The sequence below is a fragment of the Limnohabitans sp. Jir72 genome (assembly GCF_003063575.1).
GTDB lineage: Bacteria > Pseudomonadota > Gammaproteobacteria > Burkholderiales > Burkholderiaceae_C > Limnohabitans_A.
The window spans coordinates 278,242-335,513 of record NZ_NESC01000002.1; the positions used below are offsets into that span (position 1 = coordinate 278,242).

A 57,272-nucleotide genomic window follows, 5' to 3' on the forward strand; every position below is an offset into this window, starting at 1 on the left:
CGAGTTTTTGCATGTGCCTTATGCCAAGAAGCTCACCGCCGCCGTGGCCGAAGTCATCGCCCGCATGCCATGAAAAACGTCAAACGCAGCACCTTGCAGGGTCAAGCCGGTCAACTGGCCGTGTACGACTGGCCCCTGCCGCAAGGCCCCATCAGGGGCACGGTGCTGCTGGTGCATGGCCTGGGTGAGCACACCGGCCGCTACGGGCATGTGGCCGAGCATCTGCGGCAATGGGGCTTTGCCGTGCGGGGTTACGACCACCAAGGCCACGGCCACTCTGATGGCGTGCGCGGCACGCTGCAGACCGAAGACGGCCTCTTGCAAGACCTGGCCACCGTGATCGACGACACTCGCGCCAAACCCGGCGTCAGCGATGCGCCCTTGATTTTGCTCGGCCACAGCATGGGCGGCTTGGTGGTGGCGCGGGCCGTGGCTGAACAGCTGCGTTATGTGGATGGCGTGGTCATGTCCTCACCCGCTTTGGGCACCTGGGCCAACCCTTTGCAAAAACTGCTGCTGGCCACCTTGCCCAAATACTGGCCCGACCTGTGCGTGGGCAATGGGCTGAACCCCAAGCTGATCGCCCGCGATGCGCAAACGGTTCAGCGCTACACGCTCGACCCGCTGGTGCATGACCGCATCTCGACCCGGCTGGGCGCTTGGATCTACAAAGAAGGTCCCAAAACCGTGGCTTTGGCCGCCGAGTGGAAAGTACCCAGCCTGTTGATCTATGCGGGGCAAGACCGCCTGGTGCACCCGGATGCCAACGCGGCCTTTGCCGCCAAGGCACCGGCATCGGTGGTGCACTCGCACTGCTTTGCACCGATGTACCACGAGATCTTCAACGACACCCGACGCCAGCTGGTGTTTGCGGTGCTCAAACGCTGGCTGGACGATCGCTTCGCTGCTTGAGGCCCAACCAGGCCAAGGCCAGGCCTGCCAAGGTGACCGGCACCAATGAGCCCACGTTCAACCAGGTCCAGCCGCCCGTGGTGACCAAAGCACCCGAAGCAAACGAGGTGACCGCCATGGTGGCGAACACGAAGAAATTGATGGCCGCTTGGGCGCGGTCTTTCTCTTCAGGACGCCAGGCCCGCATGGCCAAGGTGGTGCTGCCGGTGAACAGGAAGTTCCAACCCAGGCCCAACAGGAACAGCGCCACAATGAATTGGTGCAGCTCAATGCCCGACAAAGCCACCACAATGCACACAAAATTGAGCAACACGCCCACCGCCATGATGGTCAAGGTGCCGAATTTCTTGATCAAGTGCCCCGTGAAAAAGCCCGGTGCGAACATGCCGATCACGTGCCATTCCAGCACCAGCGCGGCATCGCTGAAACCAAAGCCACACACCTGCATGGCCAAAGGCGTGGCGGCCATGAGCAAGTTCATCACGCCATAGCTCAAAGCGGCAGTGGCCGCCGCCACGATGAAGATCGGCTGGCGCATGATTTCTGACAAAGGCCGACCCACCGCGTCACCGGCTTTTTTGGGCGGCACGGCTGGAAAGCGGATGAAGCTGATCACCACCAGCCCCAAGACGGCCACACCGGCCAAAGCCAGGTAGGCGCCCATGAAAGGCGTCTCGAGGATGCCCTTGGTGCGCGACGCCAGGTTGGGACCGACGATGGCCCCAATCAAACCTCCGGCCATGACCAGAGACACCGCTTTTTCGCGAAAGCTCTCAACCGACAATTCTGCCGCAGCAAAGCGGTACAACTGGCCATTGGCACTGTAGTAACCGGCAATCACCGTGGCACACACCAGCAACCAGAAGTTGTGGCTCCAGGCCGCATAAGCGGCCAGCAAGGCCGAGAAGAAAGCCACCAACAAGCCCAGCTGAAAGGAGATGCGCCGCCCAAAGCGCGACTGGGTCTTGGCCACCAGCCCGGTGGACAAGGCGCCGCCCACCACATAGCCCATGACGGGCAATGTGGCCATCCAGCCCAGCGGCGCCATGGACAGGCCCACGAGCCCATTGATGGCGATGAAGGTGACGTTGTTCGTGAAGAACAGGCCCTGGCAAAGGGTCAAAAGGATGAGGTTGGCGTTCATACCCTGCAGTGTATCGGAGGGTCAACGGGGTCACTGTCACACCCGCAGGCCTGTCAGCCCGTGCGCATGGCTCAGCGCAAAGTCAATGCGGCCAGCACCGCCAAAGGCGCTGTTTCGGCCCGAAGGACTCGAGGCCCCAAGGTCACTGGCACAAAGCCCGCGCTCAAGGCCAAGGCCTCTTCGGCAGGGCAGAGCCCCCCTTCCGGACCGCTGAGCAAGGTCACATCCATCTGACCTTGCACGGCTTCGGCCAAAGGTCGGGTGCCCTCTGACAAAGACAAAACCAGGCGCACGCCGGTGTCAGCGCCTGCCGGGTGCTGCGCCAGCCATTGCGCCAAGGTGCAGGCGTTGTCGATGCGGGTCACTCGGTTGCGGCCGCATTGCTCGGCTGCGGCCACTGCCACGCCTTGCCAATGGGCCAGTTTTTTGTCGGCACGCTCGCCCTTGAGCTTGAGCACACTGCGCTCGGCCATCACGGGCGTGATGCTGACGGCACCCAGCTCGGTGGCTTTTTCGACCAGCCAGTCCATGCGTTCATTGGCGGTGATGCCGGCCAGCAAATGCACAGCGCAGGGCGCTTCGCGTTCTATAGCGTGGTACGCGCCCACTTCGACCTCGACATCGCTGCGGCCCATGCGAGTCACCGTGGCGTCGAACTCACCGCCTTCGCCGTTGAACAAGGTGATGACATCGCCCGGCTGCATGCGCAAGACCTGCACATGGCGCGCAGCACCTGGCGGCAAGCTCAACGCCAGGCCGGTTTGCAATGGAGCGGGGCAATGAAAGCGCGGCATGCTCACATGCGCCCGTAGGCAAAACCGACCTGGGGCGTGGTGCCCTCGATTTCGTCGAGCACCTTGAGCAAGGGGCCCAGTTCGCGGTAGCGGTCACAGGCCTTGCGGATGTAGTGGATGAAGCGCGGCGCATCGGCCAAGTATTTGGGCTTGCCGTCGCGCAGTGTCAGGCGGGCAAAGATACCGGCCACCTTGAGGTGACGTTGCAAGCCCATCCACTCGACAGCACGGTAGAACGCACCAAAGTCGCTGTGCCAATCTTCAAAGTCCATCAGGCCGGCCTTGCGGGCTTTTTCCCAATAGCGGATGGTGATGTCGAGCACAAAGTCTTCTTCCCAGGTCAGGAAGGCATCGCGCATCAGGCTGGCGATGTCATAGGTGATGGGGCCATGCACCGCGTCCTGGAAGTCCAGCACGCCCAGCTGCTCACTCTGGTGCGGCATCATCAAGTTGCGCGGCATGTAATCACGGTGCACGTACACACTGGGCGCAGCCAGGTTGCGCTGCACGATCAGGGCAAAGGCCTTGTCCACCGTTTCTTTGTCCTGGCCTTGCAGCTGCACGCCTTTGTGCTGGGCCAGGTACCAATCGGGAAACAAGCTCAGTTCACGGCTCAGCAACGCCTGGTCATAGGGCAGCAACACACCGGGGCGCGAGGCCAGTTGCCACTGGATCAGCGTGTCCACCGCCTGCATGTACAGGCCATGGTTGGCCTGGGGGTCTTCGGCATCGATGGTCGACATCATGGTGGCGCTGCCCAGGTCGTTCAAGAGCATGAAGCCATGGGCCTCGTGCCAGTCCAGCACTTCGGGCACCCGCAGCCCCGCGTCCTTCATCAAAGCCGCGATCTTTACAAACGGTTGCGAATTTTCTTTGTCGGGTGGCGCGTCCATCACGATGCGGCTGTCGCCTGCCGAGGTGTCTACGCGCAGATAGCGGCGAAAGCTCGCATCGGCCGAGGCAATGCGCACCGTTGCGGGCAAAAGCCCCTGGGCGGATGCGATGCTGGCCATCCAGCTGTTGAACAAGGCTTGACGGGCCGGATCGGCCCAGCTGACTGCAGAAGTCACGGTGGGAGAGGAAGTAGGGTGGCTCATGGATAATCGCATTCTACAAAGCTCGCTCATGACACCTTCGCCGCTGCGAGCCCCCTTGCCATTCCTTATTTTCTGATTTGTGCTGACACCCTCTGCATTGCCCCGTCTGACGCTGACGGCTATTGCGCAACCCGCTTTGCGGGCTATCGCATTGGCTGTGCTGTGGGCCATCGCTGGCCAAGCTCACGCCCAAACAACAGGCCTGACTTTGCGCAAAAGCCCTGTGCTAGAAGAACGCATCTCTGAACGCCAGCGCACAGAAGGTGCCATTTTCGTTGGAGGGGAGCAGATCACCGCTCGACCCGACATGGACCTGGTCATCGAAGGCCAAGCCACAGTGCGCCGCCCTGGCTTGTCCATCAAAGCCGATCGCGTCGAATTCGATCAAAGCCAAGACATCGTGAACGCCACCGGTCACGTGCGCATCAGCCGCGACGGCAGCATGTTTGAAGGCCCCAGCATGAAACTGCAAGTCGATAGCTTTCAGGGAGCCTTTGAAAAACCAAACTTCGAAATTTACCGTGGAGGCGGCTATGGCGACGCTTCTCAGGTGGAGTTCATCGACGAAAAACGCCACATCATCCACCAAGCCCGCTACACAACCTGTCGCCGCACACCTGGCCCTGAATGGCTGCCCGAATGGTTTGTCAAAGCAGCACAAATGACCATCGACGAGGAAGAGTCAACGATTCAAGCCGAAGATTTGCAGTTGCGGTTTCATGACGTGCCCCTGATGAGCGCGTCGTCGGTCAGCTTCCCTTTGACCGGTGAGCGCAAGTCGGGCTTTCTGCCCACCTTGATCGGCGTCGACTCGACCAACGGTTTGAGCATGTCCCTGCCGTATTACTGGGACATTGCCCCCAACCGTGATGCCACCATCACCACAAATTTGATGAGCAAACGTGGCGCTTCAGTGGACAGCGAGTTTCGGTATCTGGAGCAAGACTACAAAGGCCAGGCACGCCTGAACCTGATGCCCTCCGACAGTCTGCGACAGCAATCGCGCTGGGGCTTGTCTACACAGCACAATGGCAGCTTCGACACGGGCCTGGATACGGTTGGCCGTGTCGGTCTGGGCATGACCCTCAACCGGGTGAGCGATGACAACTATTGGCGTGACTTCCCCCGTTCAGGGCTTGCCCTGACGCAGCGCCTATTGCCATCTACTGGCGTGTTGTCCTGGAGTCGTGGCGATTTCAGCATGACGGCACAAGTTCAGCGCTGGCAAACACTTCAAGTCGACACTGGTGCCATCACCCCACCTTATGACCGAGCGCCACAAATCACCATGCGTTACGGACAGTGGAATGCAGAAGGCTTGGACTGGTCGATCGTGGGTGACACCACCCGTTTTGAAGCGGATTACTCACGCATCCCCAACGTCTCAACGGCCACTTTGGCCAGCTTGCGCAATGGTGAGCGCAGCTATGTACAAGGCCAAGTCAGTCGGCCATGGATTCGGCCGTGGGGCTTCATCACACCTAAACTGCAGCTGCACGCCACTCGCTACTTGCTGGACAATCCTTTGGACTATGGCACAAGCGCGTTGAATCGCATTTTGCCCACCTTCAGTGTTGACTCAGGTTTGGTGTTCGAGCGTGAAACAAACTGGTTTGGCAAAGACATTTTGCAAACCTTGGAACCGCGTGCCTTTTATGCGCGCACGCCCTACCGCGACCAAAGCTTGTTTCCAATTTACGACAGTGGTGTCGCAGACTTCAACCTGTCCACGATCTACAGCGACAACCCCTATGTGGGGCAAGACCGCTTGGTGGATAACAACTCTCTGACTCTGGGCGTGAACACGCGGTTTTTTGATGCCACATCAGGCGCTGAGATGCTCAAATTGGGCGTAGCCCAACGTATTCGATTTGACAACCAATTAGTGGTTCTGGATCCCTTGAATCCCTTGAGCCCATCTACGTCACCCATATCCTCGGGCTTGAGTGACATGTTGCTGGGTGCTGGCGTGCGCTGGAACGATCGCTGGGCTTTCGACTCCACCGTGCAAGTCAACGCCCAAACCAGCAATGTCACCCGAACCACCCTGCAAAGCCGTTACAACCCGACACCTTACCGTGTGTTCAACACCGCCTATCGACTCAACCGCGGAGTGAGCGAACAAGTAGACATCGGATGGCAATGGCCGATCAATGACCTGTGGGGTGGCGGTGACAGCGAAACCGAATCCGCCTGGAGTCGCACCCGCGGCCAGGGTCTGGGGCCTGACCGCTGGTACAGCGTAGGCCGGGCCAACTTCAGCTTGAGCGAAAAGCGCCTCGTGGACACCATCGTCGGCTTCGAATACGATGCCGGATGTTGGCTGGGGCGCATTGTCTTTGAACGTCTGCAAAGCACGGTCAGCACGTCCAACACCCGACTGCTATTTCAAATGGAGTTTGTAGGCCTGGCCAGAGCAGGCTCCAGTCCGTTGCAAAGTCTGCGCAACAACATCACCAATTACCAATTCCTGCGCGACAGCACAGCACAACCGAGCCGCTTCCAGACATATGAATGATCACTTTTCCTCCGCACGCTCTGCTGGATTGAGCTGCATCTTGGCCTTGACCAGCTTGCTGAGTTCTCTCAACTTGGCCGCGCAAAATGTGCCCAACAGCCCTCGTCAAGCCGACTTCATCGTGGCCGTTGTCAACTCCGAACCTATCACCAACCAGGATGTGCAAGCCCTGCGTCAACGCATGACACGTGAGACGCCAGGTCGTGGGGCACCCAGCTCAGACACAGCCCAGCTTAACCGCCAAGCATTGGAGCAATTGATCAATGAGAAGGCTCAGCTGCAGCAAGCCCGTGAAAGTGGCATCAAGATCGAAGATGAAGCGATTGATCAAGCCGAAATGAACGTTGTGACCAACAACCAAATTACGCGTGACGAATTTCGCAAACGCCTGGTGAAAGACGGTTTAACGGTCAAAGCCTTTCGCGACCAATTGCGTGACCAACTCATGCTCACTCGCGTGCGCGAGCGCGAGGTGGAAACCCGTGTCCGTGTGAGCGACATGGAGGTTGAACAGTACCTGCAAGCACAGATTCAGGCACAAGGCGGTCAAGCCCCGATTGAATTGAATTTGGGCATGATTCTGGTGGCAGTGCCCGAAAACAGCAGCAGCGTGCAAATCAAGGCACTTCAAGAGCGCGCCGAGGATGTTGCACGCCGAGCCCGAAGTGGGGAGAATTTTGTCAATTTGGCCCAGAATTTTTCTGATACAGCCGACAAGGGCATCAATGGCGGCGAAATGGGACTTCGCGCTGCTGAGCGTTATCCAGACTTGTTTGTGAACGCCACACGAAACCTGCGTGTTGGTGCCATCTCTGCAGTTGTGCAATCCGGTGCCGGTTTTCACATTCTCAAAGTGATCGAGCGCCGCCAAGGTCAAGCCACATGGATGGTGACGCAGACGCGCGCTCGCCATATCTTGCTTCGCCCCTCAGCCCAAATGTCGCAAACCCAAGCCATTGCACGCTTGAACGATGTGCGCCAAAGCATCATCGCAGGCAAAGCTGACTTTGCCTCGTTGGCACGGCAGCTCTCCCAAGACGGTAGCGCCTCTCAAGGCGGTGATTTGGGGTGGGTCAACCCCGGCATGTTTGTGCCTGAGTTTGAGCAGGTGATGAACGGCCTTCGCCCTGGCCAATTGGCAGAGCCTCTGGTCTCCCGCTTTGGCGTGCACTTGATTGAGGTCACAGACCGCCGCAACGCGCCACTGTCAGATCAGGACCAGCGCACAGTTGCACGCAATGCCTTGCGCGAGAAGAAGCTCGAAGAAGCCTACACCAGCTGGGTCGATGATGTGCGCAGCCGCGCCTACGTCGAGATGCGCGAGCCGCCCCAATGAAACACATCGCCCGCAAACGTTTCGGTCAGCACTTTTTGACCGACGGCGGCATCATCGATGCCATCGTGGACGCCATTGGCCCACAAGCGGGCCAAGCCATGGTCGAGATCGGCCCGGGTCTGGCCGCGCTCACACAACCTTTGGTCGAGCGACTGGGTCACCTGACCGTGATCGAACTCGACCGCGATCTGGCGGTTCGCCTGCGCTTGCACGAGCAACTGACCGTGGTCGAGTCGGACGTGCTCAAGGTCAACTTCACCGAGCTGTCGCACGCCATGCTGGCCGCGCAGACCACTGCAGCCAAAGCGGGCAAGATCCGCGTTGTGGGCAACTTGCCCTACAACATCTCCACGCCCATCTTGTTTCACTTGCTCGAGCATGTGGCGGTGATCGAAGACCAGCACTTCATGCTGCAAAAAGAAGTGATCGACCGCATGGTGGCCCGGCCCGCCACCTCGGACTACAGCCGCCTGTCTGTGATGCTGCAATGGCGGTACGACATGGCCAACGTGTTGTTCGTACCGCCAGAAAGCTTTGATCCTCCACCTCGCGTGGACAGCGCCGTGGTGCGCATGGTGCCCCTGGCCCAACCACCGGTGGTGAACGTCAAGACCCTGGAGACTTTGGTGCAGGTGGCTTTCAGCCAGCGCCGCAAAATCTTGCGCAACACCTTGGGCAAATGGCTTGATGAAAAAGGCTTTGCGGGCACTTTCGATTTGCAGCGCCGCGCTGAAGAGGTGCCGGTGGCCGAGTTTGTAGCCCTGGCACAAGCGGTCTGAACCCACGGGTACCGCTGACATCTGCCTTTGTAGGAGCCCACCCCGTGGGCGATTTCTCGCATACCTCATGAAATCGCCCACGGGTGGGCTCCTACACAGATCCGAATCCAGCGCTTGCAGACGAACGACCATCCATCAATGAAAAGTGAGGCGTTCTGCAGATGCGCACATGCGCCTTGGCCAAAGAAAAAGCCCGTCAATGACGGGCTTTGTCATGGGTGCCAACAAGTGGCTCAACGCACAGATCAGGCGGCTGCGAGCCAGTAACCTGCGTTGAATGGGCTGCTCATGCGCAGCGCCAAGGGCGACACGTCGACCAGTTTGTCGGTCGGCATTTTTTCGCCTTCTTCGACCGATTCGGCCACTTCGGCTTCTTCGGTTTGTGCCTCAATCGCCCGTCCTGCTTGGCTGTTTTGCGCAGAACGGGCTACAGAAAAGAATAGAAGCATCGGAAGGGTATCTTCCTGTCTCCCCAGTAATCGGCCGTGTCACGGAAGATGTCCAACAACTGCTCGCGGGCTTCCTTGTCGAACTTCAAGTTGGCGGGAATCGACTCCAGCACCACAATGAAGCCCGGTTGCGGGCCCGACTTGTGCAGCGGGTCGGTCATGCAGTCGTACAAAGCATCAAAGTTCTTGCCGAAGTGCGAAGGCAGTGTGAATTGCGCGCCAATCAGATCCAACACGTCTTGTTTGCTCTGGGCTTCGGCCAAGTTGGCATACAAAAAGTGATGACCCAAACCTTGGGCGGCTTCCTGCAAATCGCTCACGCGGTAAGCGCGAATCGACTGCACGATGTTCGACCGCACGCCCTTCAGGGGCGGCTCTTGGTCATGACGAATCGGCTTGTCCATCTCCGTGGTTCTTTCTCTTAAAAATCAGTTCTTATCAACAATTTCGCGAAAACTCGCGTAATGGTCCTGGGTGTAGTAACAGGCTCTCGGCTTGCGAGGCTCCTGTCCACCACACACGATGCGTCGGGCGCCGCGATCACGCGAACCGGGGGTCTTGACGGTGTATTCACGGTAGTAGCCCCGATCTTGCCGAGGCAACTGACGTTCACGATTGCCAAAAACAACCCCGTCCTTTTCGTAAAGAAAAGGACCACCCTGACGGATGAGTTGGTAAGTGGCTTGCCCTTCTCGCGGCAAATCTGCCACCGAGAGGCTGGGTGAAGTTGTTGCGTCGGTAGTGGTTTTGGATTGCACCAAAAGAGTGCCAACCATCAACATGGCCCCGAAAAACACTGCTAACCAGCGTTTAAACCCGCGGCTTTGCTTCACTGCCTTCATGAAAACACCTTTCAAGAGCTCCGGGTTAACCCGAAAACTCGAAGGCGCTAGTGTGATGCAATTGTCACAAAAATGCAAGTCCTTGCATGTTTAATGAGCAGCGATTTCAAGGGTTCAGCGCCTGTAAGTTAGCACTTGCAATCAAGAATGCTCTCAACGAGCAACGTTTGCATCTGCCACCGTCAAGGCCGTCATGTTCACAATGCGTCGCACCGTGGTGCTGGGGGTCAGGATGTGCACCGGCTTGGAGGCCCCGAGCAAGACCGGGCCCACAGCGATGTTGCCGCCCGCTGCTGTTTTGAGCAGGTTGTAAGCGATGTTGGCCGCATCGATGTTGGGTAAAACCAGCAAATTGGCGTCCCCTGCCAAAGTGCTGTTGGGCATGATGGCGCGGCGCGCAGCCGCATCCAGAGCCACGTCGCCGTGCATTTCGCCGTCGACTTCCAGCCAAGGCGCGTTGCTGCGCAACAACTCCAGCACCTCACGCATCTTGACCGCGCTGGGCTGGTTGGACGAGCCAAAGTTGGAATGCGACAGCAAAGCCGCTTTGGGCTTGAGGCCGAAACGGCGCATTTCTTCGGCGGCCATCACGGTGATCTCGGCCAATTGCTCAGCCGTCGGGTCGTAGTTCACGTGGGTGTCCACCATGAAGACCTGGCGCCCAGGCAGCATCAAGCCGTTCATGCAGGCGAAGGTGTTCACGCCCTTGCGTTTGCCCACCACCTGATCGATGTAGCTCAGGTGCATCGGGTTGGTGCCCCAGGTGCCGCAAATCATGCCGTCCACGTCGCCTTTGTGGAGCAACATGGCGCCAATGAGCGACAAACGACGGCGCATTTCAATCTTGGCGATCTGTTGGGTGATGCCCTTGCGCTCGGTCATGCGGTGGTAGGTCTGCCAAAAATCGCGGTAACGGTGGTCCATCTCGACGTTGACCACGTCGTAGTCCAGCTCTTCTTTCAGGCGCAGGCCAAATTTCTCGATGCGCTCGGCGATCACCGCGGGGCGGCCAATCAGGGTCGGACGGGCAATGCCCTCGTCCACCACGATCTGGGCAGCGCGCAAGACGCGTTCTTCTTCGCCCTCGCTGTACGCAATGCGTTTCTTCAGGGCACGCTTGGCGGCCGTGAAAATCGGCTTCATCATGGTGCCCGAGGCGTAGACAAAGCCTTGCAGGCGTTCACGGTAAGCGTCCATGTCGGCAATGGGGCGCGAAGCCACACCGCTTTCGGCTGCGGCTTGGGCCACGGCCGGGGCGATCTTCATCATCAAGCGCGGATCGAAAGGCTTGGGGATCAGGTACTCAGGCCCAAACGCCAGGGGCTCGCCCACGTAGGCTGCTGCCACCACTTCGCTTTGCTCGGCCTGCGCCAGCTCGGCAATGGCGTACACCGCAGCGATTTCCATCTCCAAGGTGATCGTGGTCGCACCACAATCCAGCGCACCACGGAAGATGTAGGGGAAGCACAGGACGTTGTTGACCTGGTTGGGGTAATCGGTGCGGCCCGTGGCCATGATGGCGTCGTCGCGCACCGCTTTCACATCCGCCGGATCGATCTCGGGGTTGGGGTTGGCCAGCGCGAAGATCAGCGGCTTGGCCGCCATTTTCTTGACCATGTCCTGCTTGAGCACGCCACCGGCCGACAGGCCCAAAAACACGTCCGCACCTTCGATCACTTCGGCCAGCGTGCGCTGATCGGTTTTCTGCACGAACTGGATCTTGTCTTCGTCCATCAGCTCGGTACGGCCTTCGTAGACTACACCAGCCAGGTCGGTGACCCAGATGTTCTCACGTGGAATGCCCAGCTTGACCAGCAGCCCCAAGCAAGCCAGCGCCGCAGCGCCCGCACCCGAGGTGACCAGCTTGATCTTTTTCGGGTCTTTGTCCACCACCTTGAGGCCGTTCAGAATGGCCGCGCCCACCACAATGGCGGTGCCATGCTGGTCGTCGTGAAAGACCGGGATCTTCATGCGCTCGCGCAGCTTGCGCTCGATGTAAAAGCAATCGGGCGCCTTGATGTCTTCGAGGTTGATGCCGCCAAAGGTCGGCTCCAGCGAGGCAATGATCTCGACCAGTTTGTCCGGGTCTTTTTCGTTGATCTCGATGTCGAACACGTCGATGCCCGAGAACTTCTTGAACAAGACGCCCTTGCCTTCCATGACGGGTTTGCTGGCCAGCGGGCCGATGTCGCCCAAGCCCAGCACAGCGGTGCCATTGGTCACCACGCCCACCAGGTTGCCCCGGCTGGTGTACTTGAAGGCATTGGCCGGGTCCTTGACGATTTCTTCGCAAGGTGCCGCCACGCCGGGCGAATAGGCCAAGGCCAAGTCGTGCTGGTTGACCAACTGCTTGGTGGCCGCGATGGCGATTTTTCCGGGGGTGGGGAACTCGTGGTACTCGAGTGCGGCTTTGCGCAATTGGGCGCGTTTTTCTTCGGCTTGGAGCTTGTTGCTCATGGTGATCTCCATCGTGTCATCGATCAGACATTTCATCTGGTGATATTGGTTTTCCCATTGTAGTCCGCCAAATTGACGCGCAACACTTGCTAAATCGGCGTACTGAGTGAGTTGGCTTTTGACTTTTACGCACAGATCAGACGGTACGCCTGCTGTGCATCAGCGCAAATGCTTCCATGCTTTGTGGCCCAAGGCCTGCGCGATCGACACCGCCCGAGGGCCCGGCACCACCGTGAAAGACTCACCAGCGCGCAATGTGCCTGCGACATCCACGGCCAGATAAAAACCGCACCGCCCGCTTTGCACCATGTGCTTAGAGGCTTGGGTGTAGCCCATCACCGCGTTGAATTTGCCACAAGGCTCGCGTGGCTGGGTGACACGCAGCACCACCTCGTCAAAGCGCAAGAGGTCACCGATGAACACCTGGTCCTCGAGCACGCCTTCCAAGCTCAGGTTCTCCCCCAAATATCCAGGGGCCAAAGGCTCGTCGAACAAGGTCACGCCTTGCGTTTGGCGTTGTGCCTGCCACCAGGCAAGGTGCTCAAACGGCAAGGCATAGATGGCTTTGCTCAGCCCGCCATGCACACTCAAATCCGACTGCTCATCGCCCACCAGCCCCAGAGGCCCGGCCAAGGCCTGCGCCACAGCGGTCTTGCCAATGGCCGACATGAGTTTGCGATCGCCCACCTTCAATGGCCGGACCGTGCCGGTTTGGATGGAACGCAAGCGACCGGTCACAATCAGCCCTTCATCAAGGCTTCGATCTCGTCGGCCTTGACCGGTACATCGCGGGTGATCAGCTCACAACCCGTCTCGGTCACGATGGCGTCGTCTTCGATGCGGATGCCGATGTTCCAGAACGGCTCGGGCACGCCTTCGGCAGGGCGCACATACAGACCCGGCTCGATGGTCAACACCATGCCCGGCTGCAGGATGCGGCTCGGACGGTCCTTGATGGTCTCGCCACTGAGCGGGTCTTTGCGCTCGCTCACCTGGCCCACCTGCGAAGGCTCCACATAGCTGCCGCAATCGTGCACATCCATGCCCAGCCAGTGGCCGGTGCGGTGCATGTAGAAAGGGAAATAGCTGCGGTTGGCGATCACGTCCTGCACGCTGCCGACCTTGTTTTTGTCGAGCAGGCCCAAGTCCAGCAAGCCCTGCGCCAGCACGGCCACGGTGGCCTCGTGCGGGTCCACGAAGCGGGCACCCGCTTTGGTGGCCGCCACGGCCGCGTCTTGCGAAGCCAGCACCAGGTCATACAAAGCGCGTTGCGGCCCGGTGAATTGGCCATTGGCCGGGAAGGTGCGGGTGATGTCACTCGCATAACCATCGAGCTCGCAACCGGCATCGATCAACACCAACTCGCCATCGCGGATGCGGCCTTCATCGGCGCGGTAATGCAGCACGCAGGCATTGGCCCCGCCTGCGACGATGGAACCATATGCCGGGTACTGCGAGCCGTGCTGACGGAACTCGTGCAGCAGTTCGGCTTCCAGGTGGTATTCCCGCACGTCTTGCCCGGCGCGCAGCATGGCGGCGCTGCGCTGCATGGCGCGGATGTGGGCGCGTGCACTGATCTGCGCAGCGCGTCGCATGATGTCTTGCTCGTGCGCGTCTTTGACCAGACGCATCTCGTCGAGCAGGCTGCACAGATCGCGCTGCAAGTCCGGGCACAAAGCGCCAAAGCGCACACGGGCGCGCACCGACTGCAGCCAGCCGTCCACACGACCTTCCAACCCTGCATGTGTGGCAAACGGATACCAAACGGTGCTGCGGTTTTCGAGCAGCTTGGGCATCTGCGCGGCCAACTCGGCCGACGAAAACGCCTTGCTCACCCCCAGGGCCGCAGGTGCTGCATCTGGCCCCAAACGGATGCCATCCCAGATTTCACGCTCCAGGTCCTTGGGCTGGCAAAACAAGGTGGTCTCGCCCTCAGCCGTGATCACCAACGTGGCATGGGGTTCGGTGAAACCGGTCAGGTAATAAAAATAGCTGTCGTGCCGGTACAGAAAGTCGCTGTCGCGGTTGCGCTGCCGCTCCGGTGCGGTGGGAACGATGGCGATACCGCCAGCGCCCAGCTGGGCGGCCACGCGGGCACGGCGTTGGGCGTACAAATGAGCAGGTGTAGAAGTCATACGCTTTGAACAGTCAAGATGGTCCTCATTATGGGCGAGCAGTTTGATGGCACCTCATGCGTTGAGCTGCGCCAAGCGCTCAGGTGTGCCCACATCGGTCCAGGCGCCCGCATACACCTGGCCGGACACCTGACCGCGGTCCATGGCGCCACGCAACAAGGGTGCCAGCGCCAGCGCCACGCCCGCTGGATTGCCCGCAGGCAAACCGCAGTCCGCAAAAAATGCGTGTTTGTACAAGGCGATGGTGCTGAAGGTGTAATCGCAAGCCGCTGCGCCCTTGGGCAGGTTCAGCACCGCGCCTGTGGGCGAAAGGCCAAAGTCCCCGCCCGGGTTGTGCGCCGGATTGGGCACCAACCACAGATGGGCCAACTTGTCGCTGGCGGCAAACCGCCTGACCGCCTCGGCAGAAAACACAAAATCAGGCGCAAACACATCGCCTGCCACCACCCAAAACACCTCGGCCAACTGCGGCAGAGCCCGCACGATGCCGCCCGCGGTTTCCAGCGCATGCCCAAAGTCCTCGCCTTCATGGGAGTAGGTCAAGTCGACCGGCGGCAGCCCATCCCACACAAGCTGCTGGCCAAAGTGCGCGGGAATTTGCGCCCCCAGCCAGGCGGTGTTGATCAACTGCCGGGTGAAGCCCTCGCGGGCCAAGGCCTGCATGGGCCACTGCATCAAGGGCTGTCCGCGCACGGTCAGCATGGGCTTGGGGGTCGCATCGGTCAAGGGGCGCATGCGCTCGCCGCGGCCTGCGGCCAACACCATGGCGCTGGCCAACTGCAAGGGGGCTCCGATGGGAGGAACAGGGCTTTGAACAGAATCATCCATCCCCCGATGTTGCCATGTCCTGTAGGCGTCAAGCCCTGCGGCCTGCACCTTGGAAATTCAAGGACCCGACTGCTAAAGTGTCCCAACACGGCGCAGCCAGCCCCCATGGCATGGCACAGCCCCTGCTGGAGACTTGCACATGACCCGACCTCTTCCCAAAGTGATCGCCGCCAGCCAGGCCGCGTCGCAGCGACTGGCCGACCGGCATACCCCGTTCATCATGGACGATTGGTACGTGGCCGCTTTGGGCGAGGAAGTCAAAGACCAGTTGCTGGCCCGCACCTTGTTGGGCCAGCGTGTCGTGCTCTACCGGACGACCCATCGGCAAGTGGTCGCGCTGGAAGACCGCTGCCCGCACCGCTCCATGCCCTTGTCGGCCGGCACTTTGGAGCACGACACCATCGTGTGCGGCTACCACGGCTTTCGCTTCAACACCGAAGGCAACTGCATCGAGGTGCCCTCGCAAGCCACATGCCCTGCGAACATCGGCATCAAAAGCTACCGCACCCATGAACGCGGGCCGGTGGTCTGGATCTGGATGGGTGACCCGGACAAGGCCGACTTGAGCAAACTGCCGCCCCAGGACTGGCTGGAAGACCCCCAATGGGAAACATCGCAGGGCTACTTGTCCCTGCAAGCGAGCTATGTGCGCCTGCATGAGAACTTGCTGGACCTGACCCACCTGAGTTTTCTGCACGCCAAAAGTTTTGGCACGCCGGATTACGCCAAAGCCGCTTTTGAAACCGAAATCAGCGAAGGCCAGTTTGCGCTGCTGCGCAACGTGGTGCCAACCACCTTGCCGCCTGTTTGGGGGGTGCCCACGGGCCTGACCGGCCAGGGCCAGGCGGCACGCATTGTGCGGTCCGAGTTTCGCAGCGTCGGTATCCATGAGGTGTCGGTGTCTTTTTACGATTGCCATGTGCCCGAGTCGGCGCGCAAAACCTTTCGCATCCGCACCGCGCACATGCCCACGCCCGAAACGGCAACCAGCACGCATTACTTCATCGTGCATGGACGGGACTTTGCGCAGCAGGACAAAGCCACCACGCAATTCATGCACGACCAGCTGTTTGTGGCCTTCCAAGAAGACGTGGTCGGGCTGGCCCTGCAAGAGCAAGCTCTGGAGGCCACTGCGCCCGAGGATTTGTATGAATTTTCGGTGGCCGCAGACGCACCCTCGGTGGCCATGCGCCGCTATCTGCTGGCACGCCAGCAAAAAGAATCCCAGGACCGAAGCACCCCCTGAGCGTTGCAGACCGCCAGCCCAGCTCCGAAACGGCCCGGCCAATCGCCCGTTAAAATCTGGGGTTTTCCAGAATACTTTCCCGGAGCTGCCCACATGGCAAACACACAGCAAATGGCCAACGCCATCCGCGCCCTCGCAATGGACGCTGTTCAACAAGCCAACTCCGGTCACCCCGGCGCCCCCATGGGCATGGCCGACATGGCCGTCGCTTTGTGGGGCGATCACCTGCAACACAACCCCAAAAACCCGCACTGGGCCAACCGTGACCGCTTTGTGCTGTCCAACGGCCACGGCTCGATGCTGATCTATTCGGTGCTGCACCTGACCGGCTACAAGTTGTCCATCGATGACCTGAAAAACTTCCGCACGCTGCACAGCAAAACCGCTGGCCACCCCGAAGTGGGCGTGACCCCCGGCGTGGAAACCACCACCGGCCCCTTGGGCCAAGGCATCACCAACGCCGTGGGCATGGCCCTGGCCGAAAAAATGCTGGCCGCTGAGTTCAACAAAGCCGAGCACAAAATCGTCTCTCACCACACCTACGTGTTCTTGGGTGACGGCTGCCTGATGGAAGGCATCAGCCACGAAGCCGTGGCTTTGGCAGGCGCCTGGAAGCTGAACAAACTGATCGCCCTGTACGACGACAACGGCATCTCGATCGACGGCCAAGTGGCCCCCTGGTTCATCGACAACACGCCCCAGCGCTTTGCTGCCTGCGGCTGGAACGTGATCGACGCGGTGGACGGCCACGACGCTGCTGCCGTGTCGGCCGCCATTGCCAGCGCAAAACACAGCGCCGACAAACCCACCCTGATCGTCTGCAAGACCGCCATCGGCAAGGGCTCGCCCAACCGTGCGGGCACCTCCAAAGCCCACGGCGAGCCGCTGGGCGCTGAAGAAATCAAGCTCACCCGCGAAGCCCTGGGCTGGACGGCCGAGCCCTTCAAGATCCCCAAAGAGGTGTATGCCGACTGGGATGCCAAAGCCGCAGGCAAAGCCCGCGAAGACGAGTGGAACACCGCCTTTGCCGCTTACAAAGCCGCCTTCCCCGCACAAGCCAAAGAGTTTGTGCGCCGCATGAAGGGCGACTTGCCCAAGAACTTCAACCAAGTCGCGTTTGACGCCGTTGTGGCCGCCCACACGAAGGGCGAGACCGTGGCCAGCCGCAAGGCCAGCCAGCTGGCGCTGGAAGCCTTCACCGCTGCCCTGCCCGAAATGCTGGGCGGCTCGGCCGACCTGACCGGCTCTAACCTGACCAACACCAAGAGCACCCCCGCCTTCCGCGTGGACTTGGCCGGTGACGTGGTCAAGACGGCTGAAGGCCAAATCGGTCGCCACATCAACTACGGCGTGCGCGAATTCGGCATGGCCGCCATCATGAATGGCGTGGCGTTACATGGCGGTTACATCCCCTACGGCGGCACCTTCCTCACTTTCTCTGACTACTCACGCAACGCCATCCGCATGGCCGCGCTGATGAAGCAGCGCGTGATCCACGTCTTCACCCACGACTCCATTGGCTTGGGCGAAGACGGTCCGACCCACCAGTCGATCGAGCACGCCGCCAGCCTGCGCTTGATCCCTGGCTTGGATGTGTGGCGCCCCGCCGACACGGCCGAAACCACCGTGGCCTGGGCCGTGGCGTTGCAAAACGCCAACCGTCCTTCGGCCCTGCTGCTCAGTCGTCAAAACCTGGCCTACTCGCCCAAGAGCGATCTGGGCGACATCAGCCGTGGCGCTTATGTCTTGTCCGAGCCCGAGCACGTCGGCATCAAAAAGACCCACGGCGTGATCATCGCCACCGGCTCTGAAGTGCAACTGGCCCTGGCCGCGCAAAAGCTGCTGGCCGAACGGAAAATCGGTGTGCGCGTGGTCTCCATGCCCAGCACCAACGTGTTTGACCGCCAAGACACCGAATACAAACAAAGCGTGCTGCCTGCTGGCCTGCCCCGTGTGGCGGTCGAGATGGGCTCCACCGACGGCTGGTGGAAGTACGGCTGCGCCGCCGTGGTCGGCATCGACACTTACGGCGAGTCGGCCCCCGCACCTGTGCTGTTCAAACACTTCGGCTTCACCGCCGAAAACGTGGCCGACACCGTCCACGCTGCGCTGCTCAAGGCCTGATTCAGGCCACTGCACACTGACCGGTTGAACCTCTTCAGCGCCTTCGGGCGCTGAAGTCACGTTCAGGGATCAGGCCCATGCAAGGGTTTTGGTTTCAAATCCGGTTACGTAACGGTTTCGTAACTTTCTCCTGAGGCATTCACATGACCATCAAAGTAGGCATTAACGGATTCGGTCGCATCGGCCGTCTGGCTCTGCGCGCCGCCCTCAAACACGGCTACGACGACATCCAGATCGTCGGCATCAACGACCCCAAGCCCGCCGACTACCTGGCCTACATGCTCAAGTACGACAGCGTGCACGGCCGCTTTGATGGCACCGTGGACTTCACCGACGACGCCCTGATCGTCAACGGCAAAAAGATCAAACTCTCGCACGAGCGCGATGCGCACAACCTGCGCTGGGGTGAGATGGGTGTGCACACCGTGCTCGAATGCACTGGCCACTACCTGACCGAACCCACCAGCCAGATGCACATCGTGGCTGGTGCAAAAAAGGTTGTGATTTCGGCCCCGTCCAAAGACAGCATCCCCATGTTCGTCTACGGCGTGAACCACAAAAAATACGCAGGCGAAGCCATCGTGTCGAATGCGTCATGCACCACCAACTGCCTGGCCCCCGTGGTCAAGGTGCTCAACGACAAGTGGGGCATCAAGCGCGGCCTGATGACCACGGTGCACGCAGCAACTGCCAGCCAAATGACCGTGGACAGCTCGTCCCGCAAAGACTGGCGCGGTGGCCGAGGCATCCTCGAAAACATCATCCCCAGCAGCACCGGCGCGGCCAAGGCCGTGGGCGTGGTGATCCCCGAGATCAAGGGCAAGATCACCGGCATGGCGTTCCGTGTGCCCACGTCGGACGTGTCGGTCATTGACCTGACCGTGGAGCTGAACAGCGACGCCAGCTATGCCGAAATCTGCGCCGAAATGAAAGCACAAAGCGAAGGTGCACTCAAAGGCGTGCTGGGTTACACCGACGAAAAAGTCGTCTCCACCGACTTCCGTGGCGAACCCTGCGCCAGCGTGTTCGATGCCACGGCCGGTATTGCGCTCGACAAGACCTTCGTCAAGATCGTGGCTTGGTACGACAACGAATGGGGCTACGCCAAGCAGTGCCTGGAGATGGTGCGGGTGGTGGCTAAGAAGAAGTGAGCTTTATCGCAGCCATGAAAAAAGCGCCTTCGGGCGCTTTTTTCATGGGCAATGGTTTTCTGTAGAAGCGGCGCCCCCGTAGCGATCATGTTGGTGTGTACATTGCACTCAACGCTGGGCTCTCTTAAAACGTGACCTCAACGAAGCTACTGAGATCATCACCGTCTTCGCCGCCATGTGCATTTCAGATTCGGTTACACCCCTAAGTAACAAAAATCACAAAAAGATCGAGCCAACTTTTGAGACGAATCTCGAAAGAATTCGGACAATTTGCATTTTATAACTTGAGGCTATGCTGTGATTTTGAATACCTACAATAGCCGTTTATTGCACAAGCTCAGCATCAATTGGCGGAGTCAGTGTCACTGGATTCAATACAAATGAGCAAAAGCCACGAACTGTCCAATTTCATTTGGAGCATCGCCGACCTGCTGCGTGGCCCATACCGGCCGCCTCAGTACGAACGCGTCATGCTCCCTCTGGTGGTTTTGCGCCGATTTGACTGCGTCCTGCAGCCCACAAAACAGGCAGTGCTGGACAAGTTCGCCAAACTTGGCGGCAAGCACCACGGTGAAGCGCTCGATGGCGTTCTCAACCAGGTTTCAGGCCAGCGCTTTCACAACCACTCGCCACTGACGTTCGAGCGCTTGATGGGCGACCCAGACCACGTCCATCTACATCTACAAAGCTACATCAACGGCTTCTCTGAAAACGTCCAACGTATCTTTGACTACTTCAGTTTCAGTGACGAAATCAAGCGGCTGCACGAGCACAACATCCTGTTCCTCGTGGTGCGTAAATTTTGTGAAGTTGATCTGCATCCCCAATCGGTGGACAACATCGACATGGGTTTGTTATTTGAAGATCTGATTCGTAGGTTTAATGAGCAAGCCAACGAAACGGCTGGCGATCACTTCACCCCCCGTGAAGTGATTCAACTCATGGTGAACTTGTTGTTCATGCACGACGACGATCTGCTGACAAAACCCAACACAGTTCGCACCCTGCTGGACCCAACCTGTGGAACGGGGGGCATGCTGTCGGAAGCTCGCAACTACCTGCGCGAACACCAAATGGGCGCGCGGTTGTATGTGCATGGCCAAGATTTCAACAAACGCTCATACGCGGTGGCGGCATCTGACCTGCTGATGCGCAGCAACCCCAAAGACCCAGAAACCTCCACCATCCGATTCGGTGACACATTGGTAGATGACCAGTTTGTGGGTCAACGCTTTGACTACTTCTTGGCCAACCCGCCGTTTGGCGTGGACTGGAAACGCCAACAAAAAGACGTGGTTCGTGAACACGAAAAGCAGGCATTCAACGGTCGCTTTGGTGCAGGTACGCCGCGTGTCAATGACGGTGCCTTGCTGTTTTTGCAGCACATGCTCAGCAAGATCGAACCCGTAGATGCCGCCGAAGGTAAAGACGGCTCACGCTTGGCCATCGTTTTTAACGGATCGCCGCTGTTTACAGGTGGCGCAGGCTCTGGCGAAAGTGAGATTCGCAAATGGGTCATCGAAAACGATTGGCTTGAAGCCATCGTGGCCATGCCCGAGCAGATGTTCTACAACACGGGCATTGGCACCTACATTTGGATCGTGACCAACCGCAAAGAGCAACGACGCAAGGGCAAGATTCAACTCGTGGATGCACGTGACCGTTGGCAGCCACTGCGTCGCAGCTTGGGAGACAAGCGCCGCGAGTTTTCGGACCAGAACATCAAAGACATCGTGCAAGAGTACGGACCCATGATGCTCAGCGACAGCTGCAAGGTGTTCGATAACCAAGACTTTGGCTACCACCGCCTCACCATTGAGCGCCCACTGCGTCTGAAGTTTCAAATCACATTGCAAGGCAAAGAGCGTTTTCTCGATGCTTGCCCCAATTTGCTGGATGACCTGCAAGCCATTGATGCCGCGATAGGTCGAGATGAGTCGCTCGACTGGAACAACATCTGGGCGCGTGCGCAAACTGTGCTGAAACAACGTGACAGCAAATGGCGAGCACCCCAAGCCAAAGCCTTCCGTGATGCGTTTACCGCAGTCGACCCAAGCGCCCAGCCAGTCATATTCAAGCAGACAGGCAAACAAGTTGAGTATGAAGCCGACGCTGCGCTGCGTGACTTTGAAAACGTCCCCCTCAAGGTCAACATGAATGAATACTTCCAACGTGAAGTCATTCCCCATGTGCCAGACGCTTGGATAGCCCACGACAAAACCAAGGTTGGCTATGAAATCAACTTCAACCGCCACTTCTACAAGTTCACCCCGCCGCGCTCGCTGGCCGACATTGATGCCGACTTGAAGAAGGCCGAGGCTGAGATATTGCGACTGCTCAGCGAAGTCACCGCCGAAGCGAAGGCCCCATGACCGCACTGGAACTCCTGCAAAGCCTGAACCTGCTCGACGAAACCGAGCGCATCGAGGCCAAACGCGCCAGCGAGGCTGGCAAATCGCTGCTGGAAACAGTGTGCGCCTTTGCCAACGAGCCCGGCTTGGGCGGCGGCTGGTTGCTGCTGGGCGTGGAGCGCGAAGACCAAGCACTCTTCCCAAGCTACCAAGTTGAAGGTGTTGCGCAGCCAGACAAGCTGTGCGCCGACTTGGCCACCCAATGCCGCGAAACGTTTAACCTGCCCGTACGCATTGAGCTTACTACCGAGCAAGTCAACGGACAGGCCGTGGTGGTGGCTTTTGTGCCCGAGGCGCAGCCGCAAGACAAACCCGTTTTCTTCAAAGCCCAAGGTCTGCCCAAAGGTGCACTGCGCCGCGTGGGCAGTGTGGACCAACACTGCACCGACGACGACCTGGCCGTCTTCTACCAAGGCCGCCAGCGTGAAAGCTTTGATGCCAGCTTGGTGCCCGACGCCACGCTGGACGACATCGCCCCCGAAGCCCTGGCCGACTACCGCCAAACCCGAGCCCAAGCCAACCCCGATGCCGAAGAGCTGCGCTGGACCGACGAAGAATTGCTGCGCTCACTTGGGTGCATCAGCAAAGACGAGCAAGGCAACTTACGCCCCACCGTGGCGGGCATCATGCTCTTTGGCACGGCGCAGGCTTTGCGCCGCTGTTTTCCCATGACGCGGGTGGACTACATCCGCGTGCCTGGCCGCGACTGGGTGCCAGACCCAGAGCGCCGCTTTGACACCATCGAACTGCGCGACCCGTTGTTTCGGCTGATCCGCCGCGCCCAAGCCGCCGTGCTGGATGACCTGCCCAAAGGCTTTGCCCTCAAAGAAGGCGACCTGCAACGCCAAGACAAACCCGTCATCCCCCAACGTGTGATTCGCGAGGCGCTGGTTAACGCCCTCATGCACCGCAGCTACCGCAGCCATAGCCCGGTGCAAATCATCCGCTATGCCAACCGGCTGGAAATTCGCAACCCAGGTTTTTCGCTCAAGTCGCCCGAGCACTTGGGCGAGCCCGGCAGTGAGCCACGTAACCCCCGCATTGCCGCCGTGTTGCACGAAACCCGCTTTGCAGAAACCAAAGGCAGCGGTATCCGCGTGATGCGCGACACCATGGAGCAGGCTGGGCTGACCCCGCCATTGTTTGAGTCTGACCGGGGCAACGACCAGTTTGTGGCCCGCTACTTCTTTCACCACTTTTTGGGTGCCGATGACGTGGCTTGGTTGGCCCAGTTCAAAGATGCCCAGCTCAGCCCCGACGAAGCCAAAGCCCTGGTGGTGGTGCGCGAGGCCGGAGCCATTGATAACGCCAACTACCGCACCCTGAACAAGGTAGACACCCACAGCGCCAGCGCTGCCTTGCGCCGCCTGCGTGATGCAGGCTTGCTGGTGCAAAAAGGCCGTGGCTCGGCCACCTACTATGTGCCTGCCGAACGGCTGGGCCTAGGTCAACAAGCATTGGCAGAAGGGGCAAACAGCCCCTTATCTAGCAACCCCAATGGCTTATCTAGTAACCCCAGCGGCTTATCTAGTAACCCCAGTGAGTTAACTAGCAACCTCCAAACCAACGCGCAAGACACGGCCCGCGCCGCCTTGCTGGACGAGCTGACCGGCTCTTTGGCTGCCCGGCTAGGGGCCATCGGCCAGCGCCACCCACCTCAAGAAGTACAAGACTTGGTTGTGGCCTTGTGCAGCCTGCGCGACTGGCCGGTGGACGAACTGGCTTTGGTATTGCGCCGCAACCCAGAAGTGGTACGGCAAAACTACCTGCGCCCGCTCATGCGCGATGGCCGACTGGTGATGACACGGCCGGAAGAACCCAACGATCCGCAGCAGGCGTATCGGGCGGTGGAGGGTAGGCCATGAGTGCTGCTTGGCCCAAGGTGCCCTTGAAGTATCTGGTTAGCAAAATTGGCAGCGGCAAAACTCCGAAAGGGGGTGCCGAGGTCTACATCACTTCTGGTGTGATGCTGCTACGAAGCCAAAACGTTCATTTTGACGGACTGCGCCTAGACGATGTGGTTTACATCGACCAGGAAATGGACGATGACATGGCTTCAACTCGTGTGCAACCCAATGATGTTTTGCTGAACATTACTGGCGCGTCAATTGGTCGTTGCACCGTTGTTCCTGTAGCGTTTGAAGCTGCCAACGTTAACCAGCATGTCTGCATCATTCGATCCAACACTAACCAGTTAGTGCCGACTTTTTTGAATTTAGTGTTGCAGTCGCCAATGATCCAGAACGAGATTCGCTTTGGTGAGAACGGCTCATCTCGCGAGGGCCTGAACTTCGAGCAAATCGGTGCGTTTGAAATACCACTGCCGCCGATACCTCAACAATTGACTTGTGTTCAACGCGCACAGTCACTGGTAGCGCGAGTGGAGGGCCTCATTCGAGAAAAGCAGGGGCTGGTCAATTTGATGGCAGAAAAGCGTCGTGCCTTCATCGCCAGCGCCGTTACGCGGGGCCTGAACCCAGACGTACCAATGCGCGACTCAGGCATCGATTGGCTCGGTGACATTCCAAAACACTGGGATGTATCTCGTGCGGCTTGGCTCTTCGCTGAACGAGATCAGCGTGGCCGGGCGGACTTACCATTACTCGAAGTCTCTATCCACGGGGGAGTTCGCTTACGCGAATTCTCCACAGATCGAATTGAGCAAACTGCGGCCGACGCGAATACCTATAAAGTCGCCATTAAAGGTGATATCTGCTTCAACAAGATGCGCATGTGGCAGGGTGCGGTTGGAGCTGTACCACAAGACGGCTTAGTAAGCCCCGACTATGTGGTCGCAAAACCGACGCAATTTTTGGACTCCAACTATTTCGGTCTACTCCTTCAAACACCCGGATGCAGTGCAGAAGCTGGACGGCGCTCGCACGGCATAGTTTGGGATCGGCTTCGTCTGTATTGGGACGAATTTCGAGATATGGCGGTGCCAGTTCCCCCCCTCGAAGAGCAACGCACAATCGTTGAAAAAATCAACAAGGCAACCGCCAATCTTGATGCCTTGAAACAAGCAACAGAGAAGACCATTACGCTTCTAGCGGAAAGGCGTTTCGCCTTGATCGCAAGGATGGTTGCAGGGGGACAAAAATGAAAATCGAAAAACTGACACTAACCAACTTCAGAGGCGTTGTTCACCGTTCTTTGGTATTTCATCCTGGGATCAATTTGATAGTTGGCGTAAATGGAGTTGGCAAGACATCAATTTTGGATGCTCTGCGTGTGATGTTGGCGCATGCACTTCAGATGTTTGCTAAAACACCTCGCTTCGGAACAGAATTTCAGACCAACGACGTGATGCGCGGGGCTGATGAAATGACGGCAGAGTTAATGTTCTCGTGTCATGGAGACGGGCCATATACCTATCTCGTCAAGAAAAGTCTACTCACTCACGTCAACAACCCACAAGGCAGCTTGCGCAATCAGACAACGGAAAACCCCGACATACGCGAGCTGCGTCGCTCCGACCAGCCTGAGGCCGTTCTTGAATCTGGTCCCAAAGCTTTTAAAGATTTAGATAACCAACCGTTGGGGCTGCACTTTTCAGTCAGACGTGCTCATCCCTCAGACGAGATCTCTAAAGTTGGACGCTCAACCAATCCAGGCTACTTCAGGGCTTTTTACACCGAACGAGGCCTACGAATTAAAGACCTAGTCGAGTGGCTGCGCGTCAAGGAACAAATCGCTCTTGAAGCTCCAAACGGTAACAGCTCAAGGCAAAAGACTTCGGTACTCGAGGCGATCACCGCAATGCTGCCGGAGCTATCGAACTGGCGCCTCGAAGGCGGCACCCTTTGGGTAACAAAGCAAGTGTCTCGCCAACGTATTGATACGAATTCTCCAACGAAAGATCTCCATACGGTCACAGAACCGATGAGTCTTCAAGTTGAAGAGTTGTCAGACGGTGAACGCAGCTTGGTGGTTTTGGGCTTTGACATTGCACGCCGACTCGCTCAGCTAAACCCGAAGGACCCGAATCCAACAATCAATGGTCAGGGGGTGGTGTTGATCGATGAAATTGATCTGCACCTTCACCCACAATGGCAACGGCGAATTGTTGCAAGCCTCACGACGGCTTTCCCAAATTTGCAGTTCATAGTGACCAGCCACTCACCACAGGTTATTGGTGAGACCCCTGCGGGTCGTGCAGTGTTGCTTAGCGAGGACGGAGGGTTTGACGTGCTTGACGAATCGCTTGGGCGTGATAGTGGCTGGATTCTGCGCCACGTCATGGACACACCGGAGAGAAATGAAAGGTTGCAGGCTGGCCTTGATGAAATCGACCGGTTAATGGAAGACGGTGAACTCGAAACTGCAAGGGGCATAGTCACAGCCCTGCGTGCAGAGTTCGGTGATGACAAGGAACTGATTGGCGCCAATGCAGCGATTGATCGATGGGAGGTTTTGGGTGATGAGATGGATTCAGAAAGGCAATGAATGCGCGGCACTGACACAATGGCGCACAGCAAATGCGGCGGTGCCGCAGAACCTGGAGTACGGCAACGGAGGATTTCCGAACGAAGAGGTAGTCGCAGCCCTGCTCATAGAGCAAGGCTATCTATGCGCATACACACTCAAGCTCATATGTGAAGCCTCGGCTCACATCGAACACGTGAGGCCACAGACACTGTGCCGAAAAGAAGACGACGCACGTGAGGCTGCCCAGCAGGAGCGCAAACGCCTTGATGTTGCATGGGAAAACATGGTTGCCTGCTTTCCCTCGCCCGGCGCGCCTCGACCCGAGTACGGGGCTGTCAAGAAGGAAGACTGGTGGCCAGCCGACGACCTGAACGGATTTGTGTCACCGTTGGTGGAAGGATGTGAGGCCAGATTTCGCTTTGAGTTGAGCGGTGAAATCAAGGTTGAGAACGAAGCTGACGCAGCGGGCAAAAATACCATCGAGAAGATTGGACTGAACAATGCTCGATTGCAAGAGCTTCGGCGCCAAGCCTTCATCGAGATGGGGCTTCACCCAAAGTCAAAACGACCACTCTCGTCCCCAGCAAAGGTCAATCAACTGCTTGCAGCATGGAGGTATCGCAATGCAGAACAGAAATTCAAAGAGTTCTGCATCCCGCTTCGTCAGATTGCGCTAAGGCACTTGGCGAAGCTGGAAGGCCGAGTCAATTAGGGGACAACATGAACAAGCGACATGACGAAGAATCCTTTGAATCCACCATCGAAGCCACGCTACTCGCCAACGGACACCAACCCTTGGACAAGTCATCCTACGACCTGTCCAACAACTTCTTCCCACAAGAAGCTCTCGCCTTCATTCGCGCTACCCAGCCCAAAGAATGGGCGCGTTTGGAGTCTTTAAACGGGGCCCAAACCGAAGCCCAGATTCTCAAAGACCTCACGCATTGGTTAGACCACCACGGTACGCTGGCTGTGTTGCGCAATGGTTTTAAGTGCCATGGCCGGACACTGCGCGTGGCGTTCTTCAAGCCCGCGCATGGCATGAACCCCGAGCTGGCTGCGCAGTACGCAGCCAACCGCATGGGCATCACGCGCCAGCTGCGTTACAGCCAACGCAACACCAATGAGTTGGATTTGGTTTTATCGGTCAACGGCATTCCTGTCGTCACCGCTGAGCTGAAAAACGCCATGACAGGGCAGACGGTGCGCCACGCCATTGCGCAGTATCAGCAAGACCGCGATCACCGCGAGCCGCTGTTTGAGTTCAAGCGCCGGGCGCTCGTGCACTTTGCGGTAGACACCGAAGAGGTGTTCATGACCACGCGGCTGGCGGGCAGCGCCACGCACTTCTTGCCTTTCAACCAAGGACATGATGGCGGTGCAGGCAACCCGCCCGACCCGCAAGGCCGCGCTTACCGCACGGCTTACCTATGGGAAGAGGTTTGGCAGCGCGATAGCTTGCTGGACATCCTCGCCCGCTTTATGCATTTGCAAGAGGAAGAGCGTCGCACAGAAGAGGGCCGCAAGATTCGCAAAGAAACCATGATCTTCCCGCGCTACCACCAGCTGCAAGCGGTGCGTGCGCTGGAGGCCGCAGCCAAGCAAGAAGGCCCAGGCCATAACTACTTGGTCGAGCATTCGGCTGGCAGTGGCAAGAGCAACACCATCGGTTGGCTGGCGCATCGCTTGGCGTCGCTGCACGACACAGCAGACGCCAAGGTGTTTGACTCGGTGATTGTCATCACCGACCGACGCGTGCTGGACAAGCAGCTGCAAGACACGATTTACCAGTTTGAGCACCGCCAAGGCGTGGTGCAAAAAATTGACGAGGACTCACGCCAGCTGGCCGAGGCGCTGACAACAGGCGTGCCCATCATCATTTCCACGCTGCAAAAGTTTCCCTTCGTCACGCGTCAGTTACTCAAGATGGCCGAAGAGCGGGGTGAAGGTGGCGAAGGTGTGCTGCCCACACGGCGCTGTGCCGTCATCATTGACGAGGCGCACAGTTCGCAATCGGGTGAAACAGCCACGGACCTGAAAGAGGTGCTGGGCGGCGACGTGCTGCGCCAGGAGGCTGCGCGCTACGCCGTAGAAGAAGGTGCCAAAGACCTAGACGAGCTGTACCGCAGCATGGCCAAGCGCGGGCGGCAGGCCAACATCAGCTTTTATGCGTTCACTGCCACCCCCAAGCACAAGACGCTGGCGGTGTTTGGGCGCGGTGCCGATGGCACAGACAACGGCACGGGGCACGCGTTTCACCGCTACACCATGAGGCAGGCCATTGAAGAGGGCTTCATCATGGATGTGCTGGCCCACTACACCACCTACGCCACTTATTACAAACTGGTGAACGCCAGCGATGCCGATCCCAACGTGGAGCGCAAACAAGCGGCCAAGGCGCTGGCGCGCTTCATGCGGCTGCACCCGTACAACATTGCACAAAAAACCGAGGTGATGGTGGAGCACTTCAATGCGGTGACTCATCACAAACTGGGCGGCAAAGCCAAAGCGATGGTGGTGACAGGTTCACGCCTGGAGGCTGTGCGGTACAAGCTGGCGTTTGATGCCTACATCCGAGAAAAGGGTTACGGCTGGATCAAAACACTGGTGGCATTTTCAGGGCAAGTGCAAGACGAGCTGGTGCCCGACAAGCTGTACACCGAGTTCGCCATGAACGGTGGCATGAAGGAAACCGAATTGCCCGAAGCGTTTGGCGGACCAGATTACCAGGTGTTGCTGGTGGCAGAGAAGTACCAGACAGGCTTTGACCAGCCGCTGCTCCACACCATGTATGTGGACAAACGCTTGGCAGGCATTCAGGCGGTACAGACACTGTCGCGCCTGAATCGCATGCACCCTTTGAAAGAAGACACCTTCGTGTTGGATTTTGTGAATGACCGGGACGAAATTCGCCAAGCGTTTAAGGACTACTTCGACGGCGCAGAAATGGGCGAAGAGGCTGACCCGAATCAGATGTACGCCATCAAGGCAGAACTTGACGCAAGCGGCATTTACACACACGACGAGGTTGAGCGTTTTATTGCGGTGTACTTCAAACCTAGACAGAGACAGAGCCCCGCAGACCACCAAGCCATGAATGCGGCGCTGGACACGGCTGTTGATCGTTTCCGTGATCTGCAGCGAACCGAAGAAGAGGCGGCTGAGCTTTGGCGTGGCAAGCTGCAGGCCTTTCGAAATCTGTACGCGTTTTTGTCGCAAGTCATACCGTATCAAGACTCTGATTTGGAACGGCTCTACACCTTCTTGCGCTTCCTCTCGACCAAGCTGCCTCGCCGCGAGAGTGGCCCACGCTACGACTTTGACGATGAAGTGAGGCTGGAGTACTACCGTCTGCAAAAAATCAGTGAGGGCTCTATCAGCCTGCGTGATGGCAAAGGCAACCCGCTGGATGGCCCACGCGATGTAGGTTCAGGTTTGCAGCGCGACGAAGAAACGCCTTTGTCGCGTTTGATCGACTCACTGAATGATCGATTTGGAACAGACTTCACCGACGCAGATCAGTTGTTTTTTGACCAGATCATTGAAGCGGCTGTTGGCGATGCGTCTCTGTGCGAAGCGGCTGCAGCCAATCCAGAAGAAAAGTTTTCACTGCTGTTTTCAAGCCTGCTGCAAACCTTGTTCATTGAGCGCATGGAACAGAACGAAGACATCTTCGCTCGATTTATGAACGAGAAGAGCTTTCAGCACTTGGTCACGGATTGGATCTCGAAAGAGGTGTATTTACGGTTTCGGTCTGGGCGGAAGGCTATGGACGAAGTGTGAAGGGCATGATGATGTTGTGTGTTGCTGGTGCGGACCAGTTATGTCAGCCCCGGATTGCTGACGGGCGTGCTGGCGGTCATCGCGCCGCTCGACCGCTGGACCAAAAAAGAGCAGGCCCAAGCCGAGGTGGAAAACTTCATCCTGGACCAGGCCAACCTGTCATTGCCCGAGTCGCACTACACGCCACAAGACAAAGCAGACGTAGCGTATTGATTTATCGACACATTTAACAGCAGCGCTTGCATCAAAGCCTTTGAAGCAAGTCAGCATATAAAGGCGCAAGAGCTCATGCAAGCGTTTGGGATTTTGCTTCCACAAACGCCAACACCACCTCCAGCAGCTTGCGCACATGCGGCTGCACACCCGCCGCCACCTCGGGCAGGTAGTCAAACGGCCAGCTTTCTTGCATGTAGCTGCACTGGGTCATTTCCAGCTGCACCGCGTGGATGCCTTGCGCCGGGTTGCCGTATTGGCGGGTGATGTGGCCGCCCTTGAAGCGGCCGTTCAAAACAGCGGTGTAACCGGTGGCTTGCTTGCCAATGGCCAGCAGCTGTTCTGCCAGCGCTGGGCTGCAGCTGGCCCCGTTGGCGGTGCCCAGGTTCAGGTCGGGCAAGCGGCCTTCAAAAAAACGCGGCAGCACCGAGCGGATCGAGTGCGCGTCCCACAAGGCGGCCACGCCGTGCTGGGCCTGAATGCGGGTCAGCTCTTGCGCCAACTGCGTGTGGTACGGCTGCCAAATGGTTGCGCGGCGCTCGGCGATTTCCGCCTCGCTCGGCACATCGGCCGGGTCGCGATACAGCGGCTGGTCGTCGAACAAGTCCACCGGGCACAGGCCGGTCACACTTTGCCCGGGGTACAGGCTGGCCCCGTCCGGCGGGCGGTTCAGGTCGATGACAAAGCGCGAATGCGTGGCCACCAGCACAGAGGCACCCAACTCATCAGCGAAGTCGTACAGGCGCTCCAGATGCCAGTCGGTGTCGGGCACGAGCCGGGCTTCGTCGGTGAGGCGTGCGGCCAGCGCAGGCGGCACATGTGTGCCCGCATGCGGCATCGAGATCAGCAAAGGGCGTGTGCCTTGGCGAAAGCGGAAAGCAGGCTCGCTGGTTTGAAAAGTCATGGGGTGTTCTTCAGCAATTGTTGACGTGCGGTGACCAAGCCACTCAAGGCCGTGTCGTGCAAAACATGGCGGCCCGATTGCACCTGCACACGGCCCGCCACCCACACCTGCTGCAGGGCCGATTGGCGATGGCTGGCAAACACATGGGCCGACAGCATGGCCTCAGGCGTGGGCAGGTCGCACAGCAGTGGGTGCTGTGCATCCAGCACCACCATGTCGGCCTGCTGACCCACAGCCAAGCCGGCTACTGGCCGCGCACTGGCTTGAGCGCCACCGACCACCGCTTGCAAGGTCATGGATGTGGCCACCGAAGGCTGCGCGGCACTGGCCAGCACATTGCGCTGGCGCGTGGCCAGGCGCTGGCTGTATTCGAGTTGCATCAGCTCTTCGGCAGCGTTGACGCAGGCGTGGCTGTCAGAGCCCACGCCCCAACGACCGCTGGCTTGCAACCAAGTGGGGGCATCAAAAATGCCATCGCCCAAATTGGCCTCGGTGCTGGGGCACAGGCCCGCCACCGCGCCCGTGCGGGCGGCGCGGGTGCTTTCCTCGGCGCTCATGTGGGTGGCGTGCACCAAGCACCAACGCGCATCGACCGGGGCGTGCTCAAGCAGCCACTGCACCGGACGCTGCCCGCTCCAGGCCAGGCAGGCATCGACCTCGGCGGTTTGCTCGGCAATGTGGATGTGCACCGGGGCTGTGGCGTCCAAGGCTTGCAAACCGGCCAGCGCTTCGCGCAAGCTGTCGGGGGGCACGGCGCGCAAAGAGTGCGGCGCCAGCCCCAGGCGTGCACCTTGCACCTCGCACAAGGGTTTGAGCTTTTGCAGCAAGGCCAGCATGTTGTCGGTGGAGCGGATGAAGCGCCGCTGGCCAATACTGGGCGGCGTGCTGCCAAAGCCACTGGTCTGGTACAGCACGGGCAACAAAGTCAGGCCCATGCCAGAGCGTGCAGCGGCTCGCAACAGGCAAATCGACATAGCGGCGTCATCGGCATAAGGACGGCCATCGCTGTCGTGGTGCACGTAATGGAATTCGCACACGCTGGTGTAACCGGCCTCCAGCATCTCGACATACAGACCCGTGGCAATGGCTTCGAGTTGTTCGGGCGTGATGGCCGCTGCAAAGCGGTACATCAGGCTGCGCCAGCTCCAGAAGCTGTCTTGGATGGCTCCCCGGTATTCGGTCAAACCGCCAAACGCTCTTTGGAATGCGTGCGAATGCAAATTGGGCATGCCGGGCACCACGGGGCCAGTGGCGCGTGCCGTACCTTCAGGGCAATTGGCCTGCGCATTCACACCCGTGATCAAGCCTTGGTCGTTCCACGACAACAGCACATCACGCGCCCAACCACTGGGCAACAAGGCGTGATCGGTAAACAGGCTGCGCTCGTTCATGCTGCGCTCCGCTTCACGCGCAAGCCGTCGACTGCCAAACGGCCTTGGCGCACCACGCTGCAGGTCGGGCGCTGGCCCAGCCAATAGGCCAGTTCTGCCACATCGCCCAAAGGCCAGAGCACGAAATTGGCGGGGCACCCGACCGCGATGCGCCCGTGCGTGGCTTGCAAGCCCAGTGCCTGCGCGGCATGGCGTGTCACGCCCGCCAGCGCTTCAGGCACCGTCAAACGAAACAAGGTGCAGGCCATGTTGACCATCAACAACAAACTCAAAACAGGCGACGTGCCCGGGTTGTGGTCGGTGGACACGGCCATGGGCACGCCAGCAGCACGCAGTTCAGCAATGGGCGGCATGTGGGTGTCGCGCAGGGTGAAGTAAGCGCCCGGCAAGAGCACGGCCACCGTGCCGGCTTGCCGCATGGCGGCGATGCCTTCGGCGCTCAGGTGTTCGATGTGGTCGCACGACAGAGCGCCGAAACGCGCCGCCAGCGCCGAGCCGCCCATGTCCGACAGCTGTTCGGCATGCAGCTTGACCGGCAAGCCCAGCGCTTGCGCGGCCTGGAACACCTGCTCGGTCTGCGCCAGCGTGAAGCCAATCGTTTCGCAAAACACATCCACTGCATCCACCAGGCCTTCGGCGGCGAGCGTGGGCATCATCTCTTCACACACCAGCTGGATGTAGTCGTCGCTGCGCCCGGCGTATTCGGCCGGCAGCGCATGCGCACCCAAAAACGTGGTGCGCACCGTGACGCCAAACACCTCGCCCAGACGCCGGGCCACACGCAGTTGTTTGCGTTCGTGCTCCAGACTCAGGCCATAGCCGGATTTGATCTCGATGGCGCAAACGCCTTCGGCCAGCAAAGCCTGCAAACGGGGCACGGCCGCGTCGAACAAGGTGTCTTCGCTCGCCTCGCGTGTGGCCTTGACGCTCGACACAATGCCGCCCCCGGCACGCGCCACCTCTTCGTAGCTGGCTCCGGCCAAGCGCATGGCGAATTCGTTGGCACGCTGCCCGCCGTACACCAGGTGCGTGTGGCAGTCGACCAGACCGGGCGTGACCAAGGCGCCCTGGCCGTCGTGTTGTGGCAGTGGCCGATAAGAGGCTGGCAAATCGGCGTGGGCACCCACCCAGGCGATGGCCCCTTGCACGACCACGATGGCCGCATCAGGCACGGCTGAAGCGCCAGCACCCAAGGCCTCGGGGGCCAGGTGCAAGTGATGCCAGACGCCGTCGGCACTGGGCCATGAATCAGGGGGCATTGAAGCGTTCATGTTCAGTGAAAAAGAAGTGCAAATGCGAAATATTCAAAGCGAAATGTTCAAAGCCAAGAGCGCCGCATCAGGGCTTTGTGGGCGCAAGCGCCAAGCCACTGACGCATCAGACCACCACAGACCTTGCTGCGGCGCGAGCGTTTGAGAGCTTGCGCCTTCCAGCAACCAATGCCCTTGCACCGCCATAAACAAGCCCTGCGATGCAGCAGACCCATCGCACGCACTGCGCACCACCTGCAGCGAAGCACTGCAAACACCTCGTCGGGTCATGACGTTGAAGTCATGGCAGTCGCCAGCCAGCAAGCGGGCATGGATAGCCGCTTCACCCGCAAACGCAAAGGGTGCCAGCGGCGTATCCAGTGGGTGATCCACTTGAGCATCGCCACTGAGCAAATGAACGCCACCGCCGCTGAGCAAAGTGATGACGCGGTCGATGCCCGAAAAAGCCGAAAACGGTCCGTCGCTGGCGATGTGCGCGATGCTCACGCGCCAGTCAAAACTGTCCATGTCGGCACCGGGCGGCTGACAGACGATTTCACGCGTCACACCGCCACCGTTTTTCCAGGGCATGGCCGGTAAATCATTAACGGTGAATCTGTGCAGTGTCATGGCTGATGAATGCGGTTCCATGAAGTTTAAATAGCCCCTGTGTTCTTCAGCCACGCGTTCATTTGTAGGAGCCCACCCTGTAGGCGATGGTTTGCAGGTCGTGTGCCACGCCCATCGCCCACAGGGGTGGGCTCCTGCAAAAATCCATGACTTGGCTGTTGCGCAAGACTTCATGGGGCCGGATCAATAGTCACATCACTTGACCATGGGCAGCTTCAGCCCTTGCTTTTTGGCCGTGGCCACGGCCAGCTCGTAGCCGGCATCAGCGTGGCGCATCACGCCTGAGGCACTGTCGTTGACCAGCACACGCGCCAAGCGCTCGGCCGCCGCGTCGGTGCCGTCGGCCACGATGACCATGCCCGAGTGCTGCGAATAACCCATGCCCACGCCGCCGCCGTGGTGCAGGCTGACCCAGCTGGCACCGCCTGCGGTGTTGAGCAAAGCATTGAGCAGCGGCCAGTCGCTCACGGCGTCGGTGCCATCTTTCATGGCTTCGGTCTCACGGTTGGGGCTGGCCACCGAGCCGGTGTCCAGGTGGTCGCGCCCGATCACGATGGGGGCTTTGAGCTCGCCCGTGCGCACCATCTCGTTGAAGGCCAGACCGGCCAGGTGCCTCTCACCCAGGCCCAGCCAGCAAATGCGTGCGGGCAGGCCCTGAAAGCTGATGCGTTCACGCGCCATGTCGAGCCAGCGGTGGGTGTGCGTGTTGTTGGGGAACAGTTCCTTGATCTTGGCGTCGGTTTTGTAGATGTCTTCGGGGTCACCCGACAAGGCCACCCAGCGGAACGGCCCTTTGCCTTCGCAGAACATGGGGCGGATGTAGGCGGGCACAAAGCCGGGAAAATCAAAGGCGTTTTTCACACCATGGTCAAAGGCCACCTGGCGGATGTTGTTGCCGTAGTCGACCGTGGGGATGCCCATGGCCTGAAAGTCCAGCATGGCTTGCACCTGGGTGGCGCAGCCTTGGGAGGCCTCGGCCTTCAGGCGGGCGTGTTGTGCAGGGTCGTGTTGGGCGGCTTTCCACTGCGCCACGGTCCAGCCCGGGGGCAGGTAGCCGTTGATCAGGTCGTGCGCCGAAGTCTGGTCGGTCACCAAATCGGGGCGCATGCCACCCGCTTTTGCCCGATGCACCAGCTCGGGCAGGATGTCTGCCGCGTTGCCCAGCAAGGCAATCGACACCGCCTCTTTGGCGGCGGTGTGTTGCGCGATCAGGGCCAGGGCCTCGTCCAGGTCTTTGGCCTGCTTGTCCACATAGCGGGTGCGCAAGCGGAAGTCGATGCTGCTTTGCTGGCATTCGATGTTGAGCGAGCAAGCCCCCGCCAAAGTGGCTGCCAAAGGCTGCGCGCCGCCCATGCCGCCCAGGCCCGCAGTGAGAATCCAGCGGCCTGTCCAGTCGTTGTTGTAGTGCTGGCGGCCAGCCTCGACGAAGGTCTCAAAAGTGCCTTGCACGATGCCTTGGGTGCCGATGTAAATCCAAGAACCTGCGGTCATCTGCCCGTACATGAACAAGCCCTTGCGGTCGAGTTCATGGAAGTGCTCCCAGTTGGCCCACTTGGGCACGAGGTTGGAGTTGGCGATCAGCACGCGCGGCGCATTGGCGTGCGTCTTGAACACGCCCACCGGCTTGCCCGACTGGATCAGCAAGGACTCGTCTTCGTTCAGGTCTTTGAGCGAAGCCAGGATCTGGTCAAAGCAGGCCCAGTCGCGCGCAGCGCGGCCAATGCCGCCGTACACCACCAGGCTTTGCGGGTTTTCTGCCACTTCGGGGTCGAGGTTGTTCTGGACCATGCGGTAAGCCGCTTCGGTGACCCAGTTCTTGCAGGTCAATTCGCCACCACGGGGGGCACGCACCACACGGGTCGGGTCAAGGCGGGGATCGGTGAGAGAAGACATGGTGAACTCCTTGAAAGGGGCAACAATTCGGTCAGGTAGAAATGGGGTTGCCGCTGGATTGGTAGCGGCTGCCCAAACGGTATCGGCTGGCGGGGTGCAAGCACCGCACCAGGGTCACGGGCGTGCCTTGCGTCCAGGTGCGGCGCGTGAGCAACAAGCAGGGCTCGGCCGCGTCCATCTGCAGGCGCTGCGCCTGTTCGGCCGTGGGCAAGACGGCATCGACCACATGCTCGATTTCGTCAAAGGGCACGGTGCGCACCAAAAATTCAGACGGTTGCTGCACGCTGAAGTCTTGCTGCGCAAAATCAGGCACCACCTGCGGGTTGACAAAGCGGTCTTCGAGCTGGATGGGCACGCCGTCTTCCAGGTGCACGCACACCGAATGGAACACCGATTCGCCCGTGCGCACATTCAAAGCCGCTGCCACTTCGAGGGTGGCTGCCACACGTTCGACCACCAGCATTTCGCAGGCGTAGTCGTGGCCGCGTTGGCGAATCTCGCTGGCCAGGTTGACGATTTGCAGCAAAGTGGATTGCGGTTTTTTTTCGGCCACAAAACTGCCCACACCTGCCACGCGCACGATGCGCCCTTGAGCGACAAGTTCTCGCAGCGCCCGGTTGACGGTCATGCGCGAGATGCCAAACTGCGCCACCAGTTCGTGCTCAGACGGCAGGCGGTCACCTGCGCGCAGCGTGCCGTCCTGGATCTGGCGAGCAATGTGGTCTTTGATCTGCTGGAACAAGGCCACGGGTTCACCCGCCACGGGGCGTGGCGCATGAACGGCGCGATTGCGTGGGGCAAGCAGGCGGGTCATGGCAGCGTGTTCATGGTTTGCAAAAGCAGGCGATCAATGCACATCGGTGGCCATGGACTCAGCGCGGATCTCTTCGGTCAATCGCGCTTTGAGGGCCATGAACTCCGGCGAAGTCTTGATCGTGTAATGCCGAGGGTGCGGAAAATCCACCGCCAACTCGGTCTTGATGCGACCGGGCCGCGCGCTGAACACCGCCACGCGGTTGGCCATGAAGATGGCTTCATCGATGTCGTGCGTGACGAACAGCACGGTTTTTTGCGCCGACTCCCAAATACCCAAGAGCAGCTCTTGCATCAGCACCCGAGTCTGGTTGTCCAGGGCGCCAAAGGGCTCGTCGAGCAACAAAATTTTGGGGTCGTTGGCCAATGCGCGTGCAATCGCGGTGCGCTGCTGCATACCGCCCGACAGCTGCTTGGGAAAGTGCTGCTCAAAACCGCGCAAGCCGACTTTGGCAATGAAGTAATCGGCCCGCTCTTTTTGGTCGCGCTCGGGCATGCCGCGCTCGCGCAGGCCAAAGCGGATGTTTTGCTCAATGGTGAGCCACGGAAACAGCGTGTAGCTCTGAAACACCATGCCCCGGTCAGCGCCCGGGCCTTGCACCGGTTGGCCGTCCAGCAGCACCTGGCCGGTGGTGGGCTGGTCCAGCCCCGCCACGATGCGCAGCAAGGTGGATTTGCCACAGCCCGATGGCCCGAGGATGGTGACGAAATCGTTTTCGCGCACTTCAAAATCCACCGGCGTGAGCGCCTGGGTTGTTTGACCCTTGGGCGAAGTGAAGACGCGTGAGACACCTTGGATGGACAGTTGGCTGCTCACAGTGAACTCCAGGCAAACAGGCGGCGGTTGAGCGCCTTGAAGGCGAAGTCAGACACCAGGCCAATGAGGCCGATGACGATGATGCCGAAGATGATTTGGCCCGTGTTCAAGAGCGCCTGGCTGTCGGTGATCATGTGGCCAATGCCCGAAGATGAACCAATCAGCTCGGCGACGATCACATAGGTCCAGGCCCAGCCCAAGACCAAGCGCAAGATCTCGGCGATCTCAGGCGCTGCGCCGGGGATCAAGACGCGCTTGACGATGCCAGCCGGATTGGCACCCAAGGTGTAAGCGGCTTCGACCAAGTCGCGCCGCGCCGCGCCCACACACACCGCCACCATCAACACGATCTGAAACACCGAGCCGATGAAAATCACCAGCACTTTTTGCAGCTCGCCAATGCCCGCCCACAAGATCAACAAAGGAATGAAGGCCGAGGCAGGCAGGTAACGGCAAAAGGACACGAAGGGTTCGAGGAAAGCCTCGACCCCTTTGTGCGCGCCCATGGCGATGCCCAGCGGCACGGCGATCAGGGTGGCCAAAATGAAGCCCGCCAGCACACGCCAAATCGTCATGGCGATGTCGTGGCTGAAGTTGAATTCAGTGAACAAGAGCAGGGCCTCTTGCACCATGGTGACGGGACTGGCCAAAAAGGTGGGCGAGACATAGCCGCCCAGCGTGAAAAACGCCCAGACCCCAAAAAACAGAATGAAAAAAGCGATGCCCAGCAACCACCGCGACTGCGCACGCACCGGCTCCAGTGGGGCCAGTGCGCGGCGGCGTGGCCGCACCGTGTTGACAGACGGCGAAGTCGGATGTGCGGTGGTCATCGATTTACTTGATGAAGCTGGTGTTGAACATGACCGAGAAGTCGGTCGGTGCTTTGCGGATCACACCGGCTTCGAGCAAGATCGCGGCCGAGTCTTTCATGAAAGCTTGCAGTTCACCCGCAAAAAACTTCTGATTGGCCGCCTTGTCTTGCCAGCGCAGGAATGCCGATGACTTGGCAAAAGCCTCGCCCGTTTGCTTGACGGCTGCGCCCATGATCTCGTTGGACTTGGCCGGGTCGGCCTTGATCATCTCTAAAGCGTCAAAGTAAGCGTTGGCTAGGCTTTGCGCGGCCTTGGGATTGGCCTTGAGCCAGTCTGGCGAGCAACCCACGGTGTCCATGACCATGGGGTAGTCGAGCGTGGTGGCCAAGATCTTGCCCGCTTGCGGGTTGCCGCGCACGGTGGACAGATAAGGCTCGTAAGTCATGGCCGCGTCAATTTGCCCCGCCACAAATGACTGCGCCGCGGCCTGTGGCGACAAGGTGGTCAGCTTGACGTCTTTGAGGCTCATGCCGTTTTTGCTGAGCATCCAGGCCAGGCCAAAGTAAGGCGCGGTGCCCGGTGCGTCCACACCGATGGTCTTGCCCTTGAGGTCGGCAAAGTTGCTGACGTTAGCGCGCACGGCCAGACCGTCTGCACCGTAGGACTTGTCCATCTGGAAAATCTGCACGATGGGCACGCCGTTGGTGTTCCAGGCCACATGGGTTTCCACTGTGGTGGCGGCGCACTGCACCGCATTGGAGGCCAGGGCCAGGTGGCGGTCTTTCTGGGGAATCATTTTCAGCTCCACATCCAGACCATGTTTTTTGAACAGGCCCGCTTTGTCGGCCAAGGTCAGCGGGGCGAAGCCGGTCCAGCCGGACATGCCCAAAGCGAGCTTGACCTCTTGGGCCTGGGCGGGAATCGCCAATGTGGCGGCGAGGGCACCCGCCAGCATCAGCGAGGCGAATTTGACGTTGGATTTGCGCATGAAGGAACTCCTTTTGTTGATCGAGCCCACGCTGGCAATGCCGGGAATCGGCACCTGGACGCAGGCACACAGCCATCACCTACACCCCATCTTGCCTGTATAGACAGGGTGCGGCCAAAAAAATCGCTGCACGCGTCCAGGACACAACATCTCTCCTAGCAATCGCACCAGCACTGTGCATCATCATCACCAACACCCCAAAAGGCATCGGGAAATGCACCATCTTGCTGTCTATACAAATAGGTGTTAAACGTGGCCTTCTGGCTGTGCAAGGGGCGTGCCAACACAGGCCCTGGCAAGTGGCTGCCGACGGCATGGTGCCCACTTTGAGAAAACTCTCGGCAAAGGCGGCTTTGTCCGACGCGATGCGAATGTCGGGTACAGGGAAATTCAAACTTCAGCGTGTCAAATCAATCAGTGACAGGACCATTGGGTTTGCCCTAGCCCAAACAGGGCACGGTGGGCCGCATGATGTGGGCAGACCAGTTCAACCCACGCCCTTCATGACCACACCTTCTAACGCATCCACCGCCCAGCCCCCCATCTGCAGCACCATGATGCAGATGCCCTTGTCACTGAACCACTTGCTCGAACGCGCGGGCACTTTGTTTGCCAGCAACGAGATCGTCTCGCGCCTGCCCGACAAGTCACTGGTGCGGCACAGCTACGGCGCTTTTTACCAACGCACCCGCCAGCTGGCACAAGCCCTGCAAAACTTGGGGCTGCAAAAGGGTGAGCGTGTGGCCACGCTGTGCTGGAACCACCACGCGCACCTCGAGTGTTATTTCGGCATCCCGGCCGCGGGCGGCGTGATGCACACCCTCAACCTGCGCCTGTCGCCCGAAGAGATCGCCTGGATCGCCAACGATGCACAAGACAAGGTGCTGATCATCGACGACGTGTTGCTGCCGCTGTACCAGCAGTTTGCGCACCTCTACCGTTTCGAGCACGTGATCGTGTTCCCCTTCTCCGGTGCCGCCGTGCCCGCGCCCTTCACCGACTACGAGCAGCTGCTGGCGGGCACCGACACACAGGGCTTTCAATACGCCCCGCACGCCGAAGACGATGCGGTGTCCATGTGCTACACCTCGGGCACCACAGGCCGCCCCAAGGGCGTGGTGTACTCGCACCGCTCCACCATCTTGCACACGCTGGTCGGTTGCCTGGGGGACTTTTGGGGCTTGAAAGGCAGCGACGTCATATTGCCCGTCACGCCCATGTTCCATGCCAACAGCTGGGGCATCCCCTATGGCGCGGTGATGATGGGCGTGAAGCTCGTGTTTCCCGGCCCGCACCTGCACCCAGAAGATCTGCTCGACCTCATGACGGCCGAGCCCCCCACCTTGTCGCTGGGCGTGCCCACCATCTGGATGGGCCTGATCCAGGCTTATGAAGCCGCACAAACCACGCAGCCCGGCCGCTGGAAACTGCCCATGGGCATGCGCTCGCTGGTGGGCGGCGCGGCCGTGCCCGAAGCGCTGATCCGCGCCTTTGACCAGCACGGCATCTGGATTTTGCAAGGCTGGGGCATGACCGAAACCTCGCCTTTGTGCACCGTGTCTTACCCCAAGTCGGAACTGAAAGACGCGTCCATGGACGAGCGTTACAGACGCGCCGCCATGGCCGGCGTGCCCGTGCCCCTGACCGAGCTGCGCATTCGGGGCGAAGACGGCCAAGACGCCCCTTGGGATGGCCAGCATGTGGGTGAAATCCAGGTACGCGGCCCCTTCATCACCGGCAGCTACCACCAGGTGCCGGTGAGCGAAGACAAGTTCAGCGCCGACGGCTGGCTGCGCACCGGCGATGTGGCCAGCGTGGACGCCTTGGGTTTTGTGCGCATCACCGACCGCACCAAAGACCTGATCAAGTCCGGCGGCGAATGGATCAGCTCGGTCGATCTGGAAAACGCCCTCATGGCCCACCCCGATGTGGCCGAAGCGGCCGTGATCGCCATCCCCGACCCCAAGTGGAGTGAACGCCCGTTGGCCTGCATCGTGCTCAAACCGGGTAAGCAAGCGCAGCCCGAAGCCTTTGCCGCGCACTTGCTGCAGCACGGCTTTGCCAAGTGGCAGGTGCCCGACCGCTATGAGTTCATTGACGCCGTGCCCCGCACCTCGACGGGCAAGTTCTACAAGCTCAAACTGCGCGAACGCTTTCCGGCCTGACAAAGTTGAATGGCCAGCGCGGCCTGCCTTTGTTGTCATCCCGGGCGAAGACCCGGGATCCATCCCCTTTGGCCCACATGGATCCCGGATCAGTAAGCTTTACGGACATGGGGTTAAGCGTCAAGGCTCAAAACGGATTTGCGCTGATGGAGCGCCAATGACTCTGAGGGGATGGGCATGCATCACCGATTCTTGACCGCTTGGTGCGCAGGCTTGTTGTTTTGCACGCTGGCTGGGGCGCAGCCTGTCAGCCCGCGGGCAGCCACTTGACCCTGAACGTGCGCAGCGAGGGCCAAACCCGCGAAGTAGAGCTTCTCAGCACCGACCGCGCAGGGGCACTGAAACGGCCCAGCGGAATTTGAACTGGAACATGTTCGCCTGCCCCTGAGTCAGCTGGCTGCATGGCACCCAAGCTTCACACCGAGAACTTCGGCGGACGCTTTTCGATGAACGCGTTCACCGCTTCGTGGTGATCGACGGTCATGTGGGCGATGGCCTGGTAACCCGCTGACAGTTCCAGCAGCGATTCAAGCGAGCTGCGCTCGCCTTCGCGCAGCAAACGCTTGGTCATGCGCAGCACCGCGCCAGGGTTGGCCGCGATCTTGCGTGCCAAGGCCAGCGCTTCGGGCAGCAACTGCTCAGGCGCCACGACGCGTGAGACCAGACCGCAAGCCAGCGCCTGCTCGGCCGTCAAGGCTTCGCCCGTGAAAGCCATCTCGGCCGCTTTGGAGGCACCCACCGCACGCGGCAGCAACCAAGCGCCGCCGTCACCCGGCACGATGCCCACTTTGACAAAACTCTCGGCAAAGGTGGCTTTGTCCGACGCGATGCGGATGTCGCACATGCAGGTCAAGTCGAGCCCCGCGCCAATGGCCGGGCCGTTGATGGCAGCAATCACGGGCACGTCGAGGTTGTAAAGCGCCTTGGGCAGGCGCTGGATGCCGTTGCGGTACTCCTCGCGGATCACGTCGGGTTTGAGTTGCTGCGTCTGATAACGCAACATGTCCTTGACGTTGCCGCCCGAGCTGAAGACCGGGCCTTCGGCGGTGAGGATCACCGCACGGACGCTGGTGTCTTTGGCAATGTCGGCGCAGGCCTGCACAAATTCCTCGACCGCGGTGTTGCCCGTCAGGGCATTGCGGGTCTCGGGCTGGCTCATGGTGAGGATGGCGATGTGGCCCTCACGGGTGATGTTGAGAAAAGCGCTCATGAAGTTTCCTAAATAAATGGATCAAACCACCGCATCGGTGAGTGAGCGGATCAGGTCCAGGCTCAAAGGCTCGGGGCTTTCCAGCAGGGCCTGGCCCATCACGTCGTGCCAGTAAGACTCTGACCCGGCCGCCTGCCGCCAGGCGTGCAGCCTGCGGGTGTACAGCTGCAGGTCAAACTCGCGTGTGAACCCAATCGCGCCGTGGATGGAATGGCTCAGCCCCGCGACTTCGAGTGCCGCCTCGCTGGTGCGCGCCTTGGCCATCGCCACGCGCAAACGGTCGGGCACCGCCCCCTCGGTGCGCAAGCCCAGTTGGGCGGCCATGCGCGCCGCAAAAGCGTGCTCGGACATCACGCTGAGCTGGTGCTGGATCGCTTGGAATTTGCCAATCGGCTTGCCGAACTGCTGGCGATCGTTGGCGTACTGCAGCGTGCGGCTAAAGACCGTCATGAGCGCCCCAGCCAGTTGGGCGGCATACAGCGCCGCTTGCAGTGTCACCAGGTCGTGCGTGCCGGGCACCGCCTGTGCGGCGTCCCAGGCCGCTTGCGACCAGCTCATCTGCGCGTCCAGGCAAAACCCGGCCACTTGCATGTGGGCCTTGGCCACGGGCAGCAGGCGGCACACACCGCCACACGACACCAGCACCCAGTCGGCCTTGGCGACGCAGCGCACTTGGGCGCAGTGCAGTCGGCCATCTGCTTGCAGCTGGCCTGTGCCCAGGGCCACAGCGCCCTTTGGCGTCGGCACGCCCGCATGGGCCATCAGGCCACGGGCCAGCAAGGTCTCGCCCAAAGGCACGGGCACGGCAAAGCTGCCGCACAACTCCAGCACCGCGTACACATCGGCCAAAGCCAGCCCTGCGCCCCCGGCAGATTCGGGCACCAGCGCATCGACAAAGCCCGAGTCTTCGAGCTGTTGCCACAAAGGGGCGTGGGCTTGCCCCGCTTCGATGGCGCGCACCACCGCAGGTGTGCAGTGGTCAGTGAGCAGCGCCTTGACGGCGTCGGAAAAAAGATCGTCCATGGTGTTTCCCTTTCAGCGCAAGCCCAGGCCGCGCGCAATCATGCCGCGCAGGATGTCGCGTGTGCCGCCACGCAGCGAGTAGCTGGGCGCGACCTGCGTGATGTAGTTGAGCGTGTTGAGCAACTCGGCGGGCACATCGGCAGCGTCGCGCGAGAAGAGGTCGTCGGCAATCGCCGCCGGGATCAGCTGCTCCACGCCCGTGCCCAGGTCCTTGACCAGGGCCGCTTCGACCACCGGGCTTTCGCCCCGCGTGAGCTTTTCGGTGATGGCCACCGACATGGCGCGCAGCGGCGCCAGCTGGCTCAGGATCTTGCCCGCCAGGCGCTGCGCCTGCGGTGTGCGGCCTTGGGGGGTGCGCACATAGGCCAGCCACTCGTCAAACAAGGCGATGCTGGAGTACAAGCGCTCGGGGCCGCTGCGCTCGAACGCCAGCTCGGCCGTGACCTGGTCCCAGCCGCCGCCTTCGTCGCCCACCAGGGCATCCGGCCCCAGCTGCACCTTGTCAAAAAAGACTTCACAAAAATGGCTGTCGCCCGACTGGTCGACGATGGGCCGCACGGTGACGCCGGGCAAGGACAAGTCCACGATCACTTGCGACAAGCCTTTTTGGCGCTCACCCGCTTCGCCACTGGTGCGCACCAGCGCGATCATGAAGTGGCAGTTGTGGGCGTTGGTGGTCCAGATCTTCTGGCCGTTCAGCAGCCAACCCGCGTCATTGGGCACCGCACGGGTGCGCACACTGGCCAGGTCGGAGCCCGAACCGGGCTCGCTCATGCCGATGCAAAAGAACGCCTCGCCCCGGCAGATCGCGGGCAGGTAGCGCTGCTTTTGCGCTTCGGTACCGTACTTGAGCAGCAAGGGGCCGCTTTGACGGTCGGCGATCCAGTGCGAACCCACGGGCGCGCCAAAGTTCAAGAACTCCTCGACCAGCACATAGCGCGCAAACGCGCTGCGCCCAGCGCCGCCATAAGCTGGCGGGAAAGTGATGCCCAGCCAACCCCTGCGCCCGAGCTCGCGGCTGAATGCCGGGTCATAGCCCGACCAGGAGCGGGCGCGCACATGCGCGGGCACGCCGCGCATGGCCTCCAGCAAAAAGGCCCGCACCTCTTGGCGCAGGGCTTCGTCTGGCGCAGGAATGGCCGACGGGTTCAACGAATCAAGCTGGCTCATGCCAACACCCCTTTTTCAAACAAAGTTGTCATGGTCTCTTCGTCCAGCGCCAAGATATCGCCCAGCACCTCGCGGGTGTGCTGCCCCAAGAGCGGCGGCGCGTGGCGGTACTGCACGGGCGTGTCCGACAGGCGGATCGGACTGGCCACCAAGGCCACGTCGTCACGCGCGGCGTGGTCCATGTGGATCTGCATGCCACGGGCCTGGACCTGCGGGTCTTCAAACACATCGGCCAAAGTGTTGATGGGGCCGCAAGGCACGCCTGCCGATTCGAGCAAAGCCACCCACTCGCGCGTGCTGCGGGTCACGGTCAGTGCGCGCATCAACTCGATCAGGGCCACGCGGTTTTGCACGCGTGCGGCGTTGGTCACAAAGCGCGCATCACCTGCCCATTCGGGTCGCCCGGCGGTTTTGCAAAAACGGGCGAACTGCCCGTCGTTGCCCATGGCCAAAATCATGTGGCCGTCGGCCGTTGGAAAGTCTTGGTAGGGCACCGTGTTCGGGTGGGCGTTGCCCATGCGCTGGGGGGCCAAGCCGCTGTGCAGGTAGTTCATCGACTGGTTGGCGAGGCACGCCACACCCACGTCGAGCAAAGCCAAGTCGATGTGCTGACCGCGACCCGTCACCTCACGGGCTTGCAGGGCGGCCAGGATGCTGGTGCTGGCGTACAGGCCCGTCAAGATGTCGGTGAGCGCCACACCCACCTTCATGGGGCCTGCGCCCGGCGTGCCGTCGGGTTGACCCGTGATGCTCATGAGCCCGCCCATGCCCTGAATCAAAAAGTCATAGCCTGCCCGCTGGGCATAAGGGCCCGTCTGGCCAAAGCCCGTCACCGAGCAGTACACCAGCCGGGGGTGGATGGCGTGCAGCGTGTCGTAGTCCAGCCCGTACTGCTGCAGGCTGCCCACCTTGAAGTTCTCGATCAGCACATCGCATTGCAGTGCCAAGTCACGCACCAGCTGCTGGCCTTCGGCACTGCTCAAGTCGACGGCAATCGACTTCTTGTTGCGGTTGGTGCAAAGGTAATAGGCCGCGTCGCGCGTGGGTTCACCCTGTGCGTCTTTCAGGTAAGGCGGGCCCCAAGTGCGGGTGTCGTCACCTGTCTCGGGGCGCTCGACCTTGATGATCTCGGCCCCCAAGTCGCCCAAGGTTTGCGCGGCCCACGGACCCGCCAACACGCGCGACAAGTCGAGCACGCGGATGTGCGAGAGCGCGCCGCGTGGGGGGGTGTCTGCGCTGGCAGCCGTCATTGCTGCTCCACCTTGGCGCTGGCGGCAATGCGTTTCCAGAGCTTGATCTCGGCCGCCTGGAAGGTGCGCATTTCTTCGGGACCACCGTTCATCACCTCAGCACCCAAGCGCTCATAAAACTCACGGGTTTCGGGCAGGCGCTCGATGGCGGTGAGCAAACTGGCGAGCTTGTCGGTTTCGGCCTTGGGCGTCTTGACCGACACCATGGCCCCCACCCATGTGTAGGCAGTGAAGCCCGGCACACCCGCTTCGGTGGCGGTGGGCACCGCAGGCAGTGTGGGCGAGCGCTGCTCTGACGCAAAAGCCAGTGCGCGCAGCTTGCCCGCCTTGACCATCTCTTGCGCGCTCGTCATCTCAGCAAAGGCAAACTGCACCGTGCCTGCGGTCACCGCAGACACCACTTCGCTGGCCCCCTTGAACGGCACATGCATCGCCTGGATGCGGGTGGCATCGTTGAAGGCCTCGGCCATCAACTGGTAACCGGCAGAGCCCGCACCGTAATTAAACTGCCCGGGTTTGGCCTTGGCGGCCGCCACCAGTTCGGCCACGGTCTTGTACTCGGACTGGGCCGGCACGATGAGCAACGACGCGGCGCGCATCATCATGGTCAGCGGCGCGAAGTCGGCCACCGGGTCATAGGGCAAAGACTTGAACAGCGCGGCATTGACCGCCAGCGTGGAGTTGCTGCCCACAAAGACGGTGTAGCCGTCCGCTGGGGCGCTTTGCACTGCACGCACGGCGATGAAGCCGTTGGCACCGGGCTTGTTGTCCACCACCACGGTCTGGCCCGTCATCTCGGTCAGCTTTTTCGCGAAGTAACGCGCCGAGGTGTCGGTGCCGCTGCCCGGCGGGAACGGCACCACAAAGCGCAAAGGCTTGGAGGGGAAAGCCGCCGCTTGTGATGCAGGTGCAGTGGTCTGGGCGTGCACCGTCGTTGCGCCCAGGGTTGCGGCCAGCAGGGCGGCTGTCATGAGTGCGTGGGTGACTTGTCGGCGTGGGGTCATGGTGGGTCTCCTGATGCTGGGCATCGTGGTTTGTTATTCGAGCGTCACGCCCGTGGCCTTGACGACCGCAGCCCAGCGGGCCAGCTCTTTCTTCACGTAGGCACCGTATTCCTCAGGGGTCGAGCCCAGCGGTTCGGCGCCTTGCAGGGCCAGTTTTTCCTTGACCTCGGTGCTTTGCAGGGCCTTGTTGATTTCGGCATTCAGCCGCTGCACCACCGCCTTGGGTGTGTTGGCGGGCACCATGATGCCCTGCCATGCGCCCGCCTCAAAGCCGGGCATCACGGTCTCGGCCAGCGTGGGCACTTCGGGGAAGAGCGACATGCGCTGGCTGGTGGTGACCGCCAGCAGTTTCAGGCGCTTTTCTTTCACAAACGGCATCACCGAGTTGATGGTGTCGGTCATGAACTGGATCTGCCCTGCGACCAGGTCCACGTCGGCCGGGGCGCTGCCACGGTAAGGCACATGCGTGGCGTCGATGTCGTGGTGCCGCACCAGCTGAAAAGCGGCCAAGTGCGTCACGTTGCCGTTGCCTGCCGAGCCATAGGACAGCTTGCCGGGGTTGGCTTTGGCGTAGGCGATGAACTCGCGCACGTTGTTGGCCGGCACGGCAGGGTTGACCACCAAGGCCAGGGGCACCACGGCCGTGAGCGCCACGGGCGCAAGGTCCCGCTGCACGTCATAGGCCAGGCTCTTGTAGAGCGCTGGGCTCAAGGTGATGGACGAGGTGTTGTAGAGCACGGTGTAACCATCGGCAGCGGCCTTGGCTGCGGCCACCGCTGCAATGTTGCCGTTGGCACCGGGCTTGTTGTCGATCACGATGGACTGGCCCATCTGCTCCGACATTTTCTTGGCCAGCACACGCGCCACCAGATCGGTGGGGCCGCCCGGCGGAAAGGGCACGAGCAGGGTGATGGGTTTGCTCGGGTAAGCCTGCGCCCAGGCGGCCACTGGCAAGCAAGCCGCAGCAGTCAGGCCCAACAAAGTTCTGCGCAAAGTGCTGGTGATGTTCATGGTCATGTCTCCTTGTAGGGTTCGGATGTTTTCGAGGCGCTCAATCGGCCTTGCGCCCAGCCAGCAAACGGGTGGCGGTGTAGGTCATGACGGGCGTGCCGTGCTGGTTGAACACGTCGATGCGCGACGTGACCACGGCGCGGCCGCTGCGTGAGGTAGGACGGATGTCGGTCACCTCGATCACGGCCTCGATGGTGTCGCCCACCACCACAGGTGCCAAAATTTTCTGGTGCAGCTCCAGCATGGCCAGGCCCGTGCCCTGGATCATGGTCTGCAAGATGAAGCCTTCGATCAGGGTGTAGGTGAGTGCGCCAGGCACAGGTCGCCCGGCCATCGCGCCGCCTTCGTAGCCTTCTTCGATGAAGATGGCTTCGAGCATGCCCGTGACCGAAATGAAGTTGACCAGATCGGTCTCGGTGATGGTGCGCCGGAAGGTGCGCATGCGCTGACCAACCGTGAGGTCTTGCCAGACAAAGCCGCGCCCCAGCTGAGGCAAATTGCGGTCCACCGCCGCTGTCGAAAACGCTGCGCTGCTCATGGGGGTGAAACTCCGGAATCGTTGGAATGGGGGGGGGCCACGGCCGCGCCGCTGCCCAGCATGGCGTCGATCTGCGCAGCAGACAAGCCCGCAGCGGACAGCAGGTCGCGCGTGTGTTCGCCCAGGCGCGGCGGCAGCGCCACGGGCGGGCGCTGGCCGTTGAAGCGCACGGGCACCCCCGGAAAGCGCACCTCGCCCATGGCGGGGTCTTGCACCGACTCGAAAAACCCGGTGGCCAACAAATGCGGGTCCTGCGGTAAATCATCGAGACGCCCCACGGGCGCTGCCGGGATTTCGAGCCGCTCACAAGTGGCAATCCAGTAGGCAGTGTCGTGCTTCTGCACAAAACCGGACGTGAGTTCAAGCAACTCGGCAATGTGCTTGGTGCGCTGCGCGATGTCGGCAAAGCGCGGGTCCGCGGCCAGGTCGGGGCGGCCCACCTCGGCAAAGAAACGCTGCCAGTGGGTGGTGGTGTAGGGCATCATGGCCACATGGCCATCGGCCGTGCGGTAAGGCTTGCGCCAAGGCGCCAGCACACGCGGGTAACCCGCGCCCGACAGCGGCGGCACAAAGTGCTGACCGTAAAAGTGCTCCACCAGATTGAAGCCCACCATGGACTCGAACATCGGAATCTCGACCAACGCCCCCTCGCCCGTGCGCTCGCGCTGCATCAGGGCGGCCAAGATGGCGTGCGCGGCCACATGGCCGCAGGTCTTGTCGGCGGCGATGGTGGGCAGGTAGCGCGCCTCGCCCGTCTGCCGCTCCATCAGGTCGGCCAGACCCGACATGCCCTGGATCACATCGTCGTAAGCGGGTCGGCCCGCATAAGGCCCCGGCAAAAAACCCAACAAGCTGGCGTACACCAGCCGGGGATGGCGTTGGCGCAGCGTGTCCGGGTCGATGCCCAGCGCCGCGAGTTTTTGGGGCCGCATGCTGTGCATGAACACGTCGGCCGAATCGACCAAGGCCTGCAGCGCCTGCTGGGCGGCGGCCTGCTTGAGGTCGAGCACCAGGCTCTTTTTGCTGCGGTTGGCGCCCATGAACATGGCGGCCATGCCCGGCTCCAAGCCCGGGCCCGTGTGGCGGGTCGAATCGCCCTCGGGCGGCTCGACCTTGATGACTTCGGCACCATAGTCGGCCAGCACCTGGCTGGCCAAGGGGCCAAAGATCACGCTCGACAGGTCCAGGACCCGAATTCCTTGAAGTGGCTGCATACCTGAGAAGAAGGGGTGTATTGCAGCCCATTATTTCTGCCGCAGGTGTTTTCGTCTAATATTTGTTTTCACCTCTGTGATAGCTATTGGATATCAATGGACACCCGCCAACTGCGCCACTTTGTGGCCCTTGCCGAAACCCTGAACTACCACCGCGCGGCCGAGCGGCTGCACATCTCGCAGCCGCCGCTGTCGGCTTCGATCCGTAAACTCGAAGAAGAGCTGGGCGTGCGTTTGTTTGAACGCACGCGGCGCGGCACCCACCTCACGCCGGCGGGCGAGGCGGCGCTGGCCGATGCCCGCCGCGCGCTGTTTCACACCGAGCAGTTCGGCCGCACGGCCGCCGCCACAGCGCGGGGCGAAGCGGGCACGCTGCGCATCGGCTTCATCGGTTCGGCCACCTATTCGCTCATGCCCCGGCTGATGCCGCTGTTTCGCGCACGCTACCCCGACGTCGAGTTGGTGCTGAGCGAATCCACCACGCAACGGCTGATCGAGCAGGTGGAGCAGGGCGATCTGGACGCGGGGCTGCTGCGCTTTCCGATGGTGCAAGCCACCCAGGCCCGCATGACGCCCATCGAGCGCGATGTGTTTGTGGCCGCACTGCCCGAAGGCCACCCGCTGCTGGCCAAGCCCAAGCTCAAGCTGTCGGACCTCGCCAGCGAAGCGTTTGTCATGTACAGCGCCCAGGCGGTGCCAGGCCTGCACGCGATGGCCTTGCTCGCTTGCCAGCAAGCGGGCTTTGTGCCGCAGGTGCAGCAAGAAGCCGTGCAGGTGCAAACCGTGGTCAGCCTGGTCGAGAGCGGGCTGGGCGTGGCCCTGGTGCCCTCGGTGGCCACACGCCACGCCATGCCGGGCGTGGTGTTCCGCAAGGTGCACGGGCCAGGCGCAGCCACCGAAATTGGCATTGCCCTGCTGTGGCGCCCCGACACCGAAACACCTGCGGCACGCAGGTTCCGGGAGACACTGATGAGCTTGGAAAACCCTCGTATCCAGTTCGCGACAGGCTGAACAAAGCAAGTGCTTATAGTGAAAAAAGGCAGCGGGCATGGCCCCCGCACGCCATCACCACACACGCAAGGCTTTTGACAGATGCACGACTTGATCATCCGCAACGCGCAGGTTCATGACGGCTGCGGCAGTCCGCCGCAACAGGTCGATGTCGCGGTCTCACAAGGACGCATCACCCACATGGGCCAGGTGGATGGCCCTGCCCGCGAAACCATCGATGCCCAAGGCCTGGCGCTGATGCCGGGCATCGTGGACTTGCACACGCACTACGACGCCCAGGTCACTTGGGACCGCACCATGTCGCCCTCGCCTGCTTTGGGCGTGACCACGGCCGTCATTGGCAATTGCGGCTTTGGCATTGCGCCTTGCCCCGCGCCGTTGCGCGAGACCATGCTGAAAAACCTGTCGGTCGTCGAAGGCATGGACTTGCAAGCCCTGCTCAGCGGCGTGAACTGGGACTTTGAATCGTTTGGCGAATACATGGACCAGCTGCGCCGAACCGGGCCTTACCTGAACACCGCGGTGTTTGCAGGCCACTCGGTGATCCGCACCGCCGTGATGGGCGAGAGCGGCTCCGCACAGGCCGAGCCCAGCGCCGAACAACTGCAGAGCATGCAAGCCTTGGTGCGTGACGCCATGGACCATGGTGCGATTGGCTTTGCGTCGTCGTTCTCGCCCAACCACAGTGGCTACGGTGGCATCCCCATGCCGTCCACCATTGCGTCAGAAAACGAGCTGCGCGCTTTGGCGGGGGTGCTGGGCGAAAAGAACAAAGGCGTCTTCATGATGGCCACGGGCACCCGCGCCAGCCCGGATGTGATGGAATCCATCGTGCAGGACACGGGACGGCCCGGCTACATCTCCACGGTGCTGACCATGTACAACGAAGGCACCCCGGAGCTGGGCGCCACCTACTACGATCGCTGCGCCCAAGCCCTGGCCCGTGGCCACGAGCTGTATGTGCTGACCAGCTGCCAGCCGCTGTCGTTTGACTTCACTTTGACCGACCCGTATGTGCTGTTGAGCCACTCGGCTTTTGATGCGGTCAAAACCGCCAGCGTCGACGCCTTGCCCGCGCTGTACCGCTCGCCCGAATTCCGCGAAGCGTTTCGCCAGAACTTGCGCCAGCCCAAGGCGGGCATTTTGTTTCTGGGCAATTGGCGGCACATCGAAGTCGGTCAAACCGTGCACGCGCAAAACCAGGCACTCGAAGGCGTCAGCATCCAGGCGCTGGCCGACCAGCGCGGGCTGGACCCCGTGGATGTGTTCTTTGACCTGGCCTTGTCGGAAGACTTGGGCACCCATTTCGTGGGCAAGTTTTTCAACAACGACGACGATGGCGTGGCCCCCTCGCTCAAACACCCGGCGGGCGTCATCACGTTGTCGGACGCGGGCGCGCACCTGACCTACATGTGCGATGCGGGCTTTGGCCTGTACTTTTTGGCGCACTGGGTGCGCGACACAGGGCACTTCACCTTGGCCGAAGGCATTCGCCGCCTGACCAGTGAACCGGCTGACCGCTTTCGCATTCCCGAGCGTGGCCGCTTGCAGGTGGGCCGGCCCGCCGACTTGCTGCTGTTTGACCCGGCCACCGTGGGCATCTCCAAACCCTTGCCGCGCAAGGACTTGCCCGCAGGCGGCACGCGCATGGTGCGCGAGGCCACAGGCGTGCATGGCGTGTGGGTCAATGGCGTGAAAGTGCACGACGGCAAAGACTACGTGGACCACCCCCACGGGCCTGGCCAAGTGCTCGACCAATTCAATACCTGAGGAGTAGCTGCATGAAATCTTGTCGTCGTCTTTTGACGGGCCTGTTGCTGGCCCTCCTGGCCACCACGGGCTGGGCACAAAGCTGGCCCAACAAACCGGTGCGCATGATCATCGCCTTCCCGCCGGGTGGCCCGACCGATCTGGTGTCGCGGGTGCTGGCGCAGCGCCTGTCCGAACAGCTGGGTCAGCAAGTCATCGTGGACAACAAACCCGGCGCGGGCGGCAACCTTGCCGCAGAGCTGGCCGCCAAAGCCGCACCCGATGGCTACACGATTTTCTACAACACATCGGCCATCGTGATCGGCCCGGCGCTCTACGGCAAGGTGAACTACGACACCTTGAAAGACTTCGCGCCCGTGGCCCTGACGGCCAGCGTGCCCATGGTGCTGGTGGTCAACCCGCAACTGCCCGCCCGCTCGGTCAAGGAGTTTCTGGAGCTGGCCAAGTCGCGGCCAGGCGCTTTGAACTACAGCTCCTCGGGCACGGGCACCATCACCCACCTGGCCAGCGCCATGGTGTCCACGCAAACCGGTGTGCAGACCCAACACATCCCCTACAAAGGCAGCGCGCCTGGCTTGGTGGATCTGGTGGCGGGCCAAACCCAATTCATGATCGACACCATCAACACGGTCTTGCCCTATGTGCGTGACAACCGCCTGCGCGGCTTGGCCGTGACCAGCAGCAAGCGCTCGAGCCTCTTGCCCGACTTGCCCACGCTGGCCGAATCTGGTTTGTCCGGTTTTGATGCCGCCGCTTGGCAAGGCGTGGTGGTGCCTGCGGGCACGCCTGCCGACATCATTCAAAAACTCAACGCCGAAGTGAACAAGGCACTGGCCAACCCGGATTTGCGCGCGCGCCTGGCGGCCCAAGGCGCGGAGATTTTGGGCGGTATACCCGCTGAATACGCAGCGCACCTGCGCACCGAGATGCCCCGCTGGGCCAAGGCCGTCAAAGACTCCGGCGCCAAGGCCGAATAAAAACCTTCAGCGGCTGGTCACGCCCAGCCGCTGCAGTTCTTCAATCGCGGCATCGCTCAAACCCGCTTCTCGCAGAATCTGCACGCTGTGCTGCCCCAGCTGCGGCGCAGGCTTTTGCACTGGCAAAGTGGGCGTGCCTGAAAAGCTGACGGGCACACCGATCTCGCTCACCCGACCTTCAGTGGGGTGCTCCACTTGCTGCAGCATGCCCACCGCCAAAAGGTGCGGGTCTTGCAGCAAGCTGTCCACATCGTGCATGGGCATGCAGGGGATGTCGGCGTCGTTGAGTCGAGCCATCCAGACTTCGGTGGTTTGTGTGGCCATGGCTTCGGCCACCATGCGGTACAGGTCGTTGATGTGCAGCGTCCGCGCACCGATGCTGGCCAAACGCGGGTCCTGGCGGAACAACTCGGCCCTCCCGATCAAGCCCAAAAACGTCTCCCACTGCCGGTCGGTGTAGATCAAGACACACACATGGCCGTCCAGGGTCGGGTAGGGGCGGCGCTCTTGCACGAGCAAGCGGGGGTAACCCGTTGGCCCCAGGGCGGGCTCGAAGGTGGCCCCGGCCATGTGTTCGCCCAGCACGTATTGCGCCATGGTCTCGAACATGGGCACTTCGACCGCTTGCCCCACCCCGGTCTGGTAGCGGGCGATCACCGCCGCCAAGATCGTGTTGGATGCCATCAACCCCACCGTGCGGTCCGCCAGCGTGAGCGGCACATAGCGAGGCTCGCCGCCACTGGCCAAGCTGACCAGGCTGGGCACGGCAGCCGCACCCTGGATCAAATCGTCGTAAGCGGGCTTGCCCGCATAAGGGCCTTTTTCGCTGTAGCCATAAAGGCCTGCGTAAATGATGCGCGGATTGATGGCTTGGAGGCGCTCGTAATCGATGCCCAGCCGCTGCATGGCCTGAGGCCGGATGTTGTAGACCACCACGTCGGCGGTCTTCACCAGCTCAAAAAAAGCGTTCAAGCCTTCGGGCTTTTTGAGGTCCAGCACCAAGCTGCGCTTGTTGCGATTCACATGCAAGAAAATCGCACCCATCCCCGCGTGGCGCATGGGGCCAATGCCCCGCACAGTGTCGCCTGCAGGCGACTCGATCTTGATCACATCGGCGCCCATGTCGGCCATGAGCTGTGTGGCAAACGGCCCCATCAGCACACTGGTCAAGTCCAGGATCCGCAGTCCGTTGAGTGCTCCCGCCATGCCGCATTCCTTCCAGTTCTGTGACCGGATTGTCTGCCCTGACGGCATGGCCGCCTGTCACTCAAGAGGCCATGAAAAAAGCCGTCTGCCCCTTGCGGTGCAGACGGCTCAGTCGCTCACCAATTACTTGGCAACAACTGCGGACTTCTTAACCGCCTCAGCCACATGTTCCTGGGCTTTGACTGCGTGTTCTTTGGCCACCAAAGTGTGCGCTTGTGCACCTTTGTGATCGCCTGCACCAATCAACTTAGCCACTTCTTTGTGTGACTTGGCGGCGTGCTCAAAATGCTCGGCGGCGTGCGTGTGGTGCTGCTGGGGTGTCACAGCGGTCGAGGTGTCGTGTGTTTTGACTTCGTTGAGTGTCATGGGAATGTCTTTCAAAAAGAGTGGGAGTATTCAGCCTTGTAAATCAAGTGCACCTGATCTACTGAACCATTCTTTCAACGAAGTGCTGCGCAGTCTGTTGCCCTGCACACGCAGGCTTGCCAAGTTCCATCACCATAACAAACTGCGCATTTTCCAAACCATGCTCACCAGCGGCGATGTGGTCCTCAAAGCCATGGGCCTGTTCTTGGACAAAGTCAGCGCTGGACATCCACTTCATCCAAGTGTTGGCCTGGCAGGACAAGGGGTGGGCTTACGCCACCAAATGCGTAGAGATGGCACGCGCAATGGTCAAGAAGAGGTGATTCAGCGGTCCTCAAAATGACACGCCATCGGCATTCAGGCCGCTTCTTTGTAAAAGAAGCCGCTGTGCACATTGCGTGGTGCCAAAGGTGCCACGGCGCGGCCGATGGCACCAATGTGCTCGGGCGTGGTGCCGCAGCAGCCGCCCACGATGTTGACCAGGCCTTCGGCGGCGAATTCGTGCAGCAGGCGGCTGGTCACTTCGGGGGTTTCGTCAAAGCCGGTGTCGCTCATGGGGTTGGGCAGACCGGCGTTGGGGTAGCAGCTGATGAAGGTGTCGCCCGCGACCTTGTTCAGCTCTTGGATGTAGGGGCGCATCAGCGTGGCCCCCAGGGCGCAGTTCAGGCCAATGGCCAGCGGCTGCGCGTGGCGCACGCTGTGCCAGAAAGCGGTGACGGTCTGGCCGCTCAGGATGCGGCCCGAAGCGTCTGTGACGGTGCCGCTGATGATAAGAGGCAGACGCTGGCCGCTGGCTTCAAAGAACTCTTCGATGGCAAACAGCGCGGCCTTGGCATTCAGTGTGTCAAAAATCGTCTCGACCAGCAGCACATCGGAGCCGCCTTCGACCAGCGCTTCGACCTGCTCGTAATAGGCCGCACGCAATTCTTCAAAAGTCACGTTGCGGGCACCGGCGTCGTTCACGTCGGGGCTGATGCTGGCGGTCTTGGGCGTAGGGCCGAGGGCACCGACCACAAAACGGGGTTTGTCGGGGGTGGAAAACTTGTCGCAAGCGGCACGGGCAATCTTGGCAGACTGCAGGTTCATCTCGCGGGCCAGGTGCTGCATGTCGTAGTCGGCCTGGGCCACCGTGGTCGCGCCAAAGGTGTTGGTCTCGATCAGGTCGGCCCCAGCGGCGAGATACCCTTCGTGGATGTCGCGGATCACGTCGGG

At 60.6% G+C, this 57,272-nt stretch carries 50 protein-coding genes (2 of these 50 only partly in view); 20 read left to right on the plus strand and 30 right to left on the minus strand.

What is annotated here, in order from left to right:
• On the plus strand, positions 1-73 hold the final stretch of the coding sequence (locus B9Z52_RS04360; protein ID WP_108412613.1) for a M20 family metallopeptidase. The gene continues 1,421 nt to the left of window position 1, outside the view; only the last 73 of its 1,494 coding nucleotides appear in the window; its start codon lies beyond the left edge, outside the window; it ends in the stop codon at positions 71-73.
• Complete coding sequence (locus B9Z52_RS04365) at positions 70-912, plus strand: alpha/beta hydrolase (protein ID WP_108412614.1); 843 nt, start codon at positions 70-72, stop codon at positions 910-912. The genes B9Z52_RS04360 and B9Z52_RS04365 overlap by 4 nt, the downstream gene beginning before the upstream one ends.
• Here B9Z52_RS04365 and B9Z52_RS04370 read toward each other — a convergent pair.
• The 3 genes from B9Z52_RS04370 to B9Z52_RS04380 form a co-directional block, all read right to left on the minus strand.
• Positions 878-2,056: an MFS transporter gene (locus B9Z52_RS04370; RefSeq protein WP_108412615.1), complete on the minus strand. Its 1,179-nt coding sequence runs from the start codon at positions 2,054-2,056 to the stop codon at positions 878-880. The genes B9Z52_RS04365 and B9Z52_RS04370 overlap by 35 nt on opposite strands.
• Positions 2,057-2,127: 71 nt before the next feature.
• Positions 2,128-2,850, minus strand: a complete 723-nt coding sequence (locus B9Z52_RS04375; protein WP_108412616.1) for a 16S rRNA (uracil(1498)-N(3))-methyltransferase — start codon at positions 2,848-2,850, stop codon at positions 2,128-2,130.
• Between the two features lie 2 nt (positions 2,851-2,852).
• Positions 2,853-3,947 (minus strand): aminoglycoside phosphotransferase family protein, encoded by a 1,095-nt coding sequence (locus tag B9Z52_RS04380; RefSeq protein ID WP_108412617.1) that lies wholly within the window; start codon positions 3,945-3,947, stop codon positions 2,853-2,855.
• Between the two features lie 79 nt (positions 3,948-4,026).
• Between B9Z52_RS04380 and B9Z52_RS04385 the strand changes: the two genes are divergently transcribed.
• The 3 genes from B9Z52_RS04385 to rsmA are packed head-to-tail and all read left to right on the plus strand — an operon-like array spanning position 4,027 to position 8,580.
• Entirely contained in the window at positions 4,027-6,465 is a 2,439-nt protein-coding gene (locus B9Z52_RS04385) for an LPS-assembly protein LptD (protein ID WP_233251806.1), read from the plus strand.
• A 40-nt stretch (positions 6,466-6,505) separates the two neighbouring features.
• The gene (locus B9Z52_RS04390) at positions 6,506-7,801 is read left to right on the plus strand and encodes a peptidylprolyl isomerase (protein WP_233251807.1); all 1,296 of its coding nucleotides are present in this window, start codon (positions 6,506-6,508) and stop codon (positions 7,799-7,801) included.
• Positions 7,798-8,580 (plus strand): 16S rRNA (adenine(1518)-N(6)/adenine(1519)-N(6))-dimethyltransferase RsmA, encoded by a 783-nt coding sequence (gene rsmA / locus B9Z52_RS04395; RefSeq protein ID WP_108412619.1) that lies wholly within the window; start codon positions 7,798-7,800, stop codon positions 8,578-8,580. The genes B9Z52_RS04390 and rsmA overlap by 4 nt, the downstream gene beginning before the upstream one ends.
• Positions 8,581-8,825: 245 nt before the next feature.
• Here rsmA and B9Z52_RS17580 read toward each other — a convergent pair whose 3' ends face one another.
• From B9Z52_RS17580 to B9Z52_RS04425, 7 genes are all read right to left on the minus strand, one after another.
• Positions 8,826-9,029: a hypothetical protein gene (locus B9Z52_RS17580; RefSeq protein ID WP_146182784.1), complete on the minus strand. Its 204-nt coding sequence runs from the start codon at positions 9,027-9,029 to the stop codon at positions 8,826-8,828.
• Positions 9,008-9,433: a barstar family protein gene (locus tag B9Z52_RS04400; protein ID WP_108412620.1), complete on the minus strand. Its 426-nt coding sequence runs from the start codon at positions 9,431-9,433 to the stop codon at positions 9,008-9,010. The genes B9Z52_RS17580 and B9Z52_RS04400 overlap by 22 nt, the downstream gene beginning before the upstream one ends.
• Before the next feature lie 24 nt (positions 9,434-9,457).
• Entirely contained in the window at positions 9,458-9,871 is a 414-nt protein-coding gene (locus B9Z52_RS04405; RefSeq protein WP_108412621.1) for a ribonuclease domain-containing protein, read from the minus strand.
• A gap of 153 nt (positions 9,872-10,024) precedes the next feature.
• Positions 10,025-12,328 (minus strand): NADP-dependent malic enzyme, encoded by a 2,304-nt coding sequence (locus B9Z52_RS04410; RefSeq protein WP_108412705.1) that lies wholly within the window; start codon positions 12,326-12,328, stop codon positions 10,025-10,027.
• Positions 12,329-12,487: 159 nt separating this feature from the next.
• A complete protein-coding gene (locus B9Z52_RS04415) occupies positions 12,488-13,054 on the minus strand; it encodes an MOSC domain-containing protein (protein WP_233251808.1) in 567 nt (188 codons plus the stop codon).
• A 14-nt stretch (positions 13,055-13,068) separates the two neighbouring features.
• Positions 13,069-14,463 (minus strand): aminopeptidase P N-terminal domain-containing protein, encoded by a 1,395-nt coding sequence (locus B9Z52_RS04420; protein ID WP_108412622.1) that lies wholly within the window; start codon positions 14,461-14,463, stop codon positions 13,069-13,071.
• A gap of 54 nt (positions 14,464-14,517) precedes the next feature.
• Positions 14,518-15,228: a nucleotidyltransferase family protein gene (locus B9Z52_RS04425; RefSeq protein ID WP_108412707.1), complete on the minus strand. Its 711-nt coding sequence runs from the start codon at positions 15,226-15,228 to the stop codon at positions 14,518-14,520.
• A 202-nt stretch (positions 15,229-15,430) separates the two neighbouring features.
• Here B9Z52_RS04425 and B9Z52_RS04430 point away from each other — a divergent pair, with 202 nt between their 5' ends.
• The 10 genes from B9Z52_RS04430 (at position 15,431) to B9Z52_RS04475 (ending at position 30,647) form a co-directional block, all read left to right on the plus strand.
• Positions 15,431-16,537, plus strand: a complete 1,107-nt coding sequence (locus B9Z52_RS04430; RefSeq protein WP_108412623.1) for an aromatic ring-hydroxylating dioxygenase subunit alpha — start codon at positions 15,431-15,433, stop codon at positions 16,535-16,537.
• Between the two features lie 93 nt (positions 16,538-16,630).
• Positions 16,631-18,661: a transketolase gene (gene tkt / locus B9Z52_RS04435; RefSeq protein WP_108412624.1), complete on the plus strand. Its 2,031-nt coding sequence runs from the start codon at positions 16,631-16,633 to the stop codon at positions 18,659-18,661.
• A gap of 143 nt (positions 18,662-18,804) precedes the next feature.
• Complete coding sequence (gene gap / locus B9Z52_RS04440; protein ID WP_108412625.1) at positions 18,805-19,812, plus strand: type I glyceraldehyde-3-phosphate dehydrogenase; 1,008 nt, start codon at positions 18,805-18,807, stop codon at positions 19,810-19,812.
• A 380-nt stretch (positions 19,813-20,192) separates the two neighbouring features.
• Positions 20,193-22,184: a class I SAM-dependent DNA methyltransferase gene (locus B9Z52_RS04445; RefSeq protein WP_108412626.1), complete on the plus strand. Its 1,992-nt coding sequence runs from the start codon at positions 20,193-20,195 to the stop codon at positions 22,182-22,184.
• Complete coding sequence (locus tag B9Z52_RS04450) at positions 22,181-24,088, plus strand: ATP-binding protein (RefSeq protein WP_108412627.1); 1,908 nt, start codon at positions 22,181-22,183, stop codon at positions 24,086-24,088. The genes B9Z52_RS04445 and B9Z52_RS04450 overlap by 4 nt, the downstream gene beginning before the upstream one ends.
• The gene (locus tag B9Z52_RS04455) at positions 24,085-25,326 is read left to right on the plus strand and encodes a restriction endonuclease subunit S (RefSeq protein ID WP_108412628.1); all 1,242 of its coding nucleotides are present in this window, start codon (positions 24,085-24,087) and stop codon (positions 25,324-25,326) included. The genes B9Z52_RS04450 and B9Z52_RS04455 overlap by 4 nt, the downstream gene beginning before the upstream one ends.
• A complete protein-coding gene (locus B9Z52_RS04460; RefSeq protein ID WP_108412629.1) occupies positions 25,323-26,669 on the plus strand; it encodes an AAA family ATPase in 1,347 nt (448 codons plus the stop codon). The genes B9Z52_RS04455 and B9Z52_RS04460 overlap by 4 nt, the downstream gene beginning before the upstream one ends.
• Positions 26,644-27,363, plus strand: coding sequence for a retron system putative HNH endonuclease (locus B9Z52_RS04465; RefSeq protein WP_108412630.1), 720 nt, complete (start codon positions 26,644-26,646; stop codon positions 27,361-27,363). The genes B9Z52_RS04460 and B9Z52_RS04465 overlap by 26 nt, the downstream gene beginning before the upstream one ends.
• Before the next feature lie 8 nt (positions 27,364-27,371).
• Positions 27,372-30,434, plus strand: a complete 3,063-nt coding sequence (locus B9Z52_RS04470) for a type I restriction endonuclease subunit R (protein WP_108412631.1) — start codon at positions 27,372-27,374, stop codon at positions 30,432-30,434.
• Between the two features lie 18 nt (positions 30,435-30,452).
• The gene (locus B9Z52_RS04475) at positions 30,453-30,647 is read left to right on the plus strand and encodes a hypothetical protein (RefSeq protein ID WP_108412632.1); all 195 of its coding nucleotides are present in this window, start codon (positions 30,453-30,455) and stop codon (positions 30,645-30,647) included.
• A gap of 73 nt (positions 30,648-30,720) precedes the next feature.
• Here B9Z52_RS04475 and hutG read toward each other — a convergent pair whose 3' ends face one another.
• The 9 genes from hutG to B9Z52_RS04520 form a co-directional block, all read right to left on the minus strand.
• Complete coding sequence (hutG, locus tag B9Z52_RS04480) at positions 30,721-31,551, minus strand: N-formylglutamate deformylase (RefSeq protein ID WP_108412633.1); 831 nt, start codon at positions 31,549-31,551, stop codon at positions 30,721-30,723.
• Positions 31,548-32,942, minus strand: coding sequence for a formimidoylglutamate deiminase (locus tag B9Z52_RS04485; protein WP_108412634.1), 1,395 nt, complete (start codon positions 32,940-32,942; stop codon positions 31,548-31,550). The genes hutG and B9Z52_RS04485 overlap by 4 nt, the downstream gene beginning before the upstream one ends.
• A complete protein-coding gene (gene hutI, locus B9Z52_RS04490; protein WP_199222032.1) occupies positions 32,939-34,201 on the minus strand; it encodes an imidazolonepropionase in 1,263 nt (420 codons plus the stop codon). Before hutI ends, B9Z52_RS04485 begins: the two co-directional genes overlap by 4 nt.
• Before the next feature lie 45 nt (positions 34,202-34,246).
• The gene (locus B9Z52_RS04495; RefSeq protein WP_233251809.1) at positions 34,247-34,822 is read right to left on the minus strand and encodes a HutD family protein; all 576 of its coding nucleotides are present in this window, start codon (positions 34,820-34,822) and stop codon (positions 34,247-34,249) included.
• 195 nt (positions 34,823-35,017) lie between these two features.
• Positions 35,018-36,715, minus strand: coding sequence for a urocanate hydratase (gene hutU / locus B9Z52_RS04500; protein WP_108412637.1), 1,698 nt, complete (start codon positions 36,713-36,715; stop codon positions 35,018-35,020).
• 31 nt (positions 36,716-36,746) lie between these two features.
• Positions 36,747-37,529, minus strand: a complete 783-nt coding sequence (hutC, locus tag B9Z52_RS04505; RefSeq protein ID WP_108412638.1) for a histidine utilization repressor — start codon at positions 37,527-37,529, stop codon at positions 36,747-36,749.
• A gap of 33 nt (positions 37,530-37,562) precedes the next feature.
• Entirely contained in the window at positions 37,563-38,345 is a 783-nt protein-coding gene (locus B9Z52_RS04510; protein ID WP_199222033.1) for an ABC transporter ATP-binding protein, read from the minus strand.
• Positions 38,342-39,175 carry an ABC transporter permease gene (locus B9Z52_RS04515; protein ID WP_108412640.1) on the minus strand — a complete coding sequence of 278 codons (834 nt, stop codon included), beginning with the start codon at positions 39,173-39,175 and terminating at the stop codon, positions 38,342-38,344. Before B9Z52_RS04515 ends, B9Z52_RS04510 begins: the two co-directional genes overlap by 4 nt.
• A 4-nt stretch (positions 39,176-39,179) precedes the next feature.
• Positions 39,180-40,145 (minus strand): ABC transporter substrate-binding protein, encoded by a 966-nt coding sequence (locus tag B9Z52_RS04520; RefSeq protein ID WP_108412641.1) that lies wholly within the window; start codon positions 40,143-40,145, stop codon positions 39,180-39,182.
• Positions 40,146-40,648: 503 nt separating this feature from the next.
• On the opposite strand from B9Z52_RS04520, the gene B9Z52_RS04525 reads away from it, so the two are divergent.
• Entirely contained in the window at positions 40,649-42,310 is a 1,662-nt protein-coding gene (locus B9Z52_RS04525) for a long-chain fatty acid--CoA ligase (RefSeq protein ID WP_108412642.1), read from the plus strand.
• Positions 42,311-42,725: 415 nt separating this feature from the next.
• Here the strand turns inward: B9Z52_RS04525 and B9Z52_RS04530 are convergent, their stop codons facing one another.
• Genes B9Z52_RS04530 through B9Z52_RS04565 form a run of 8 tightly spaced genes read right to left on the minus strand, consistent with a single transcriptional unit; the run spans position 42,726 to position 50,730 of the window.
• Positions 42,726-43,520: a crotonase/enoyl-CoA hydratase family protein gene (locus B9Z52_RS04530; protein ID WP_108412643.1), complete on the minus strand. Its 795-nt coding sequence runs from the start codon at positions 43,518-43,520 to the stop codon at positions 42,726-42,728.
• A 21-nt stretch (positions 43,521-43,541) separates the two neighbouring features.
• Positions 43,542-44,543, minus strand: coding sequence for an acyl-CoA dehydrogenase family protein (locus B9Z52_RS04535; RefSeq protein WP_108412644.1), 1,002 nt, complete (start codon positions 44,541-44,543; stop codon positions 43,542-43,544).
• Positions 44,544-44,555: 12 nt separating this feature from the next.
• A complete protein-coding gene (locus B9Z52_RS04540) occupies positions 44,556-45,713 on the minus strand; it encodes an acyl-CoA dehydrogenase family protein (protein ID WP_108412645.1) in 1,158 nt (385 codons plus the stop codon).
• Positions 45,710-46,963, minus strand: coding sequence for a CaiB/BaiF CoA-transferase family protein (locus B9Z52_RS04545; RefSeq protein WP_108412646.1), 1,254 nt, complete (start codon positions 46,961-46,963; stop codon positions 45,710-45,712). The genes B9Z52_RS04540 and B9Z52_RS04545 overlap by 4 nt, the downstream gene beginning before the upstream one ends.
• Positions 46,960-47,967 (minus strand): tripartite tricarboxylate transporter substrate binding protein, encoded by a 1,008-nt coding sequence (locus B9Z52_RS04550; RefSeq protein WP_108412647.1) that lies wholly within the window; start codon positions 47,965-47,967, stop codon positions 46,960-46,962. Before B9Z52_RS04550 ends, B9Z52_RS04545 begins: the two co-directional genes overlap by 4 nt.
• Before the next feature lie 33 nt (positions 47,968-48,000).
• On the minus strand, positions 48,001-48,978 hold the full coding sequence (locus B9Z52_RS04555) for a tripartite tricarboxylate transporter substrate binding protein (RefSeq protein ID WP_108412708.1): 978 nt from the start codon (positions 48,976-48,978) through the stop codon (positions 48,001-48,003).
• A gap of 40 nt (positions 48,979-49,018) precedes the next feature.
• A complete protein-coding gene (locus B9Z52_RS04560) occupies positions 49,019-49,516 on the minus strand; it encodes a MaoC family dehydratase (protein ID WP_108412648.1) in 498 nt (165 codons plus the stop codon).
• Entirely contained in the window at positions 49,513-50,730 is a 1,218-nt protein-coding gene (locus B9Z52_RS04565) for a CaiB/BaiF CoA-transferase family protein (RefSeq protein ID WP_108412649.1), read from the minus strand. The genes B9Z52_RS04560 and B9Z52_RS04565 overlap by 4 nt, the downstream gene beginning before the upstream one ends.
• Positions 50,731-50,826: 96 nt before the next feature.
• Between B9Z52_RS04565 and B9Z52_RS04570 the strand changes: the two genes are divergently transcribed.
• The 3 genes from B9Z52_RS04570 (at position 50,827) to B9Z52_RS04580 (ending at position 54,488) form a co-directional block, all read left to right on the plus strand.
• Entirely contained in the window at positions 50,827-51,741 is a 915-nt protein-coding gene (locus B9Z52_RS04570; RefSeq protein ID WP_108412650.1) for a LysR family transcriptional regulator, read from the plus strand.
• Positions 51,742-51,822: 81 nt separating this feature from the next.
• The gene (locus B9Z52_RS04575) at positions 51,823-53,511 is read left to right on the plus strand and encodes an amidohydrolase family protein (protein ID WP_108412651.1); all 1,689 of its coding nucleotides are present in this window, start codon (positions 51,823-51,825) and stop codon (positions 53,509-53,511) included.
• 11 nt (positions 53,512-53,522) lie between these two features.
• Positions 53,523-54,488: a tripartite tricarboxylate transporter substrate binding protein gene (locus B9Z52_RS04580; RefSeq protein WP_108412652.1), complete on the plus strand. Its 966-nt coding sequence runs from the start codon at positions 53,523-53,525 to the stop codon at positions 54,486-54,488.
• Between the two features lie 6 nt (positions 54,489-54,494).
• On the opposite strand, the gene B9Z52_RS04585 is transcribed toward B9Z52_RS04580, so the two are convergent.
• Both B9Z52_RS04585 and B9Z52_RS04590 read right to left on the minus strand, forming a co-directional pair.
• Positions 54,495-55,694 (minus strand): CaiB/BaiF CoA-transferase family protein, encoded by a 1,200-nt coding sequence (locus B9Z52_RS04585; protein ID WP_108412653.1) that lies wholly within the window; start codon positions 55,692-55,694, stop codon positions 54,495-54,497.
• A gap of 123 nt (positions 55,695-55,817) precedes the next feature.
• Entirely contained in the window at positions 55,818-56,060 is a 243-nt protein-coding gene (locus B9Z52_RS04590; protein WP_199222034.1) for a hypothetical protein, read from the minus strand.
• Between B9Z52_RS04590 and B9Z52_RS17585 the strand changes: the two genes are divergently transcribed.
• Positions 56,059-56,403 carry a hypothetical protein gene (locus B9Z52_RS17585; RefSeq protein WP_233251810.1) on the plus strand — a complete coding sequence of 115 codons (345 nt, stop codon included), beginning with the start codon at positions 56,059-56,061 and terminating at the stop codon, positions 56,401-56,403. The two genes, B9Z52_RS04590 and B9Z52_RS17585, sit on opposite strands and share 2 nt — an antisense overlap.
• Positions 56,404-56,417: 14 nt before the next feature.
• On the opposite strand, the gene B9Z52_RS04600 is transcribed toward B9Z52_RS17585, so the two are convergent.
• Positions 56,418-57,272 carry the 3' portion of a homocysteine S-methyltransferase family protein gene (locus B9Z52_RS04600; RefSeq protein ID WP_108412655.1) on the minus strand. It continues 192 nt past the right edge of the window, so only the last 855 of its 1,047 coding nucleotides appear in the window; its start codon lies off the right edge, out of view; the stop codon is at positions 56,418-56,420.

Bases quoted from the DNA above. Each gene is read 5' to 3' on its own strand.
- hutU (WP_108412637.1), bottom strand. From the start codon at position 36,715: ATGTCTTCTCTCACCGATCCCCGCCTTGACCCGACCCGTGTGGTGCGT.
- B9Z52_RS17585 (WP_233251810.1), top strand. From the start codon at position 56,059: ATGGGAATGTCTTTCAAAAAGAGTGGGAGTATTCAGCCTTGTAAATCA.
- B9Z52_RS04570 (WP_108412650.1), top strand. From the start codon at position 50,827: ATGGACACCCGCCAACTGCGCCACTTTGTGGCCCTTGCCGAAACCCTG.
- B9Z52_RS04565 (WP_108412649.1), bottom strand. From the start codon at position 50,730: ATGCAGCCACTTCAAGGAATTCGGGTCCTGGACCTGTCGAGCGTGATC.
- hutI (WP_199222032.1), bottom strand. From the start codon at position 34,201: ATGCCCCCTGATTCATGGCCCAGTGCCGACGGCGTCTGGCATCACTTG.
- B9Z52_RS04410 (WP_108412705.1), bottom strand. From the start codon at position 12,328: ATGAGCAACAAGCTCCAAGCCGAAGAAAAACGCGCCCAATTGCGCAAA.
- B9Z52_RS04405 (WP_108412621.1), bottom strand. From the start codon at position 9,871: ATGAAGGCAGTGAAGCAAAGCCGCGGGTTTAAACGCTGGTTAGCAGTG.
- B9Z52_RS04535 (WP_108412644.1), bottom strand. From the start codon at position 44,543: ATGGACGATCTTTTTTCCGACGCCGTCAAGGCGCTGCTCACTGACCAC.
- hutC (WP_108412638.1), bottom strand. From the start codon at position 37,529: ATGACCCGCCTGCTTGCCCCACGCAATCGCGCCGTTCATGCGCCACGC.
- B9Z52_RS04430 (WP_108412623.1), top strand. From the start codon at position 15,431: ATGACCCGACCTCTTCCCAAAGTGATCGCCGCCAGCCAGGCCGCGTCG.
- B9Z52_RS17580 (WP_146182784.1), bottom strand. From the start codon at position 9,029: ATGCTTCTATTCTTTTCTGTAGCCCGTTCTGCGCAAAACAGCCAAGCA.
- B9Z52_RS04450 (WP_108412627.1), top strand. From the start codon at position 22,181: ATGACCGCACTGGAACTCCTGCAAAGCCTGAACCTGCTCGACGAAACC.
- tkt (WP_108412624.1), top strand. From the start codon at position 16,631: ATGGCAAACACACAGCAAATGGCCAACGCCATCCGCGCCCTCGCAATG.
- B9Z52_RS04530 (WP_108412643.1), bottom strand. From the start codon at position 43,520: ATGAGCGCTTTTCTCAACATCACCCGTGAGGGCCACATCGCCATCCTC.
- B9Z52_RS04445 (WP_108412626.1), top strand. From the start codon at position 20,193: ATGAGCAAAAGCCACGAACTGTCCAATTTCATTTGGAGCATCGCCGAC.
- B9Z52_RS04520 (WP_108412641.1), bottom strand. From the start codon at position 40,145: ATGCGCAAATCCAACGTCAAATTCGCCTCGCTGATGCTGGCGGGTGCC.
- B9Z52_RS04420 (WP_108412622.1), bottom strand. From the start codon at position 14,463: ATGACTTCTACACCTGCTCATTTGTACGCCCAACGCCGTGCCCGCGTG.
- B9Z52_RS04455 (WP_108412628.1), top strand. From the start codon at position 24,085: ATGAGTGCTGCTTGGCCCAAGGTGCCCTTGAAGTATCTGGTTAGCAAA.
- B9Z52_RS04545 (WP_108412646.1), bottom strand. From the start codon at position 46,963: ATGACGGCTGCCAGCGCAGACACCCCCCCACGCGGCGCGCTCTCGCAC.
- B9Z52_RS04525 (WP_108412642.1), top strand. From the start codon at position 40,649: ATGACCACACCTTCTAACGCATCCACCGCCCAGCCCCCCATCTGCAGC.
- B9Z52_RS04555 (WP_108412708.1), bottom strand. From the start codon at position 48,978: ATGAACATCACCAGCACTTTGCGCAGAACTTTGTTGGGCCTGACTGCT.
- B9Z52_RS04540 (WP_108412645.1), bottom strand. From the start codon at position 45,713: ATGAGCCAGCTTGATTCGTTGAACCCGTCGGCCATTCCTGCGCCAGAC.
- B9Z52_RS04550 (WP_108412647.1), bottom strand. From the start codon at position 47,967: ATGACCCCACGCCGACAAGTCACCCACGCACTCATGACAGCCGCCCTG.
- B9Z52_RS04585 (WP_108412653.1), bottom strand. From the start codon at position 55,694: ATGGCGGGAGCACTCAACGGACTGCGGATCCTGGACTTGACCAGTGTG.
- B9Z52_RS04560 (WP_108412648.1), bottom strand. From the start codon at position 49,516: ATGAGCAGCGCAGCGTTTTCGACAGCGGCGGTGGACCGCAATTTGCCT.
- B9Z52_RS04485 (WP_108412634.1), bottom strand. From the start codon at position 32,942: ATGAACGAGCGCAGCCTGTTTACCGATCACGCCTTGTTGCCCAGTGGT.
- B9Z52_RS04400 (WP_108412620.1), bottom strand. From the start codon at position 9,433: ATGGACAAGCCGATTCGTCATGACCAAGAGCCGCCCCTGAAGGGCGTG.
- B9Z52_RS04375 (WP_108412616.1), bottom strand. From the start codon at position 2,850: ATGCCGCGCTTTCATTGCCCCGCTCCATTGCAAACCGGCCTGGCGTTG.
- B9Z52_RS04580 (WP_108412652.1), top strand. From the start codon at position 53,523: ATGAAATCTTGTCGTCGTCTTTTGACGGGCCTGTTGCTGGCCCTCCTG.
- B9Z52_RS04380 (WP_108412617.1), bottom strand. From the start codon at position 3,947: ATGAGCCACCCTACTTCCTCTCCCACCGTGACTTCTGCAGTCAGCTGG.
- B9Z52_RS04590 (WP_199222034.1), bottom strand. From the start codon at position 56,060: ATGACACTCAACGAAGTCAAAACACACGACACCTCGACCGCTGTGACA.
- gap (WP_108412625.1), top strand. From the start codon at position 18,805: ATGACCATCAAAGTAGGCATTAACGGATTCGGTCGCATCGGCCGTCTG.
- rsmA (WP_108412619.1), top strand. From the start codon at position 7,798: ATGAAACACATCGCCCGCAAACGTTTCGGTCAGCACTTTTTGACCGAC.
- B9Z52_RS04470 (WP_108412631.1), top strand. From the start codon at position 27,372: ATGAACAAGCGACATGACGAAGAATCCTTTGAATCCACCATCGAAGCC.
- B9Z52_RS04365 (WP_108412614.1), top strand. From the start codon at position 70: ATGAAAAACGTCAAACGCAGCACCTTGCAGGGTCAAGCCGGTCAACTG.
- B9Z52_RS04425 (WP_108412707.1), bottom strand. From the start codon at position 15,228: ATGGTGTTGGCCGCAGGCCGCGGCGAGCGCATGCGCCCCTTGACCGAT.
- hutG (WP_108412633.1), bottom strand. From the start codon at position 31,551: ATGACTTTTCAAACCAGCGAGCCTGCTTTCCGCTTTCGCCAAGGCACA.
- B9Z52_RS04465 (WP_108412630.1), top strand. From the start codon at position 26,644: ATGAGATGGATTCAGAAAGGCAATGAATGCGCGGCACTGACACAATGG.
- B9Z52_RS04460 (WP_108412629.1), top strand. From the start codon at position 25,323: ATGAAAATCGAAAAACTGACACTAACCAACTTCAGAGGCGTTGTTCAC.
- B9Z52_RS04515 (WP_108412640.1), bottom strand. From the start codon at position 39,175: ATGACCACCGCACATCCGACTTCGCCGTCTGTCAACACGGTGCGGCCA.
- B9Z52_RS04370 (WP_108412615.1), bottom strand. From the start codon at position 2,056: ATGAACGCCAACCTCATCCTTTTGACCCTTTGCCAGGGCCTGTTCTTC.
- B9Z52_RS04495 (WP_233251809.1), bottom strand. From the start codon at position 34,822: ATGACACTGCACAGATTCACCGTTAATGATTTACCGGCCATGCCCTGG.
- B9Z52_RS04575 (WP_108412651.1), top strand. From the start codon at position 51,823: ATGCACGACTTGATCATCCGCAACGCGCAGGTTCATGACGGCTGCGGC.